General features: G+C 47.9%; 47 protein-coding genes and 1 pseudogene (1 of these 48 running past the window's edge). 36 read left to right on the top strand and 12 right to left on the bottom strand.

The window, feature by feature from the left end; all coding sequences use genetic code 11:
- The 7 genes from pulA to ACIFQM_RS21180 all read left to right on the top strand — a co-directional run.
- Positions 1-1,493, top strand: the 3' portion of a protein-coding gene (pulA, locus tag ACIFQM_RS21210) for a type I pullulanase (RefSeq protein ID WP_430037597.1). Its footprint begins 1,012 nt before the window's first position; 1,493 of the gene's 2,505 nt are visible here — the last part of the coding sequence; its start codon lies beyond the left edge, outside the window; its stop codon occupies positions 1,491-1,493.
- A 214-nt stretch (positions 1,494-1,707) separates the two neighbouring features.
- Positions 1,708-2,346: a 50S ribosomal protein L25 gene (locus ACIFQM_RS21205; protein WP_430037600.1), complete on the top strand. Its 639-nt coding sequence runs from the start codon at positions 1,708-1,710 to the stop codon at positions 2,344-2,346.
- A gap of 336 nt (positions 2,347-2,682) precedes the next feature.
- The gene (locus tag ACIFQM_RS21200) at positions 2,683-2,886 is read left to right on the top strand and encodes a hypothetical protein (RefSeq protein ID WP_430043226.1); all 204 of its coding nucleotides are present in this window, start codon (positions 2,683-2,685) and stop codon (positions 2,884-2,886) included.
- A gap of 52 nt (positions 2,887-2,938) precedes the next feature.
- Positions 2,939-4,600 carry a LytS/YhcK type 5TM receptor domain-containing protein gene (locus ACIFQM_RS21195; protein ID WP_430043291.1) on the top strand — a complete coding sequence of 554 codons (1,662 nt, stop codon included), beginning with the start codon at positions 2,939-2,941 and terminating at the stop codon, positions 4,598-4,600.
- Complete coding sequence (locus ACIFQM_RS21190) at positions 4,597-5,361, top strand: LytR/AlgR family response regulator transcription factor (RefSeq protein ID WP_430043227.1); 765 nt, start codon at positions 4,597-4,599, stop codon at positions 5,359-5,361. Before ACIFQM_RS21195 ends, ACIFQM_RS21190 begins: the two co-directional genes overlap by 4 nt.
- 190 nt (positions 5,362-5,551) lie before the next feature.
- Complete coding sequence (locus ACIFQM_RS21185) at positions 5,552-6,799, top strand: L-lactate MFS transporter (RefSeq protein ID WP_430066085.1); 1,248 nt, start codon at positions 5,552-5,554, stop codon at positions 6,797-6,799.
- Positions 6,800-6,977: 178 nt separating this feature from the next.
- Positions 6,978-7,889, top strand: coding sequence for a serine/threonine protein kinase (locus ACIFQM_RS21180; RefSeq protein ID WP_430043231.1), 912 nt, complete (start codon positions 6,978-6,980; stop codon positions 7,887-7,889).
- 48 nt (positions 7,890-7,937) lie between these two features.
- Here ACIFQM_RS21180 and ACIFQM_RS21175 read toward each other — a convergent pair whose 3' ends face one another.
- On the bottom strand, positions 7,938-10,040 hold the full coding sequence (locus ACIFQM_RS21175) for a VWA domain-containing protein (RefSeq protein ID WP_430043292.1): 2,103 nt from the start codon (positions 10,038-10,040) through the stop codon (positions 7,938-7,940).
- A 618-nt stretch (positions 10,041-10,658) separates the two neighbouring features.
- Between ACIFQM_RS21175 and ACIFQM_RS21170 the strand changes: the two genes are divergently transcribed.
- The 17 genes from ACIFQM_RS21170 (at position 10,659) to ACIFQM_RS21090 (ending at position 28,283) form a co-directional block, all read left to right on the top strand.
- Positions 10,659-12,827 (top strand): transcriptional regulator, encoded by a 2,169-nt coding sequence (locus ACIFQM_RS21170; RefSeq protein WP_430043294.1) that lies wholly within the window; start codon positions 10,659-10,661, stop codon positions 12,825-12,827.
- A 119-nt stretch (positions 12,828-12,946) separates the two neighbouring features.
- Entirely contained in the window at positions 12,947-13,372 is a 426-nt protein-coding gene (locus ACIFQM_RS21165) for a membrane-associated protease 1 (RefSeq protein ID WP_430043233.1), read from the top strand.
- A 130-nt stretch (positions 13,373-13,502) separates the two neighbouring features.
- Positions 13,503-13,949 (top strand): DnaJ domain-containing protein, encoded by a 447-nt coding sequence (locus tag ACIFQM_RS21160; RefSeq protein ID WP_430043235.1) that lies wholly within the window; start codon positions 13,503-13,505, stop codon positions 13,947-13,949.
- A 32-nt stretch (positions 13,950-13,981) separates the two neighbouring features.
- Positions 13,982-14,530 (top strand): FHA domain-containing protein, encoded by a 549-nt coding sequence (locus ACIFQM_RS21155; RefSeq protein ID WP_430043238.1) that lies wholly within the window; start codon positions 13,982-13,984, stop codon positions 14,528-14,530.
- Between the two features lie 40 nt (positions 14,531-14,570).
- Positions 14,571-15,098: an FHA domain-containing protein gene (locus ACIFQM_RS21150; RefSeq protein WP_430043239.1), complete on the top strand. Its 528-nt coding sequence runs from the start codon at positions 14,571-14,573 to the stop codon at positions 15,096-15,098.
- A 34-nt stretch (positions 15,099-15,132) separates the two neighbouring features.
- Positions 15,133-15,963 (top strand): PP2C family protein-serine/threonine phosphatase, encoded by an 831-nt coding sequence (locus ACIFQM_RS21145; protein WP_430043241.1) that lies wholly within the window; start codon positions 15,133-15,135, stop codon positions 15,961-15,963.
- A gap of 22 nt (positions 15,964-15,985) precedes the next feature.
- Positions 15,986-17,857, top strand: coding sequence for a serine/threonine protein phosphatase (locus tag ACIFQM_RS21140; protein WP_430066083.1), 1,872 nt, complete (start codon positions 15,986-15,988; stop codon positions 17,855-17,857).
- A gap of 69 nt (positions 17,858-17,926) precedes the next feature.
- Entirely contained in the window at positions 17,927-19,246 is a 1,320-nt protein-coding gene (locus ACIFQM_RS21135; protein WP_430043245.1) for a normocyte-binding protein, read from the top strand.
- Entirely contained in the window at positions 19,243-19,932 is a 690-nt protein-coding gene (locus ACIFQM_RS21130) for an iron-dependent peroxidase (RefSeq protein WP_430043247.1), read from the top strand. The genes ACIFQM_RS21135 and ACIFQM_RS21130 overlap by 4 nt, the downstream gene beginning before the upstream one ends.
- A 32-nt stretch (positions 19,933-19,964) precedes the next feature.
- On the top strand, positions 19,965-22,616 hold the full coding sequence (locus ACIFQM_RS21125; RefSeq protein ID WP_430043248.1) for a molecular chaperone: 2,652 nt from the start codon (positions 19,965-19,967) through the stop codon (positions 22,614-22,616).
- Between the two features lie 104 nt (positions 22,617-22,720).
- A complete protein-coding gene (locus ACIFQM_RS21120; RefSeq protein ID WP_430043250.1) occupies positions 22,721-23,233 on the top strand; it encodes an RDD family protein in 513 nt (170 codons plus the stop codon).
- A gap of 60 nt (positions 23,234-23,293) precedes the next feature.
- Positions 23,294-23,449: a hypothetical protein gene (locus tag ACIFQM_RS21115; RefSeq protein WP_170970890.1), complete on the top strand. Its 156-nt coding sequence runs from the start codon at positions 23,294-23,296 to the stop codon at positions 23,447-23,449.
- A gap of 13 nt (positions 23,450-23,462) precedes the next feature.
- The gene (locus ACIFQM_RS21110; protein ID WP_430043251.1) at positions 23,463-24,239 is read left to right on the top strand and encodes a DNA and RNA helicase; all 777 of its coding nucleotides are present in this window, start codon (positions 23,463-23,465) and stop codon (positions 24,237-24,239) included.
- 228 nt (positions 24,240-24,467) lie between these two features.
- Positions 24,468-25,241 carry an RNA polymerase sigma factor gene (locus ACIFQM_RS21105; protein ID WP_430046564.1) on the top strand — a complete coding sequence of 258 codons (774 nt, stop codon included), beginning with the start codon at positions 24,468-24,470 and terminating at the stop codon, positions 25,239-25,241.
- A gap of 20 nt (positions 25,242-25,261) precedes the next feature.
- Positions 25,262-25,843 carry an ATP-dependent Clp endopeptidase proteolytic subunit ClpP gene (gene clpP / locus ACIFQM_RS21100; protein WP_430046561.1) on the top strand — a complete coding sequence of 194 codons (582 nt, stop codon included), beginning with the start codon at positions 25,262-25,264 and terminating at the stop codon, positions 25,841-25,843.
- Between the two features lie 192 nt (positions 25,844-26,035).
- The gene (locus ACIFQM_RS21095) at positions 26,036-26,287 is read left to right on the top strand and encodes a hypothetical protein (protein ID WP_283652900.1); all 252 of its coding nucleotides are present in this window, start codon (positions 26,036-26,038) and stop codon (positions 26,285-26,287) included.
- A 397-nt stretch (positions 26,288-26,684) separates the two neighbouring features.
- Positions 26,685-28,283, top strand: coding sequence for a cellulase family glycosylhydrolase (locus ACIFQM_RS21090; protein WP_430043257.1), 1,599 nt, complete (start codon positions 26,685-26,687; stop codon positions 28,281-28,283).
- 323 nt (positions 28,284-28,606) lie between these two features.
- Here the strand turns inward: ACIFQM_RS21090 and ACIFQM_RS21085 are convergent, their stop codons facing one another.
- Positions 28,607-29,611, bottom strand: a complete 1,005-nt coding sequence (locus tag ACIFQM_RS21085; RefSeq protein ID WP_430043258.1) for an LLM class flavin-dependent oxidoreductase — start codon at positions 29,609-29,611, stop codon at positions 28,607-28,609.
- Positions 29,612-29,789: 178 nt separating this feature from the next.
- Between ACIFQM_RS21085 and ACIFQM_RS21080 the strand changes: the two genes are divergently transcribed.
- Positions 29,790-30,113 carry a DUF3817 domain-containing protein gene (locus ACIFQM_RS21080; RefSeq protein WP_430043261.1) on the top strand — a complete coding sequence of 108 codons (324 nt, stop codon included), beginning with the start codon at positions 29,790-29,792 and terminating at the stop codon, positions 30,111-30,113.
- 138 nt (positions 30,114-30,251) lie between these two features.
- On the opposite strand, the gene ACIFQM_RS21075 is transcribed toward ACIFQM_RS21080, so the two are convergent.
- Together ACIFQM_RS21075 and ACIFQM_RS21070 are read right to left on the bottom strand one after the other, a co-directional pair.
- A complete protein-coding gene (locus ACIFQM_RS21075) occupies positions 30,252-31,208 on the bottom strand; it encodes an acetylxylan esterase (protein ID WP_430066081.1) in 957 nt (318 codons plus the stop codon).
- Positions 31,209-31,246: 38 nt separating this feature from the next.
- Positions 31,247-31,510 (bottom strand): YkgJ family cysteine cluster protein, encoded by a 264-nt coding sequence (locus ACIFQM_RS21070; protein WP_430043296.1) that lies wholly within the window; start codon positions 31,508-31,510, stop codon positions 31,247-31,249.
- 298 nt (positions 31,511-31,808) lie between these two features.
- Here ACIFQM_RS21070 and ACIFQM_RS21065 point away from each other — a divergent pair, with 298 nt between their 5' ends.
- On the top strand, positions 31,809-32,066 hold the full coding sequence (locus tag ACIFQM_RS21065; protein ID WP_430066079.1) for a GlsB/YeaQ/YmgE family stress response membrane protein: 258 nt from the start codon (positions 31,809-31,811) through the stop codon (positions 32,064-32,066).
- Between the two features lie 106 nt (positions 32,067-32,172).
- Here the strand turns inward: ACIFQM_RS21065 and ACIFQM_RS21060 are convergent, their stop codons facing one another.
- The 4 genes from ACIFQM_RS21060 to ACIFQM_RS21045 form a co-directional block, all read right to left on the bottom strand.
- Positions 32,173-33,474 (bottom strand): MFS transporter, encoded by a 1,302-nt coding sequence (locus ACIFQM_RS21060; RefSeq protein ID WP_430043267.1) that lies wholly within the window; start codon positions 33,472-33,474, stop codon positions 32,173-32,175.
- A gap of 98 nt (positions 33,475-33,572) precedes the next feature.
- Positions 33,573-34,727, bottom strand: coding sequence for an MFS transporter (locus tag ACIFQM_RS21055; protein WP_430043269.1), 1,155 nt, complete (start codon positions 34,725-34,727; stop codon positions 33,573-33,575).
- 293 nt (positions 34,728-35,020) lie between these two features.
- A complete protein-coding gene (locus ACIFQM_RS21050) occupies positions 35,021-36,301 on the bottom strand; it encodes an AAA family ATPase (protein ID WP_430043270.1) in 1,281 nt (426 codons plus the stop codon).
- Positions 36,302-37,759 (bottom strand): RtcB family protein, encoded by a 1,458-nt coding sequence (locus ACIFQM_RS21045; RefSeq protein WP_430043271.1) that lies wholly within the window; start codon positions 37,757-37,759, stop codon positions 36,302-36,304.
- Between the two features lie 574 nt (positions 37,760-38,333).
- Here ACIFQM_RS21045 and ACIFQM_RS21040 point away from each other — a divergent pair.
- The 5 genes from ACIFQM_RS21040 (at position 38,334) to ACIFQM_RS21020 (ending at position 49,335) form a co-directional block, all read left to right on the top strand.
- A complete protein-coding gene (locus ACIFQM_RS21040) occupies positions 38,334-38,663 on the top strand; it encodes an ArsR/SmtB family transcription factor (protein WP_014282840.1) in 330 nt (109 codons plus the stop codon).
- 30 nt (positions 38,664-38,693) lie between these two features.
- Complete coding sequence (locus ACIFQM_RS21035) at positions 38,694-40,478, top strand: SulP family inorganic anion transporter (RefSeq protein ID WP_430043273.1); 1,785 nt, start codon at positions 38,694-38,696, stop codon at positions 40,476-40,478.
- A 600-nt stretch (positions 40,479-41,078) separates the two neighbouring features.
- Positions 41,079-42,689: a S8 family serine peptidase gene (locus ACIFQM_RS21030; protein ID WP_430046553.1), complete on the top strand. Its 1,611-nt coding sequence runs from the start codon at positions 41,079-41,081 to the stop codon at positions 42,687-42,689.
- Between the two features lie 612 nt (positions 42,690-43,301).
- Positions 43,302-48,806, top strand: a complete 5,505-nt coding sequence (locus tag ACIFQM_RS21025) for a S8 family serine peptidase (RefSeq protein WP_430066077.1) — start codon at positions 43,302-43,304, stop codon at positions 48,804-48,806.
- A 178-nt stretch (positions 48,807-48,984) separates the two neighbouring features.
- Entirely contained in the window at positions 48,985-49,335 is a 351-nt protein-coding gene (locus tag ACIFQM_RS21020; protein ID WP_430043279.1) for a hypothetical protein, read from the top strand.
- Positions 49,336-49,352: 17 nt separating this feature from the next.
- On the opposite strand, the gene ACIFQM_RS21015 is transcribed toward ACIFQM_RS21020, so the two are convergent.
- The gene (locus ACIFQM_RS21015; protein ID WP_430043281.1) at positions 49,353-49,940 is read right to left on the bottom strand and encodes a hypothetical protein; all 588 of its coding nucleotides are present in this window, start codon (positions 49,938-49,940) and stop codon (positions 49,353-49,355) included.
- 402 nt (positions 49,941-50,342) lie between these two features.
- Here ACIFQM_RS21015 and ACIFQM_RS21010 point away from each other — a divergent pair, with 402 nt between their 5' ends.
- Both ACIFQM_RS21010 and ACIFQM_RS21005 read left to right on the top strand, forming a co-directional pair.
- Positions 50,343-50,912, top strand: coding sequence for a hypothetical protein (locus ACIFQM_RS21010; protein ID WP_430046548.1), 570 nt, complete (start codon positions 50,343-50,345; stop codon positions 50,910-50,912).
- 36 nt (positions 50,913-50,948) lie between these two features.
- On the top strand, positions 50,949-51,569 hold the full coding sequence (locus ACIFQM_RS21005) for a hypothetical protein (protein WP_430043282.1): 621 nt from the start codon (positions 50,949-50,951) through the stop codon (positions 51,567-51,569).
- Positions 51,570-51,621: 52 nt separating this feature from the next.
- Here the strand turns inward: ACIFQM_RS21005 and ACIFQM_RS21000 are convergent, their stop codons facing one another.
- Complete coding sequence (locus tag ACIFQM_RS21000) at positions 51,622-52,068, bottom strand: hypothetical protein (RefSeq protein WP_430046546.1); 447 nt, start codon at positions 52,066-52,068, stop codon at positions 51,622-51,624.
- Positions 52,069-52,309: 241 nt separating this feature from the next.
- Between ACIFQM_RS21000 and ACIFQM_RS20995 the strand changes: the two genes are divergently transcribed.
- Together ACIFQM_RS20995 and ACIFQM_RS20990 are read left to right on the top strand one after the other, a co-directional pair.
- Complete coding sequence (locus ACIFQM_RS20995; protein ID WP_430043286.1) at positions 52,310-52,681, top strand: DUF4190 domain-containing protein; 372 nt, start codon at positions 52,310-52,312, stop codon at positions 52,679-52,681.
- A gap of 92 nt (positions 52,682-52,773) precedes the next feature.
- Positions 52,774-53,037 carry a hypothetical protein gene (locus tag ACIFQM_RS20990; RefSeq protein WP_430043287.1) on the top strand — a complete coding sequence of 88 codons (264 nt, stop codon included), beginning with the start codon at positions 52,774-52,776 and terminating at the stop codon, positions 53,035-53,037.
- 73 nt (positions 53,038-53,110) lie between these two features.
- On the opposite strand, the gene ACIFQM_RS20985 is transcribed toward ACIFQM_RS20990, so the two are convergent.
- Positions 53,111-53,263 carry a DUF1540 domain-containing protein gene (locus ACIFQM_RS20985; RefSeq protein ID WP_081473770.1) on the bottom strand — a complete coding sequence of 51 codons (153 nt, stop codon included), beginning with the start codon at positions 53,261-53,263 and terminating at the stop codon, positions 53,111-53,113.
- A gap of 261 nt (positions 53,264-53,524) precedes the next feature.
- Positions 53,525-54,712, bottom strand: a complete 1,188-nt coding sequence (fabV, locus tag ACIFQM_RS20980) for an enoyl-ACP reductase FabV (protein WP_430046544.1) — start codon at positions 54,710-54,712, stop codon at positions 53,525-53,527.
- A gap of 188 nt (positions 54,713-54,900) precedes the next feature.
- Between fabV and ACIFQM_RS20975 the strand changes: the two are divergent.
- A pseudogene (locus ACIFQM_RS20975) lies at positions 54,901-57,671 on the top strand (WIAG-tail domain); the annotation flags it as partial.

The raw sequence follows: 57,671 nt of genomic DNA, 5'->3' as shown, positions 1-57,671 counted from the left end.
AATATCATATAGATGGCTTCCGCTTTGATCTGATGGGACTGATAGATACGCCGACTGTGGAGCAGCTTACACAGGAGCTTCGCTCTGAGGTTCGTCCCGATCTGCTTATCTATGGAGAGCCTTGGACGGGGGGAGAATCCCCGCAGCCTCTGCTGACGTTAAAAGGAACGCAAAGGGACAAAGGCTTTGCCGTCTTCAATGACAACTATCGTTCTGCTATTAAGGGTGACAGTGATGGTACCGCAAGTGGCTTTGCCACGGGGGCATGGGATCAGGAGGAACTGGTGCTTAAAGGTGTTTTTGGAGCTATTCATGATTTTACAGCCCAACCTTCGGAAACGGTCAATTATGTCACGGCTCACGATAATCTCAATCTGTGGGATAAAATTTTGACGGTGCGGCATTTGCGGGAACACTGCGGTTTTCCTCAATGGAAGCAGGGTCAGCCGCAGGATGGGAGAGCGGCCGAACAAGCCATGGCGGAAGCAGACCCGTACCGGGAAGTGAATGAGCATGACTTGCTGGAGAATGAAACCGTACGGAAATCCTTGCTGGCAAACGGCATGGTGCTGACCTCCCAGGGCATTCCCTTTATCCATGCAGGTGATGAACTGTTGCGCTCCAAATATGGAGACCATAATAGCTACCGTAGTGTGGATGTGGTGAATGCTATTCGCTGGGAGAACAAGGCGAGATTTCGTCCCGTATTTGATTACTATCAGGGGTTAATCGCTTTACGGCGCAGTCACCCGGCATTCCGAATGGATCACCGGGAGCTGGTGGAGCAGCATATGGAGGTGCTGCACAGCAGCGGGCATGTGGTGGCTTTTGCATTGAGACACCATGCAAACGGCGACGCCTGGAATCAGATTGTGGTGATTTATAACGGCTCGGATACGGAGCAGACCATACTGCTGCCTGCGGAATCGGATCGCTGGCATGTCGTTGTGGATGCTCACGGGGCTGGAAATGAGATACGGTATGAAGTAGCAGGCTATCGTGTGACCGTTTCACGCTGGTCGATGATGGTACTGTATGATCAGGAGGAACCCGCTAAGCCATCCTTTTTGACCGGACAGGATCAGACTAACGAGCTGCTGGCGGAGAACGGATTGGAAGGCTCGGATGAGGGAACAGACCAGGAAATCGCAGGTCACTACGAAGAAGCGGCATTGTATCGCACCGTTGAGTTGATTTACGAGCGTGCGGATCGACAATATTCCGGTTGGAATGTGTGGGTATGGGGCACCGGATGCCGGGACGGACATGTTGAATTGAGTGAATTGGATGACGGTCGCGCAGTAGCGCGTATTCAAGTGGCTTCTCATGTGCAGCGTATCGGCTACATCGTCCGCCTCAATCAGTGGGATGCCAAGGATATTGAGGCTGATCGGTATATTGATGTAGACCTGAACCGTTCTGTGATGCAGGTATTGATTCATAGTGGCAGAGAAGAATATTTGCTGCTGGTCAACGACAATCGAGCGGGATAGCTTTATTTTCAGAAATAGCATGTTTCGATTATTTCGAAAGATGCTATTTTTTTATGCAAACGTGTGTCAGTTTCAGAAAAAAGGGGTAATATAGAATTATGGACTTGTTTAGTTTTGCCAGCTTGCTGGCTTATACCTTGTAGTGCGACTGGTGAACAGGCAAGATTCTTGAGGAATAATCATTTGTAAGGTAACCTGAAGGAGGTTGTATATCATGAGTTCTAATGGAGGAAGTATTCAACTGACCGCCCAGCCGAGAACAGAGAAGAAGGGTTCGGCACTTCGTGGATTGAGGTTAAAAGGACGGATTCCAGCTGTGGTTTACGGCTCTGAGCTTGAAGGAACCCCTGTACATGTCGATGCCAAAGAATTTAATAAAGTAGTCAGAACCGGACGTTCGGAGGTGTTCAACCTCACAGTAGAGGGTGGAGAAACCATTCCGGTCATCATTAAGGATTATCAGCAGCGTGACAATCAGTGGGTGCATGCCGATTTTTTGAAAATCTCCAAAAACAAGCCGCTTCGCGTGCGTGTTTCTATTGATTATCAGGGTACACCTGTAGGTACAAAAACGGGCGGTATTCTGCAAATTCAAGAAACCGAAGTCGAAGTCGAGGGTCTTCCTGCTGACCTGCCATCTACCCTTGAGGTGGATGTATCCGCACTGGATGTCGGTGACAAGCTGAGCGCGAGCGACCTGAAACTTCCTAAAGGAGTAACGTTGCACGTTCCTGAGGAAGAGTTGCTTGCTTCCATTATCGTTCCGCGCGCGGTTGAGGTGGAAAATGCTGCTGTAGCAGGTGATGCAGCTGCAACAGAAGGTACTGTGGCTTCCGAAAACAAGGAATCCTGATGCTATAGGTCATCGGATAGATAAGTGCTTTCCTGCTGAAGACGGCTATTCAAACATAAATCTAAAATCGCTCCCTGATCAGGGGGGGGCGATTTTTTGCGTTTACATATGTCGCGGCACTATCTAATCCCTCGATGTGTGTGTCTAATGGAGTAGGTTTTGTCGTCGCAGCGGTTATGACGATTTTGAATATTTAAAGCTTCATCATCGGGCTAATGAGCCGGGGAATATCGCTATCAAGCGGTAATCCCCGGTTTTTTACTGCTGTATGAAGGAGAGGGGAAATGGAGAGTGTATTTCTAAAAGCTATAATTTGATGGAATTTGATGGTATAATTTGTGGCAGTTTAAATGCTTCGTATATAGGGGGAATGACCATGATCATAGGAAAACAAGCGCCGAAACTAAAGGCTGGAGACGAGATACGCATTTGCACGAAGCTTTTGCCGATCCGAAGGTGAAGGGCATTCTGACTGCCATTGGCGGGAAGGCGAGTATTCGGGCCCGGAATGACATGATTGATCTTGAAATATGTGAATAGTGAGTGGGGTAGAGAAGGCTTGATGATGGGTTTATATTTGGGAGGAACGCATGTGAACGGCTTTTTGGAAACGCTGATGCAGCTATTTGAGCGCGCAGCGTTGTTGCTGATTTGTCTATTTTTTATTACTCGTATTCCCCGTTTTAAGGAAACCTTGCAAAAGAACAGCCATTCCCCGGCAGAGCTGACGCTATTAACGATGATTTTTTGCATGTTTGCACTGTTTGGCACGTACACCGGGATTGAAGTCGAAGGCTCGCTCGTCAATGTCCGGATTATTGCGATTATGGCGGGAGGCATTTTGTTTGGGCCGTGGGTCGGGATTATTACAGGTATTGTATCGGGTATCCACCGTTATCTGATTGATATCGGGGGAGTGACCTCAATTCCGTGTCTAATTACGAGTATTCTGGCAGGTGTGGTATCGGGATATATCGGGCGCCGAGTCGACCGTTCCAAGAGATGGCTGGTCGGCATTGCCGCCGGGATGATCTGCGAAACATTGACGATGCTGCTCATTCTGGTGATGGCACAACCGTATGAGCTTGGTTTGGACATCGTCTCTAAAATAGGTCTACCCATGATTATCGGACAAGTCAGCGTCGGTCTGATCGTTCTGCTGATTCAGAGTGTCGAGGGGGAAAAGGAAAATATCGCGGCCAGACAGGCCAAGCTGGCGCTAGATATTGCCAACAAGACGCTGCCTTATTTTCGCTCCATTAATGCCGAATCGCTACATACCATTTGTTCGATCATTAAGGAGGATATTAAGGCAGACGCGGTGGCGATTACGGATACCAGAGATGTACTGGCCTACGTTGGTTTTGGCGAGGAACGTTATCATATCGGCGACGAGATCATTAGCGATGTGACCAAATCGACGATCCGCAGCGGTAAAATCACGATTCGCAACCATATTGCTGACGATAAAACACCCCAAATCCAGTCTCTGCTCATTATCCCGCTGGAGGAACGGGGTGAGGTGACCGGAACCCTGAAAATTTACTACCGCAAAGCTTATAAAATCACGTATCCGTTGCAAACGATGGCGATTGGCTTGTCCCAAATTATTTCCACATTAATGGAAGTATCGCGGGTGGAGCAAATTAAGGAAGCGGCGAATAAAGCCGAGCTGAAGGCGCTCCAGACTAAAATTAATCCGCATTTTCTGTTCAACGCACTGAACGCCATTGCCTCCACGACGCGCACCAAGCCGGATAAGGCACGAGAGCTGATCATTAATTTGTCGGGATATCTGCGTTATAATTTGGAGCTGAATGATGATTTGATCGAAATTCATAAGGAACTTCAGCAGGTGTCTGATTACGTGGAAATTGAAAAAGCCCGCTTCGGGAAGCGGCTTCAGGTGGAGTATGTGATGGACGAGGTGTCCGTGCGCATTCCAAGCCTTATTATTCAGCCGCTGGTTGAGAATGCGATTAATCATGGAATTCTCAAGAAAAAGGGACCGGGTACAGTGACCATTTCCGTAAAGGATCGGGGAGAAAAGGTGCGGATTTCTGTGGCAGATACAGGAGTAGGCATACGGGATGATGTCGTAGATAACCTGTATCATGATCGGGTTCCGGCCAAACAGATAGGCTTGTATAATGTGCATAGACGACTCAAGCTCATGTATGGCGAAGGGGTTATTATTCTCAAGCATGAGCCAGGCACCGAAGTTTATTTTGACATACCAAAGGAGCAATCATGAAGGCCATCATTGTAGAAGACGAAATTCCGGCGCGTGAAGAGCTGGAGTATCTTATTCAGACCCACAGTCATATTGAAGTGACGAACAGCTTTGAGGACGGGCTGGACGTGTTCCGTTTTTTGCAGGACCATGAGACGGACGCTATTTTTCTCGATATTAACATTCCTTCGCTGGACGGGATGCTGCTGGCGCAGAACATTAGCAAATTTGCCAAAAAGCCTTATATTATTTTTACGACCGCCTACAAAGAGCATGCTGCGCAGGCTTTCGAACTGGAGGCATTTGATTACATTCTCAAGCCGTATGATGAAAAACGGATCGCCGCCATGCTGCGCAAGCTGGAAAATGCTTATGAGCAGCGGAACGTTCAGGTACAGGAGAATGCCCAGCCTGCGCAGCCCCGACCTGCTGAAACCAGCATCGTTAGCGCCCCGGGCCGTATCAATCTGCTGAAAAACGACAAAATCATCGTAACGGATGCCAACGATATTTATTATGCGTGCGCACAGGAAAAGGTCACCCGTGTCTTTACAAGACATGAGGAATATACGATGCCGATGAGCATCTCGGAATTTCATGCCCGACTGCCGCAGCAGGACTTTTTCCGCTGTCACCGATCCTACACGGTAAATCTGTCACAGATCCGTGAAATTGTACCCTGGTTCAATCATACGTATCTCCTGCGCTTGCGGGGTCTGGACGCGGAGATCCCGGTAAGCCGCAGCAAGGCCAAGGAATTCCGGCAAATTATGCGGCTATAAAGGCATTTCATTCCGCTATAGGTGCATTTCATTCCTCAAACGATTTCTGGCATACATGCAACGTTATAATGATCCATGTAGAGAGAATCCTTACAGACTTGCTTCTCCCAAGGCGCAAAGCGTACTGGATTCCCGGTTATCATGATAACAAATTGAAGCTGTAGAGCCGGAATGAAAAGAGGAGAGTTATATGAAAACAAACAGCGGAAACCGCCTGCTGGTCGTGCTTGGAACGATTATTGTCCAAATGGGTTTAGGAACGATTTACACATGGAGTTTATTCAATCAACCGCTGGTGGACCGCTTTGGCTGGAATCTCAGCTCGGTCGCCATTACATTTTCGATTACCAGCTTTGCGCTGGCGTTTGCTACGTTATTCGCAGGCAAGCTACAGGATAAATGGGGACTACGTCGTCTAATTTTGTGTGCGGGCATCGTGCTGGGCGCTGGACTTATGCTTAGCTCACAGGTAACCTCCCTGTCCCTGTTGTACATTTTGGCGGGGATTGTTGTAGGCTTTGCGGATGGTACGGCTTATATTACATCACTGTCTAATCTGATCAAATGGTTCCCCGAGAGAAAAGGACTCATTTCCGGTATTTCGGTTGGGGCATACGGAACAGGCAGTCTTATATTTAAGTATATCAATGGTTCGTTAATTCAGTCCGTTGGCGTATCGCAGGCGTTTCTGTATTGGGGAATGATCGTGCTGATCATGATTGTAGGTGGTTCCTTCCTGGTACGGGAAGCAGCAGTCGCGAACAAGCCTTCGGTACAAAATGGAATTGTGCAGCGTGATTACACTGTAAAAGAAATGCTGCGCACCAAGCAGGCTTATCTGTTATTCGTCATGTTCTTCACAGCTTGTATGAGTGGCTTGTATCTGATTGGAGTTGTAAAGGATATCGGCGTACGGATGGCAGGACTGGATGTAGCTACAGCCGCTAATGCGGTTGCTATGGTCGCTATTTTCAACACGGCGGGTCGGATCATATTAGGTGCGCTGTCGGATAAAGTCGGTCGTCTGAAAGTGGTAGCGGGTGCGCTGCTAACAACAGCGGTCGCAGTTGCAGTGCTGAGTTTGGTGCCGCTGAATTACGGTTTGTTCTTTGCCTGTGTAGCAGGGATTGCCTTCTGCTTCGGTGGTAATATTACAGTCTTTCCTGCCATCGTAGCTGATTTCTTCGGTCTGAAAAATCAAAGCAAAAACTACGGTATCGTGTATCAGGGCTTTGGCCTTGGTGCGCTGGCGGGTTCCTTTATCGCAGCCTTGCTCGGCGGCTTCATCCCGACCTTTACCACGATTGCTGTGCTGTGTGTCGTATCGTTCCTGATTGCGCTTACCATCCGAACTCCGGATCAAGGCAATCTGCGCAGCCAACGAAAGCAAAATACCAACAGCATGCGCAGCATGAAGCCTGAAACGAAGCTGGGCTAAAAGGAATTAGGAACTAAGTACCAGATGAATCCCAAAAGACCTGTCATCATTTCTCTGAGGGAGATTATGGCAGGTTATTTGTTTTTCCATTATTCGATTATACGGTATAATAAAAAGATATGTGATAAGCCGATATATACAAAAGACATAAGCTAAGAACCTGACAGGAGGACGAGTCATGATCGTGGATACAAGCGGGAATTTGCTTGCCCGCAATACGAAGCTGCGAAATACATATCAAATTCGAAGCGCCTTGTCCCGCAGTGAGCTAGCCATCGTGTATACGGCAAGGCTGTTGGATAATCGAGAAAAGGTCATTGTTAAGGAGTTTTTTCCGAATGCGCTTGCTTTGCGGGGATCGGATCGAAAAACAGTGACCTGTAGTGCATCTATGCAATTCAAATACGTGGAGTTTATGCATTATTTTTTGCGTGAAGGGCAAATGCTCAAGGAATTAAGCCATCCGGGTATTGTCGGTTATATAGATCACTTTGAAGAAAATGGAACCGCTTATCTGGTCATGGAATATTGTGCCGGCAAGACGCTGGACAGGGTGTTGAAGGAAGAGGATGCTCCAACATGCGAGCCTGCTTTTTTGTATCATGCGCTGCTGCCTTTAATTGACGCCATGGAATACATTCATGATAAAGGCATTATTCATCGGGATATTAAACCAGGCAACATTATGATCGGTGAGAATGGCAACGTCAAGCTGCTTGATTTCGGATCGGCTGTGCATTTTGAAGGCAAAGAGCATCCGATCTTCACCACGGCGGGCTACTCTCCACTGGAGTTCTACTCTAACCGCTCGCAGCAAGGACCCGTGTCGGATATCTACAGTTTAGCCGCCACGCTGTATTATTGCCAAAAAGGATCACCTCCACCGGATGTGCCGGGCAGATTGTTTGCAGATCAGGCTGACCGGATTCAGATCGAAAATGCAGGTCTTTCCCTGCTGCCGTACGTGATTCGGCGTGGTCTGGAGGTACGGGCCAACAAGCGTTGCCGCTCGCTCAGATGGTTTAAAGCCGCATTGCGTGCGGAATATTGGATAAAAAAAGGGAAGCGCCCCACTCTTACGGTTCGTTAATCGTAAGAGACGGCGCTTCCCTTTTTTGTTTCCGACGGACGTTATCCATTATCCTGTTGGAGCTTGAATATGATCGGTGTACACGGAGGTATTGGGCTTGATCGCCTTGTACCGCAGCTCGATTTCAGTAACACCGTCCTCGAACGTAATGTAGAGCTTGTCGCTGTACTCCATCACGGCCTTTTTATTGCGAGCAATTTTGACTTTCCCGTGCTGCAAGGCACAGCGTGTATCATGCTTGACTACAAGCGTCCCTTTTTTACCCGCGGAAAAGACAATCCGCTCCGCTTCGGGCAGAGGTTCGTGAACGTCAAGCGTACGGAATAACTCCTGCAAGCTGACCTTCCGGCCCGGAAAGGAGGTGAGCGGCCATGATTTTACCGGAATTTCCTGTCCACTTGCCGTCGCGAGGAAATATCCTTCGATTCTTCCTGCAAACTGCGGCTTTGGCCGCAAGAACCAGTACAGAAGTGCCGCCACTACGATACTGACAGCTACCGTCCATTTGATGGCTGTATATCGGGACTTTACGGAAACGGTCAGCGTAGCGCTGCTGGATGCTCCTTCCGAATCGGTAGCGGTAATTTTCAGCTCGGAGTCGCCCGTGTGAAGCCCGGATAACAGCAGATCTGTGCCGTTAATCTCAGCATTCGCCGCATCCCCGGAGGCTCCTGAATCCAGCTTATAGGTGAGCTTGTCATGATTCGGATCAGCAAAGAATTCGCTTAAACTCCGACGGGCATCCCCGTCTTCCTTCACCAGACGAATCGTCAGGTCTTTTAAAGCCTGCGGTGCAGCATTCGCCGTATGGACGGTATGAACTGCTCCCTTGCGATACCATTGCGGGCTGTCCAAAGATAGCTGCCAGGTATAATCCCCCGTTAGAGGGAACGCGTATTCGGCCTGGAAAAATCCTGACTTGTAAGTCATAGGTACCTTTTTGCTTGTACCGCCCTTTACGGGTGTAACGATGATATGGGCTTGAAGCGATTTATATACGGCTTCGTCTGTAAGCCTTTGACCATCCGGCAGCAACAACTGAGCCTTGAACGGTATGGCTTGTCCTTTAAGCAGCTGCACGGGTTTGTTACCAGTGGCTTGTGTTTCCTTATTTCCTGTCATGGTGGCCTCGGCTTCCAGTCGATAGCTGCCAAGCAAATTGATTTTGACCAAATCTCCGCGAATACCCCTCAGCTTCAGCTTTACCTTCCCTGCCTGTGGATGCTCAATCTTTAAAATTGCATATCGACTCGATTTGTACCTGCGGACATTTTCTGAATTGGAATAGAGCTGTGTTTCCTGAAGAGGATGCTCCGACAAAAGCACCAGATTGGCTTCTTCCATACTGGAGTCCGGTATATCCACGGTTAATTCCTGCATTTCGCCAGTGGTTGTAATGGCCGCGATTGGAACGAGCTTGGAACGAATCTGGCTGGCGAAAATACGGTTTAATATTTCTGGCAGATCCTCGGCGCTGCTCGTTATAAAAGAAGCTCCCCCCGTTTGCGAAGCGATTCGCTCCAGTTCTTGTCGGTTCACCGTCCCGTCATGATTGAGACCAATCGTATACACCGGGTATCCTTTGGTCTGGGCAGATTTAATGACGGAGGATACGTCATTACTTGAGTCTCCTTTGGAGCGGGGACCGGAAGAGGCTCCAAAATCAGTCTCTCCATCGGATAACAGGATCATAAAAGGCTGACGTCCTTTAGAAGTCCCTGCGACAAGCAGTTCCGAGCCTTTACGCAATCCAAGTCCCAAATCTGTATAACCGGAACGGTTCAGCGTTCTGATTTCCTGCTGAATTTGGGATTTCTGCGCTGCTACTGCAATAGAAGTCAGCGACTTCGAGGCGACTACATGATGGTTGTAAGCGACGAATCCGACGCGTGTACGGTCTGCATCACTCAAATCCATAAACATATTGATAACTTCGGCTGCAATGCCTTCAGGATCGGTATCCCTCATGGAGTAGCTGGTATCCAATACAAAAACGGCATCATAACCCTCGACCGGAACAGCTCCCAAAGATGCGGCATTGGCCTGATTTACAGTCCAAATGACCCCATTTGAGCCAATTTGAAAAAATAGTACTAAAGTCATGAAAACAATGATTCCTAATTTCCTCATTCTGAACATAAGCCCCTCCATCGACGAGGCCAATGCGGGCGAGCCAACTCTCCTAATCCTTGGTATATAAGGGATAAAGGATAAAAACAGACTGTTAACCCTCACATTAGCCATGAATTTGATACTTTTACGCTTATCAGAAATATCCAATGGATTTCTATCGGCAATTGGGTTCCATTTGTGAATAATTCCCTGAATAAACAGGTCTAACATATCATAAAAATTACGTATTCACGCATGAAATGAGTCGAATTGCCCTATTTCAATCTGGGGCTACAGAAATTGACAAAACTAACGGGTACTTTGTATGATAACTCTCGTATCAACGGCAAAAACTGGGATAACAGTAGGATCACGGAATAGAAGAATCTCAATTTTCCTTGTTATCTGAACAACATATCTCCGTTTGTTAATTTTGTAATTAAAAGTTAAATGAACGCTTCGGACTAATTTTCGAGGTTACATGCCTGTACTGCATATGCAGTATGAGCCGAATCCTTTGGCCAATTTGAATGTTATGTAGGGGGGAGGAGGCAAAAGAACTAAGCGTGGAAATCCGATTGCTCTAAATTGGACATCCTGTGTCCGTGTATGGGGCTTTCGACGTATATTCATACTTTAATTCGTTTGCCGACAGTGATGGAAATCATTTATCAAACAAACCGAACAATGCTTTTTGAAGAAATCAACCCGGAAAAGCTGGACCTGATCACAATTGTAGGTGATGTGAAGGGTATTGACAGCTTGAGTGATGAGAAAATCAAGGAAATTAACGAGCATCTTCTGGTGCGCAACTTCGACGAATTTTTGGATAAATTTTCACCGACCGTGTACTCATTTTTTAACGCTGCTAATCAAAAAGTGGTCTACACTCTCAAAAAGCCAGAGGGTATTGATGAGGACAGTATTTCTGAGATTCGTGTGAATCAAAGTAATGATTTTCTGAAAATGTTGTTTACACTCATTGATACCAAGCGCAGTCAAGGAATCACAAATGTGGATTTCAAGTTTGAAAATCTGCTGGATATGATTTCTCCGAAAAAGGTTATGGACGATATTCGTCAAGTCCGCAAAGAAATTCACTATATGTACGGTGAATACGACAAGCTGGATGACGGCGATCCGAAGAAACTCGACATGGGCGACAAGCTGAATGGCATGTTCGAGGAAGCGAGTCAGAACTACAACAATGTTATGGCAATGCTGCCACTGGCGATTGAAGATATCAAAACCCGCCTTTTACTCGGTGGCGCCCAGGAGGAAAACTCCGGTGAGCTGATCCAGGTGGGTATGCTTTCTATTGGGGAAAGCGGCGAGCTGAAAATTATTGAAGCACCGAAGAGTGACAGCACCGAACTGATGCTACTGGACGAGAACAGCACGGGCGATCTGTCACAGGTGTTCGAGGAAGATTACAACTCGATTACGGATACGCCTTCCGACTATGTGAAGGATTTGGTGGTACGCACGTTTGTGCCGCTGCCAGCTGTTCAGACTAAGGTCGATACAGCGGTTGAAGTTCAGAACTACAACACGTATCTGGAGTTCTATAAAAATGCCAAGGATGATTTCGTAAAGGCGGTTAAGCCGCTTGTGGAAAAAATCCTCGGCGTCAAAATGTTCTTTGATCAATATGCAACGAAGAGCAAAGGTATGTTGCCAACCATGCTGGTGGCCAATAACAAGCTGGACATGCTGGTGAAAAGCAGCAATATCCCGCGTCTGGAAACGTATCTGAACACCGTGAATGCCAAAAATGAATTCAGCGACACGATCTGGTTCGGTATCGTTCCATCCGTCGAGCTGGAAGCAGCCGGTAAGGTGAAGGTTTCACGTGAACGCTTTAAGGGCAACGAGAAGGTCGTTAAGCAGGGCGGAAATTCGATGGAATCGCTCTCGATGCTGCTGCAAGTCGTGAAGGATTACAAAATTCAAATGTTCTTTAATTTTGAATCCGGTGAAGAAACGACTTTCAACAGTATGGCGACAGCAGGCATCGACAAATATGTCGACAAGTGCGCCAGTCTCGTTCGCAGAGAATACAGCGAATTTGCGATTCCTTGCGTACCGAACTTCACGATTATTCCGAAGGATAAATCGGGTGTCATTATCGACAGCAAAATGCTACAGACCGAAAGCGGTGTGCAGCTCTCCAAGGAGAAAGAGGATATTCTCAAGCTGTGGATCGAAGGGGTTTATGTGGGTGCAGCCTACGTTGCCGCTGGTTTGGTCGCTTCTTATCAGTGTCCTGAGTACCTGCGTGAGACGTTCAAAACGGTCAACAAAAATTTCCCTGGCGTACGCTTCGACATCGAAGCGGGAGACAACAGTCTGCGCACAGTGACGACGATGGCCAAGGAAATCACCGGGTTCACCAACACAATCAAGGATGCCATCAACCGTAAAAACTTCGGCTTTGTGTTCTCATCCGAGAATGCTCAGATCCAGGATAAGGATATCCGCCGGATTACTGTTTACAAGGCGAGAAGCATGGCGATGTCCGAGGACGGCTTTGACTCCATCTACAAAACGCTGGTCAGCACATATATTGAACGTATTTTGCGCTACCAGACAGGAGACTTCAAGCACGAAAATATCATCCGCTTCTTCAGTAACAATCCGAGCAGCCAAAAGAGCAAATGGCTGGGCAGCAGAGGATCTGTGAACTCGATCATTCAGGATGGAGACGATATGAGCTTCATTATTGATGAGAAAAGCAATATGTGCCATATCGATCTGGTCTTCAATGGCAATGTGAAGAACCTGGAAGTCATGATTACTAAAGGAACCAGCTCGGTCAAATCATGATCCGAGCGCTACGAAAGATGTTAGAGGCGTTTCTATCCAGAACCGCCTTTATACATAAATTGCGGAGAAGCCCTGCTTCTCCCGCCATCATATTACCTAATTTCAAGGAGGCAACACACATGGGATTCAGATTGAAAGTTGAAGGGCAAGAAACAATCGAGCTGGGCTTGGATAACATCCAAACGGTTATTTATGACACCGATACACCGGACGACTCCAATGCACGCTCCACTGACGTAGGCTCTACGCTGCGCATCAGCGGTAAAATTATCACAGCTGTAGACGGCGACAGCGCGGATGACACGCTGAAACTGGCTTTGTGGTCCCTGGTTCCTGCTGAAAAAGCAGACAGCTACCGTAAAGTAACACTGGAAGTTATCGCAGCTGATCAAGTTGTGCGCAAAATCTACTTCCCGAATGCATTCGTTGTAGACTACAACGAGCACTTTGGCGACACAGAAGGTGTAGGTGCATTTACACTCTTCATCAAACAAAAGAAAGACAAAACCGAGCTGGCTACGATCGACGGCGGATATCCGGTTTAAGCTTGACGTCCTGACGTTAAGCGCAGCTTGAACACACACTCACTCCACGTGCAAGCGTAGGGTGGATCAATATTAAGAGGCCCCCGGGTCTCTTAATATTTGTTTTTTTCGGAGAGGGGAACATCACACAATGACCAACTATTATGAGCTGCTCGGTGTCAGCCGGGATGCTTCGGAGACAGATATTAAGCAGGCTTACCGCAAACTGGCCAAAAAGTATCATCCGGATACCAACCAGGGAAGCGAGGAGGCAACGCGCAAGTTCAAGCTGATTCACGAGGCTTACAATACCTTGCGTGACGAAGCATTGCGGCAGGCATACGATGCCGAGCTCATCCGAAAAGCAGAGGGAGCTGGCGGACCGCAGCCAGAGAGAGGAAGAGGGACGGCATCTGGCGGTGTGCGCCCCGCAGCCAAAGGATTTAATCCGGCTGATATAGGTACGGATTTTGAACAATTTTTCGGTTTTCATCCGAAAACGAAGGAAGGATCACCAGGGAAAAAGACGAAAAAATCCGGTGATCCGACGGATACCTCAGCGATGTTTAACCAGTTTTTTGGTATTCGTAAAAAGTGATGATTTCAGGATAGAAACGGGGGAAGCAAGCAGTGAAAACGGCGCAGAACAGATGGGTTTTCATCATAGATGTTGCCATGTTCGGGCTGATGCTGGCGATCGCCTTTTATATGTTTAGTCGTACAGGCTACAGCGGTTTGAAAACCGTGGTCGTGGTAGGTATCGGAATCGGCGTGCTTGTATACATACTGCGTAATCTGGTGTCAGTTGAACGTGTGGCGAAGCCAAAGACACAGCGCAATCGGATTGCCAAGCTGATACTGATGGATGAAGAGGGCGAATCCATTAAAGAATGGTATATCGAAGGCGAAACGTCGCTCCTGATCGGAAAAACAACGGCTCGTTCCGAGGCGGATATTGATTTGGCAGGTACAGATTATGCATCTCTTGTAAGCGTGGAGCATGCGGTGCTCAACCGGGTGAACAGCGACTGGTTTGTGGAGGATGTGGATTCTGGTAACGGTACCGGGCTACGTCCTGCGAACGAAAGTGTAACCAAGAAGCTGGAAAGCGGTGAGCCGTATCGGATTTACACAGGTGATTTATTATATATCGCCAATACGAGACTGCTCGTTAAATAGCTGAAAAAGACAATCATGACAATGGGGGAAGGAACCGATTATGAGTTTGACAAGATGCCCGAACGGACACATGTTCAGTACACGAAAGCACGGAAATACGTGTCCTTACTGTAATACGGTGGTAAATGTAGCCGCACCCAAAAATGTTGAACCAACGGCAAAAACTAACGGTGTGGGAGACGATGACAGAACGATGCCGTATTTGGGCGAAACCACGGGGATTCACCCGGTAACCGGATGGCTGGTATGCATCGAAGGAGCGCAGGTGGGTCAGGACTATCGGATTATGGCCGAGAAAAACTTTATTGGACGCGCCGAGGAAATGCATGTCCGTATTATTGGGGACAACACAATTTCCCGCAGAAATCATGCGGTCATTGTGTATGATCCGAAGAAGCGTAATTTCTATTTGCTGCCAGGGGACTCGTCAGGCTTGGCGTACCACAATAACGAGGCGGTATATTCACCAGCAGAGCTGGCTGCTTATGACGTGATTCAGCTGGGACATAGCAAATTTATCTTTATCCCGCTGTGCGGTGCCCATTTTGAGTGGGACAACGAAAACTAGGACGGAAGTGGGCATGGTGCAGGGAGGTAACGAAATGCAGCCTTATTTTGTTGTATGCGGAGCTGCGGTGCTATTCGCTGTTCTTCTCATGATCCGCATGCGGCTGACGCGAAGTCCCGGCAGCCGTACCGTGAGTGGAATTGAGATCGGAAATGGTCAAACGATCGGGAGCCGAAGCGAGCAGGATGATTATTTTGCAAGTATGACGACATCTGTCGGTACGCTGGCGGTTGTCGCAGATGGCATCAGCGGACTGGCTAATGGGCGCATGTCCAGTACGTTAGCGGTGACAACCTTTACGAAGGCGTTCGCCAAACTGGAGGATGCGTCGAACCTGAACGGTTATTTTGCAGAAGCGGCAACTCAGAGCAATCGCGGTATTTTGCAAAATTTGAATGGGCAGGGTGGAGGAACGACGCTGGCGGCGGTCATTATTTGTGGCTATCAGTTGTATTACGGAGCGGTGGGCGATAGCCTGATTACGATTTACCGCAATGGTCATTTTCAAAATGTTAATTCCAAGCATACGGCGGAAACCTTGCTGGAGGAACGCGTGCTGGCTGGGCAAATGACCTCGGAAGAGGCCAAAACGAGTCCGGTTCGCAATCAATTGGTTAATTATTTGGGCTACGAGGGCTTTGAGAGCATGGAGCTTGGTGCGGCGCCGATTCGCCTATACGCAGGCGATCATGTGCTGTTGTGCAGCGATGGCATTCAGGAGGCACTGACGGAGATTGAGCTGGAAGAGATCATGCGCAAGGGTGAAGCACCGCAGGAAATGGCGGAAGCGATGATTGATATGATTAATGATAAAGGCTTTAAAAGTCAGGATAATGCGACAGTGGTTATGTTGGCGATAGGATGAAACCAGAAAGACGGGGGTAGCGATGCGCAAGGACAACAGCGATTTTAGTACCGGCTTTGTGTCGGAAGCGGGCTCTTACATAGACAACCGGGACTATTTTGCATTCATGGAGACGGACGACATGGCCTGTTATGTCCTCGCAGACGGTCTGGATTCGGATCAGGAGCTGCGCAGCGCGGAAATGGTTGTCAAAACGGTGCTGGAGAACTTCATGGAGAAGCCTTCCATGTCCAAGCGGCGCCTAATGAGAGACCTGCGTGAAGCGCAGGACTGGCTGCAATTCGAAAGCCGCCGTGTACGGCTCAAGGCCAGTCTGCTCATGGTGGTGACCAACTACAACAAAATGGTATATGTTTCGTGCGGTAATGTGAGACTGTATCATTTTCGCAATGGACGGCTTAATTTTCGCAGTAAGGATCATAGCTTGGCTCAGTCATTGGCGGATGACGGACGTATTCCCGACGAAGCGACCAGCACGCATGAGGAACGGGGCAATCTGCTGGAATACCTGGGAAATCCGAATGGGGTTCATGCTCATTATGCCAAAAAGACGCAGCTTGCAGATGGAGATGTCATGCTGCTTGCCACATCCGGGATGTGGGAAGATGTTGAGCTGGCGGAAATGTTGGGTGCGCTGGAGGAAGCAAAGGACTCGGTTATGCTGACGGATACGCTGGAAGAGGTTCTGTTGAGCAAGCAGCGCCGGGCGGTGAACAATTATACGGCTGCCGCCATTTATGTGAACAAGATTTTTCAGGAAAAGCCTAAGAACCGCCGCAAGCTGATCAAACGGATTTTGATTGCGTTGCTCGCCTTTGTGATCGTAGGCGGAGGAGCGTGGATTACCCTGGCCCGTATGGCTGCGAACAAGGCTGCTGCGCTGGAAACGATGGTCGAATCGGCTCAGGCCGCGGATGATTACGCCAGGGCAGGAGATTATGCGAAGGCACTCAAGTCCTACAGTGAAGCGAAAAACGCGGCAGTTAAAATTAACGATAAGATTCACAAGCGACTGTATACGGCAGAGCAGAAAGTATCTCAACTTATGGTTGACGGAGACGGATATGTGGAAAAAGCAGACTTTACCAAAGCCGAAGCGAGCTATGATAAAGCGCGGAAGAGTGCCGGTCTGTACCCGCCGTTTAATGTGAAGGATATTGAGAAAAAAATCGACCAACTCGACACCTATGCCGAGACAGCCAGCTGGATGAGGGACGGAGATTTGAAATTTCAGGGCGGAGATTACGCGAGTGCACTCAAGCTATATACGAAGGCGAATAAAGCTGCCATGGAATCCGGTTATACATCTGCGCAAAAAGAGCTGGAGAAAAAGATTACCGAGACTAATGATAAAATGACGGCCATCCAGCAGCAGCTCAAGGAAATTCAGGCTGGCAAGCTACAGGCCAGAGGGGATCGGCTGATGAAGGACCTGGATTATGAAGGAGCCATTGACGCTTATAGCGGGGCACAGGAGATTTATCAGGAAATCGGCAAGCTGGAAAGTGTGCTGGCACTGGAGCGGAGTATTGCGAAGGCAGAGGAGAAACAGAGTGCGGACCAGCAGAAAAATGGTCAGCTTGCTGCTGGAGCGGGACTATCTGACGGGGCGCTAAACGATACGAGTGCGGGGGACATAACGGACGAAGCTTCGGCTGCCGCGCCCGCTGCTACAGCATCGCAAACCAAGGCTGCGACAGCTACGGGGAATGCTGCGACAACGAGTTCAGGGGGTACAGCGGACGCGAAGAAGAAAGCTTCAGCAGCTACAAAAAACGGCAGCACGAGTGATGGGAATGCCTCTTCGACGAAGGCACCCGCCAGCAAGGAGCAAGGAACTGCTGATTCTGCTTCCAAAGCAGAGGGTGCGTCTGATTCAGGTAGCCAGAATTAGGGGGCTGCGAACGGAAGTTAAGGTTTTCATGCTCAATGAATGCTGGAGCCGGAAAAGGAGTGAGGCGTCGTGAAAGAACTGGTACAGGACCGTTTGAGCAAGATGGAAGATCTGGAGCAGAGACGTTTGCTGAAAAATATGATGGCGGGAGTGTTTATGAACCTCGTCGAATATCAGGAAGAAATGACCCGCCAGTTGGAACGGCGGGTATTTGAGGAAATTGAGAATACGGAAGAGAAGTTTGACGTGTATGTGTCATTGACATCACGTGAGGACTATGATCCGATTCATGAATTTTTATATCCAGTGTTGCCGTCAGATACCAAGGACAAGGTGATGGATATTAGCCGTGTGGCAGAGGTCGTTCGGGAAGGCGGAGCGTTGCCGCTTTTCACCCTTTTTTTGGAGATGGAGACCGAGCAGATCACCGCGCTTGTACGCAGCAAACGGGTTTTCGGGGGAACATTGGTAACGGAAACCGGAAGCTATCCGATTCGTTTTCGTCTGGAGCACAATCGTTCTTATATTTTAGAGATTGAGAAGCTGTATCTGATGTTCATGCAAAATGGCATGCCGTGGAAAACGATTAATCACCCGTACGCTTATAAATTTGTCGATTGTGTACTGGTTGGAGGAGAAGGCGAGCCCGACGCTGATGAGGAAATTCACGAAATTACGATCTCATTGGAGGAATTCGATGGTTTCAAGAAGGTGGATGTTTTTCCACTTTGGAACATTGAACGACTGTCTCTGAAAAACAGTGGTTTCCCAATACCGGCTATAGATCATGTGAACTATGAGCATGTGCTTCCTTTAAGTAAAACAGGGCCCGAGCATGGCTACCTGATTGACGGAGCTGAAGGAGATATTCGGTATATCAAACGCACGGAAGAGGAACTGACAATTGTAACGCCACGTGATAAGTCCGGCGAATGGAATGTGTTGAAGGTTACGAAGCCCGTTCTAACGCGGCTTAGTCGTCAGACCTATCCGGTGTTGTCCAATCGGCGGCAGGACAGCTTTTTGGGCCGCTATGCAGGTAAACAGGCTGTGATCGTCCGGGCCAAAGCGGAAATTACGCGCATTGTACATTCTTTTGAAGCTGCACAGGGATTGGAATTGGAGCGTGTGGACATTTGGGGAGGCACAGGCAGAAATGATGTGAGCAAGCTTTTATCCAAAACTCAGACGTATCCGTTAAATCCGTTTGTCAGTGACAACGTGCGGACCGAAGAAGGCAAGCAGATCATGCGATTGGGGTTCAGACACGCTTCTGCGGATGCTTCGCCAACATTTCCCGCTTATATTTTATCCGACTTGATGAGCTTTCTGGTGTCGGAAGTGCAGATGTATTTCCCGGAATACAAATGTGAAGGAGAATGGCTGTGAATTACGTCTGGGATTTGCTTATGCGCGCGAGGGAACAGGAGTTAGATGTGAATAGCTTCCGGTTTGTACCCGCTGTTAGCTACTCCCCTTATATGGAGCTGAGTCTGACCGAGCTGAATACATCCGAGCTGGAGCAGGTGGTGGAAATCAATCCGTACTACCGCTTTTATTCTATTTTTCGGGACTTGTTTCCGCCGGATGCTGAAGAGTACCTGGAGCTCAGAGAATCGCTGTTCGATATTATGATACATTTTCTGGCAGAGACTGATTTATATCAAGGTATGAATCGGCGGGAGTACCATATCCGGTTTGTTCAGCGTGACATCGAGAACGGCATTTTTGGCCCGAAGGTGAGCGAAAGCTTTGCACAGTTAAACCGTGAGGAGCAGGATGCGATTGCCGAAGGATTGCTGCGTCTGTATGAGACGGGGGAAGCTGTACACTTGTTAAAAGAAACGATGCGCCGCGTTTTCCACCGTTCGATCATTTATACCAATTGTGAGGAAAAGGACGAATTGCTTATCTATATTGGGCAGGAGGAAACGCAGTTGTCACGGATTAAAGCGGATTTAATTCTGGATTTATTTCTTCCGGCGCGTTTTACGATTGAGCTGTATTGGACACGCCATTTCGGTATTTTGGATGCAGACCCGACGATGAAAATAGACGCTATTGCCCTCTATTGAAGGCCAAATGGCTAAGAAAGGACATGTGAACGATGAACGGACCTTATACATACAGGTTGCTTGACCCGCTCACCGATCGAAAAGGCATTCGCTTCACGGCGAAATACACGCGGGCGGAGCTAGAGCAAATGACGACCTTTCAGCTACGTGGGATATGCGATAAGGAGCGGCTGGTCGAGGGCTTTGCTAATCGTCTGGCACATGAGGAGTTGATCCGCGTCATTTTGCGGTTTCGGAGTGCAGAGGAGCACCTGCTCATTACCCGGCCCAATCTTGACGGCTTCGAGCGCATCGAATCAGCACTGCGGCGAAATTGGAATGATCGACGGCAGGAGAGCGGCGGTATCCGGGTTCCCGCCAAAATCACGCTGTATCAGGGTGTTCGTACTGGTCGAATGGACAATTACAGGATTGAATCCGACTTGCCCTGGCTGAATGCGTCTAATGTGCTGCTGGTGAATGCGGTAGGCGACCTGTGCGGTATTTTGAATTTGGTGAAGGACGAGGGTCGGACAGGCGTATATTATCTTTCGCGACATCTCGATGCTGAACTGCGGGAGACGGCCAATCATAATTACAGCCTGTTGTTTCTGCGAAGACAGGAGTCGGAATATTTTTATAACCTCTACTATGGAGATAAGCCGATGCTGCCATTGAAGCTTCAAGGTCAACGTATTCCGGTAGCAGAGCTGATTATTCGTGGTACAGAAACGACAGATGCGGTACTGGCGGTTGATTTTGGTACTTCCAACACAACGGCAGGCGCATATCTGGACAGCTCCTACGTTACTGCCCCGGATGCGGGCATGAGCAGCACGGTACGGCTGAATGCGATCAACTATGTGTCCTTCCCCGGCCCGGAGGGAGCGGAGAGGGATTGGATCGAGGTGTTGCCGACTGCCATTCGTGTTGCGGACTGCTCTAACCCGGAGCATATCGTATATGTATTCGGAGAGGAAGCACTACGTGGAACGGATGTAGCGGGCAGCCGGGCGACGGTACTACGGGGTATTAAGCGCTGGGTCAACGACTATAAGCGAACCGAGGAATTAATGGATTCCGAGGGAAATACGGCGACTGCTTCCCGCAGCGACATTCTGGCGGCTTTTATCCGCTATGTGATTGCCACAGCCGAGCAGCAATTCAAGTGCCGGTTTCGTAACCTTCATTTTTCAGCACCCGTCAAGCTACAGCCTCAGTTTATCGAGATGTTTAGCGATATTTTACCGGATTATCGGATTGAAGCAGAGGATGCACTGGATGAAGGGCTGGCTGTACTGTACAATACACTGGCAGACCAGATGGAACGAGGGACGTTTGCGGATGGTGAGGAATATCAGGCTCTTGTGATTGATTGTGGTGGAGGCACAACGGATTTATCATCCTGCCGATTCCGCATTGAGGATGGACGCATTGCCTATAAGCTTGATATTCACACCACATATGAAAATGGGGACACCAATTTTGGCGGAAACAATCTGACGTATCGGATTATGCAGTTCATGAAAATTGTGTTTGCAGGCTATTATGCTGCGGAAACGCGATTGCCTGATACTGATATCGATGCCTTGATCGGCATTCCTTCCGGGGATTTGTACCGCCATGTGGATGAGTTTGGCGTAGATGCCGTGTACGCCGGACTGGAGGAACGTTATCGAGAGGCAGAGGCCATCTTGCCTACGGCGTTCAAACAGTATGAGCATGCCACACGGGATGAATATCAGCGGGTGCTAAGCAATTTTCATCTGCTGTGGAACGCGGCGGAAAATATGAAAAAGGAATTTTTCTTACGCACAGGTATCCTGCGCAGCCGCTTCGAATCCGAGCAGGTATTTTCCGCCGAAAGTGACCTGAACATTGCCGTGATGGATCGTTGGCTGGTTTCAGTCATCGAAAATGGACGTTTTCGTGATGAATATGGATTGCCAGATGTAGTGTTCAATATCCGTGAAATACAGCAGCTTCTCAAGGCGGATATCTATAATATTGTTCGCAAGTTTCTGGATGATTTTTATCAGGAGGGGCGCTTGCAGGATTATTCGATTATCAAGCTGACCGGGCAGTCTTGCCGAATTGATGTGTTTCGTGAGGCGCTCAAGGAATTTGTACCGGGACGCAGCATTGAGTTCCGTCAGAAGGCGGAAGACCTGAGCCGGGTTCCTGAACTGAAAATGGCCTGTCTGCGCGGAGCTATCCGTTATCTGAACGCCAAAAAAATGGGCACGATTGAGCCTGTCATTACCAATCATATTCCGGCCATTCCGTATACCGTCAGCGCATGGACGCATACGGGGCGCGAGAAGGAACTGATTGCGAGCTTGGAAAGCAACCGCGTGCGCGGCTCTATTTCCAGGCCGTCCCATGCGGCCGAGGTGGAATTTTTCCTAACGGCGAATGGTGGAAAGCTGCGTCAGCGCCATGTGTACCGCAGTCGGTCAGAAGCCTTTGAGCCGATGCCGTATGAGGAAATCGCCGTGCTGTATGGGCGGGATATTCCGCAGGATGATACCGACTCTATTCGCAACGGCGAGACGAAATACTTTGTTTTTGCTGGTGACAGCCGTTGGGGCTTTTACGTGGTGCCGATTACCCGCCGGGATGAATTGCTGCATTTGGGACCCAAGCGCTTTTTTGCCTTCGAAAACGATCTCTCCGAGCTGGATTTTTTTGACGGTACAAAGTAGGACAGACCAACAGAGACAGCACACAGCGCGATACGAAGACACTATGAAGTGCGAAATACCAGGAGACACTGTGGAATTAAAATACAATATATGGAGGATGTAGGATGTTATACGCAGGTTTTTGGAAACGGGTCTTGGCCCATATTATCGACAGTATTATTTTATGGTTCGTATTTATGATTATCGGTTTGATCATGTTTGTGATCCAAGCAGTTGGGGATACGGGGCCTTCAACGGCGGAAGCATCCTTGATCGCAGCTGGCGAGGCACCGATATTTACGGTGAGAATGATTGTACAGATTTTATTTAATTTAGGTGCTGTATGGCTGTATTCTGCCATTATGGAATCGTCCAAATGTAGAGCAACGGTTGGCAAGCTGGCCCTCGGAATCGTCGTGGTAGACGAGCATAACCTGAAGCTGAGCTTTGGCCGTGCCAGCGCACGCTACTGGAGTAAGTTAATTTCCTCCATCATTTTGATGATCGGTTTTATCATGACCGCTTTCACGGCCAAAAAGCAGGCCCTTCACGATCTGATCGCCCATACCTATGTTGTGGATAAACGCGAGCTAAATCATATCCTGCGTGAGCAGGCCGAGCGGGGAGCCGGGATGTAAAGGTAGATAAATAGATCTTAAAATTCTAATGAATCGCAGTTTTCAATCAGGGGGAGCACGATGGATATACGCAGATTTTTAGAAAAGAATTTTCGCCTGTTTACTGGATTACTCGGAGGAAGTAAAGCTCAGCCCACCGATGATGGAGTTACTGTTCCGCCTCCTGCGCCCGGTGTGAATCGGCTGTCTGTTCCCCTGAATAAAGAAGAATTGTGAAAGGAGGGGAACCATGTTAACCCATATCGTTCCGAAGTTTGAGAAAGGCCGTATTCTTAAAACCGAGATGCTGGAAAATCTGCGAGATTATCCTCGCAGTTTTCTGGACATCCGGTATCAGGATTATTCGGATGGCATTATTACCGGAATGAACGTAACTGTAGCTGAGGATAGGCTGATCATCGGTAGAGGCATCGTGAAGCACAAGGACAGGCTATACCTGCTGGAGCAGGAGCAGGAAGTGCCGTATGCGGCCACGGGGCGGCTGTCGGTGTTGAAGCTGCTATTTATGGAAAAAACGAATCGACCGGATTTCACTGTTCATCATGCGGATATCGTGCTGGAGGATGAGGCCGAGATCGGATTGGATGAGCTGGAGCTGGGCAGGTTTAAGCTCAAGGATGGAGCCGTGCTTCGCTCGGACTATCAGGATTTTGCCGACATGGCTACCGAGTTCAATACATGGAGCGATATTCATGCTCCCCTTGCGGGTTTGAAGCATAGTACATTGCGCCCGGAAACGATGCGGTATTTTGCATCCGAGCTGCTTAAAAGTGGCGCAACCGATCCGATGGATTGTATGTTTGCGCTCATGTGCCTGAACCTGGAAGCCGTGGACAGAGAATCTATCCAGCATTATATCGCCAACCGAAGCGGTACGGAGTACAGGGAATATTCCCATGTGCAGCTTCACAGGCAGTTAGTTCTTATTCTGGAAGGAGCTGGACGGGGGAAGCGCACAGCAGGTCGCTGGCAAGGCGGCGGAGCCGGAAGGATGATTGTGGATTAGTCTCAAAATTCGACAAGCCTCAATATGGAAGTAGGGTGCTTTAACGTATTCATTTAAAATAAAAATTTACATATGTCCAAAAGTAAGAACAAAGTCACTGGGACTATTAGACACTCGTTTGATGAATTGAAACTTCCTTTAAACGACCGTATCCTTTTGATATGTAATTCCGTCTACCTCAATGAAACACTCAAACTCAAATGGACTGAACAAAGGGGGGCCCCAAATATGGCCTTTGTGATATCCGAACGGATGAAAAATGAATCTTCCCACTTGATGGGAAATGAACCATTCCAAAAAGTACTTCCAGCGTTGTATCGCTACTGTCTTTCGTTGACAGGCTCCACATGGGATGCGGAGGATTTGGCGCAGGCAACTTTTTTGCATATGCTGCAATCTGAGAAAAAACTGCATGAGCTGGAAAATGGCGAGGCTTATTTAATCCGTTCCGCGCGGAATCGTTGGATTGATGATATTCGCAGGCAAAATGCTCAAAAGCGCCTGCCTACGGATGGTGAAGGAGATTATACCCGAAAGTATGATGAGCCTTCTCATTGTTATGAAGAAAATTACACACCAGATTTGGAACTGGCGCTTCAATATTTAATAACACATGTATCAACATGGCAGCGGACCATCTTGGTGCTGCGGGATGTATGGGGATATACGGCGTCAGAAACGGCAGAGATGCTGAATACGACGGAAGGTGCGGTAAAAGCGGCCTTAGGCCGGGCCCGCGCTTTGCTTGCCCAGAAGCACAAAGAGGGAAATGGGCTGGAGTCTGTAGCCCTACCTGAGCAAGAAGAGGAGCGGGAATGGCTTAAGGCTTATTTGGCGGCCTTTCGTGCAGGAGACGCACAACGCTGGATTGCGCTTGGCTTGAACGATATGGCTGAGCCAATAGCGATTGCCGGATCTGTGCTGTATCAGAGCTTTTATTCTTCCGGCGCTCAAATAAACTCTAATCCTTCCCATGACATGCAGGCTAGGATGGCCGCTTAACAAGAGGGGAGTTTTGGCTAATGAGCACCATTCCTTATGTCATTGAGCAAACGAGTCGCGGAGAGCGAAGCTATGATATTTATTCCCGGCTATTAAAGGATCGCATCATTATGGTATCTGGCGAGATTGAGGATCGTATGGCAAATGTCATTGTAGCGCAGCTGCTGCATCTTACGGCCGAGGACTCCAAAAAGGACATACAGATGTATATTAACAGTCCGGGCGGGTCCATTTCAGCGGGGTTTGCCATTTATGATACGATGCAATTTGTGAAAAATGATATATCTACCATATGCACAGGCATGGCAGCGAGCTTTGGTACGATTTTGCTGACCGGAGGCACGAAGGGCAAGCGGATGGCGCTGCCCAACAGTGAGATTATGATTCACCAGCCGTTAGGCGGAGCCAAGGGCCAAGCTTCGGATGTACTGATCTATGCCGAGCGTCTGATCAAGAGCCGGAAACAATTGAACCGTATTTTGGCAGATCACACCGGGCAACCGCTGGAGCGTGTGGAAAAAGATACCGATAGAGACCACTTCCTTACGGCTGAGGAAGCGGTAGCATATGGCTTGGTAGATCAAATCGTAACTCGGGTCTAGCCTTTATTGAAAATGTTATGTAGTCCCTCGCTAATTCTGAAAAAAGTTCAAGGTTTGTTCATTGCAATTTCAAAACAATAGGTTTATAATTTCAAACGGATTCAAAGGGGGGTTATCCCTTAATCCATGGGAATTCATCCTATCTGAGCTTGCGTGTGCATGCTCAAATAAGAATTAAGCGAGGGATTTACAATGAAAACCTGCTGCACCATCCAGGTAGACGAAGACAGTTTAGTTATTGATTTGCCGGAAGAAGGAACTACACTGGACTCCCTGCTCGGTGATATTGAGAGCTGTGGTGGAAGTGAAGAGCCTTGGCTGCAACTGATCGACAAGGTAATGGGCAACTCATCTGAGACTATACTGACAGGTCAAGTGACGGATGGCGGCGATACGAAGGAAGATCAGACGATCAAAAAACCTCAGGCAGCCGCTCAGGGGTAATAGGCAGACCATACGTTAATACGATATGTTTAACACAATCCGATCCACATACATGATCATGATAAGACTGCTATACCGGGCCGAAGGGCATGGGGGAGCAGTCTTTTTTTTAGGCTTTTTAGAAGGTTTAAGAACCTTTTTCATAGTGGCAAAATTCGTCAAATTTCGCAATTTTCAGGTGGGTCTTTTGTCCCGAAACCGTGACTTACTGTTCATTTTCCACCATAAAGTCGAAATGTAACATAGAACTAACTATAATAGTAGTAACATCCATATACAGGTAAGTGACACCTAATGTTGGACCTGATCCTCTTGCTGTACAAAGGAGGGGAGAAAAAAGGCGGAGAACAACGTACTGATAAGCTTATCCACTTTATAAAAAGGAAGGAATGTGTCAATGATGAAAAGGCAATGGGTCCTGTCAAGGATCGCAAAAAGAGTAGCGGTGATGTTAACTGCGGTGTTACTGTTGACGTTAACGAACGGATTTAACTGGAATGCGCAGACGGCAGAGGCTGCCGGTACAACTCCTGTGGAGCGTTACGGGCAACTTTCAGTGAAGAACGGCAAACTGGTGGATAAAAACGGGCAGCCTGTACAGCTCAAAGGGATTAGCTCTCATGGTGTCCAATGGTTTGGAGATTTGGTGAATGAGGATTCCATGAAGTGGCTGCGGGACGACTGGGGAATTTCCTTGTTCCGGGTTGCGTTGTACACCGAGGAGGACGGTTATATTGCCAATCCTTCATTAAAAAATAAAGTGAAGGAAGCGATTGAGGCAGCACAGAAGCTGGGATTATACGTTATTATTGACTGGCACATTCTCGCGGATGGTGATCCGAACATTCATAAAAATGAAGCCAAGGCTTTCTTTAATGAATTTGCAACTCAGTACGGGAATTTGCCAAACGTGATCTACGAGCTTGCCAACGAACCGAACGGGAACGTGAACTGGAACAACCAAATTCGTCCTTATGCGTTGGAGGTATCCCAGGTCATTAGGGCCAAGGACCCGGACAATATTATTATTGCGGGTACAGGCACGTGGAGCCAGGATGTACACGATGCAGCAGATAACCCACTTCCAGACAAAAATACGCTGTACACCGTGCATTTCTATGCGGGTACGCACGGACAATACCTGCGGGATCGCGTCGATTACGCGCTGAACAAGGGCGTGGGCATATTTGCTACGGAATGGGGAACCAGTGATGCTTCGGGTAACGGGGGGCCGTTCCTGAATGAGTCTAAGGTATGGACAGATTTCCTGGCTAGTCGTGGAATCAGTTGGGCAAACTGGTCGTTGGCTGATAAAAATGAAACCTCTGCTGCGCTTTTACCTGGCGCTAACCGTAAAGGGGGATGGCCTGATTCACAATTGTCGGCTTCCGGTAAATTCGTCAAACAAGCCACTCTGGAAGGCTCCAACAACAATACTGGAGGCGACAATAACGGTGGTGACAGTGGCGAAGATGGTAACAATGGTGGGAATAACGGCGGCGATAACGGCAACGGAGGAAGCACACCAGGCGGGGACGATCAAGGGATTGTGCTTCAATATCGCACCGGAGACACGAATACCAAGGATAACGCAATTCGCCCTGAATTTAATATCAAAAACACAGGAAAAACGGCTGTCAAGCTGAGTGATTTGAAAATTCGCTACTATTACACAGATGAAAGCAAACAAGGTCAGCAATTTTTTGTAGACTGGGCCAAGGTTGGAAATGAAAATGTAAAAGCAACGTTTGTAACATTGCCAGAGCCGAAGGCAAAGGCTGATAAATATGTGGAAATTTCATTTACTGATGAAATGGGTACTATTCAGCCCGGCGGGGAAAGCGGAGAAATTCAACCTCGTATCCATGCTGGGAACTGGAGCAATTTTGATGAAACCAACGATTATTCGTATGGTGCCAGCCAAACCGCCTTCGCAAACTGGGACCGTGCAACCGTTTATCAACAGGGCAAGCTGGTATGGGGTATAGAGCCTTAAGGCACAACAGGGATCATACCCGGAATGAGTAAAGAACATGGTACTTTTGGGTCCAACATTTTCAATATTGGATTATAGAGTATGCTCCTTTAGTATATGGGTACTGGAACTTTAGAAGGGCGATTTCAGAACTTTGGTTCCAGTGTTCATACTACTAAAGTACCATATGATATTCGACTTTAGTGGTGCTTGAACTACTCCATAGCACAGAGGGCTTGGTCCTAATGGACCATCCCTTAACAAAGAACCCCCATGTTTGCCATTACAGGTAGGCGGGGGTTCTTTGCGTTTCCAAATATCGGTGTTTCTAGGTTCAATCGTGTTTAAGCCAAATCAAAAGCTTTGGCCAGCAGACGATAGGACTGAACGCGCTTATCTAAGTCATGAATGGATGAGACAACTAGCAGCTCATCGGTACGATACTGCTCAGCCAAGCGTAGTAATTGCTCCTTACACTGATCGGGTGTACCGACAACGCGCCATGATGCTGACTGACGCAGTCGCTCGCGATCAAACTCCGTGTACGGATAGGACAGCGCTGTTTTCACGGATGGCAGTGAAGTCATTTCTTTGCCTTGCATAAGCAACAGGAAAAACAGGCTGGCGCTGGAAGCCAACTGCTCGGCCTCTTCTGTAGTTTCGGCGCATGACACAGTAACTGCCGCCATGGAGCGGGGCTTATCCCCCAGGATGGAAGGCTGGTACTGATCGTGGTAGCGTGCGGTAGCTTCCACCCCGCCCGGTGTGCCGAAAAATTGGGCAAAGGCATAGGATGCGCCCATCATCGCGGCTAACCTTGCACTTTCTCCACTGGAACCGAGCAGCCACAGTTCAGGAATGGTCGAAATCGTCGGTGCCGCATGAAGCCCGGCAAACCGATGGTCAGCAGGCACGGAATCATGGAAATAATCAATTAAATCCAGAATCTGTTGTGGATATTGCTCGACGGATGCGTGCTTACCTTCCTGTAAGGCACGTGTTGCCAGCGGCAAACCGCCGGGAGCACGTCCCAGACCCAGATCAATTCGACCCGGATGAAGCGCCTCCAGCAGCCGGAAATTCTCAGCGACTTTATATGCGCTGTAGTGTGGCAGCATAATACCGCCGGAGCCGACGCGAATACGTGATGTATTTGCAGCCAAATGTGCGATCAGCACCTCAGGACTGGAGTGTGCAAGCATTTTGGATGCATGATGCTCAGACACCCAATAACGGCTATACCCCAGCTTGTCGGCTTCACGCGCTAACGCAGTTGTCTGGGATAAGGCATCCTGAGCCGTACCGCCTTCAGGAATATGAGACTGGTCCAGTATACCCAGTTTAAGCATTTTGCAATCACCTCTTACACAACTGTATCAGACACAACTCATTTGGTCAAAACTTGAAGCTGGATTATTTGGAGCTGAAGCTGAATCTGAATCTGTTGGAGTTTAGGAACCTTTTCGTTATAATGAAGGAAGTGTAGGATGAGAGAACATCCCGGCTTTTGGAAAGGGGAACGAATGTGTGTTAAGAACACCTTTGGGGCGTGTCCGACTCATGCTCTGGATTCAAGGTATAGCGTATTTGGCAATCCTATTCACCCATCAGCCGCTGCAAGCTGCGGGCATGACCCAGACAGTCATGGTGATCGGTAACATATACCGGATCAGCTTCTTGCTGCTCCTCGTCGCTTTGATCTATGGCAAAACAGCACTGAATTGGTCTCTACGGCGGCCTCTATTCATGATGTTTGCGTCCTTCATTCCTTTTGGTCTGATCATTATGGATTGGATTTGGGTGAAAAAATGGACAGGGGATTCGGCAGCAGAACAGCGAGCCGCATCGTAATATTTTAGTATACGTGGAGTGAGATTCTAGGATCTTGCTCCTTAAGCCCCTCAAACGGGACTAGCCCCGGTGCAGCAGAGAAGAGAGCATTGCGCAGATTACCGCGTGGTGTTCTTTTTTTGCGCACCGGAAACCAGTTCAATCCAATGTTAAAGCCTTCACCAAAAAATCAGCAGTTTTGCGTCTTTGAAAGCCTTCCACCCAATGTCCTGTAAATGGATAAACTTCAATCGTTTTCGGTGATTCAATGCGATTATAAGCAGCAAAAATCGTTTCCGGCATACATACGGTATCCTTGAGTCCCACCGATACCATGACAGGAATATGAATGCGAGGAGCCAGATTCATCACGTCAAAATAACTTAATGTATGTAGCACCCGCTCCAAATGCTCTGGAAATCGGTTTGCGAATTCGGCAGCCTCTGTCAGCGAGCTGGTAGAATTCATCATGCCAAAATCCATATGGCACATATTGGGGATGTCAGCCACCGTAACAGCAGCTTTATTACTCAGTGCAGCTACCATTAATGCAAGTCCACCGCCCTGGCTAGCCCCAGAGATTGCAATTTTGCTCGCATCCACATCCGACTGCTCTGCCACCCAATCTACGGCTCTGAGGGCATCTGTCGTTATCGTTTTGTAGTAGCAGGTATCCTTATCCAGGATTCCTTTCGTTACCCAGCCTTTAACCGTACCATGAGGATCATCCAGACGATCTCCTGTTTCACCACCCTGACCGCGTACATCTACGGCAAATACAGCAAAGCCAAGCATCATCCAGGACGAGTAATCCTCAGGATAGCCCTTGCCACCTGTGTAGCCATGGAAAAGGACAATACACGGCAGCTTTTGATTTCCGGCAAATTGGGGGCGTATATACCATGCATGCAGCGGCGTATCATCTATACCTTCAAAGGTAACCCGTGAGGCATGAATATGAGGATACGGCGTTACCACTGGTGTTTTGAACGCACGCACGGGTTTAGCCAGTACATCTTCCAGTGTTTTGTCCCAGAACTGCTCGATGTCCTTCGGAGCGGTCAGATCCGGTTGATACAGCTTCAATTCGGCAATTCTTTTTTCAATGAAATTCATAGTGGAAAAATCCTCCTTCATATATAGAACGAGTCTACTCAAGCTTTACCCGGTTGAGTAGACTCTTCCAATTCTCTCAGCAGCTCAAATGCTTCTTCGTTGGTGCTTCCGCACGTATCTTCATCAGCATGAAATCCACTGCATACGGCTGGCCGCTCAGGCTTGCCAAACAATCGGCAACGGTTATCCGAAGTGAGCTGGGGGCAAGGGACACCAGCCGGTTTTCCATCAGGCATGCCGGGAATAGGGGATGAAATCGTAATAGCAATACAGCACGCGGCGCATCCGACACGACACTCCAGTTGGGGTCACTCCTTACCATCTGTTATTTTTGCAACGTATGCATGAAGCGACTTCTAATGAAGCCATAATGTGAGGATGGCACAAAAAAAGCAGGAATACAAGCATAACTGTAATTTATACACACTTTTCACACAAGGGTCATAAATAGGCAGTTAGGCACGTAGGATGGTAACAAGCTCCTAAGTCATTGTTCTGTTCATTAGGTAATATTAACCATTTGTGCTCAATGTGTTCAAATGGAGTTCGAGTGGTTAATAATAGAACACAACGATAAAAACTTAAATGAGGTGAAGTAAAATGAGTTGGTTATGGGCATTGATTGTTGGAGGTATTATTGGTTGGTTGGCAGGAATTATCGCAGGTCGTGATGTTCCGGGTGGTGTGATTGGTAACATAATCGCTGGTTTTATCGGTGGATGGTTGGGTGGCTTGATTCTGGGCGACTGGGGTCCTGAAATTGGATCGTTCTACATTGTCCCTGCATTAATTGGTGCGATTGTGCTGGTTGTTATCGTAAGCTTGATCTTCCGCTCCGTTGGACGGAGCAGAGGCTAACACATAATGAATTGATTCCACTAGCCCTTATAGGACATAAGGCTACAGAATGAAAAGAAGCTGCTTCCCGCAAGGTTCGCAAATGAACCTGCAGGAGCAGCTTTTTTTATTGAAACCGCCTGATATGAGGCACACATAAAACGCCCAACACGATGCACATGCCAACGGTTGAAAACAGACCGATCGTGAAGATGCCGCCAAGCTTGTCCGCCATCGCACCCACAGCCAGATAGCCTACAGGAAGTAAGGCAAAGGAAAACATTAGATCCAGACTGGCTACTCGACCAAAGGATTCGGCGGGAACCATTTCCTGAAGGCTTGTTTCCCAAATGATCGCAAATATCATAATGCCGAACCCTTCAAGCATCATGCTCATAATCAGTCCCGGCATCCAGGTGACTACAGACAACAATAATAAAGCAAGCCCGCTGACAAAAGCCCCGAGGTAAGCGAGCAGGCCGCGATGCTTCCAGTGCTTGCGCGACCCGTATACAAAGGCACCCAGCATGGCACCGACGCCGCTACTTGCCATCGCAACGCCATACACGACTGGACTGTAGCTATGATGAACCTTGAACAGCCACGGAATGAGTACTGCAATAATACCTGAGTAACAAATATTAATGAAGGAAAAAGCCAGAATCGTAATCCACAGCCACGGATGACTTTTAAGAATCGTAAAGCCCGCAATAAAATCCTTGAGAAAATGCTGACCTTCCTGATCCTGTTGTTCTGCATTTGCCTGGCGCTTACCGATGATCGAGGCCAAATGACTGCTCAGCATCCAGAAGCAGGCAAAAGATATCAGATAGGCGACAGAATCCAGACCAAAGCCGACCCCCGGTGAGGTGAAGGATACAATGAAACCGCCCAGTGGAGGGCCGAGAAGGCGGACGGCTTGAATACTAATCTGACTGAGCGCGTTAGCCGCATTGCGAATGTCCGGCGTAAATACCTGTGCGCGCAGGGCAGAATAAGCTGGATTAAAGATACCGTCCATCAATCCATATAAGGCAAGGCCAACGAACAGATACGGCAGTTTCATCCCGTCGGTAAACATCAACACCGCCGCAGCGAACATCAGCCCAAAGCGGGCAATGTTGGTGAACAGAAGCAGACGGATTCGGTCGATCCGATCCACAATCATCCCCGCAAAGGGCAGAATAAGCACGTTAGGCAGCATATAGACAGTCATTGCCAGCCCCATGATTGTAGTCGAGCCCGTCAGGGAATAGATAACCAGTGGCAAAATGACGGTGGTGACCGAGGTTCCCAGCATAGCGATCCAATGACCAAGCCACAATAGAGTGAACGCTTTGGATTGCCTTAAAGGCGAAGTGAAGGTGGCCCAGGCTGAACGTCTTCCTTCGGGTGAAGCAGAGGATAGGGTTGAATTTTGGGTTTCCATGATGCCTTCCTTTCAATCGAAGACGAGGTAAATATTACTAATCTTCATATTGAAATCTATTATACGAAACCTTGGATGTAAAGGTACAGAAAAAAGTTTTATTTCAATTTTAATGCAATCAAAAAGGTAATCAAAAGAATACAACAGCTAGCTATGAATGGAGCGAACATATTTACATCGAATAAGAATCCCGCCATAGTAGGCCCTACAATGTTCCCAATACTCATATAGGCATTATTCATACCAGCTACATAGCCTTGTTCAGTTCCGGCCCTCTTCGATAATTGTGTATTGAGGGCTGGACGAAGCAGGGCGGTGGCAAAGAAAATGCCGGAGGTCACAAGGATGATGGACCAAAAATCCGTGGCAAAAAGAAATAAGATATAAGCAAAAGAGGTGAGAAGAAGAGAACCTTTGATGACTCGTTTTTCACCAAATTTATTAATTATTTTTGCAACAAACAATGCCTGCATCCCGACTCCGATCACAGCGCCTGCGGTCAGAATAATTGAAATATGCTGCGGTGAGAACTGAAAACGGTTTGTTACATATAAACCAAGAACGGATTCAAAATTAGCGAGTCCAAAGGTCATTACCAAGACCATTACAAAGAGCATCGCATATTTTGATTTCAACGATTTCGCATACTGCTTGAATATGGATTCCTTATGAATCATTGTTGCTCGCGCTGCTTTCATTTGCTCTTTCGATAGACTTTCAGGTAAGCAAATCACTGAAAAAATAACTGCAGCTATAGCAGCTCCCGTTGCTGCGTAAAGCGGCACCCTCGTTCCATAGCCTGCAAGAAGACCACCAAGTCCAGGTCCAATGACAAAGCCGAAAGACATGGCTGCAGCTAGCAGGCTATTTCCTTTGGCTCGTTCTTCAGAAGTTGTAATATCAGCCACATATGCCATCATGGGTGGGACAATCAGGGCGGCTGCCACTCCTTCCAGAAGTCTAGAGACATACAGCATCCAAAGTGCAGCTCCAATAGCAAATATAAGTTTAGCTACAGCAAAAATAATGACACCTGCGATGATGAACACTTTTCGCCCATATCGGTCAGACAATTGTCCGGTCATTGGAGATAGCAGGAATTGTGTAATGCCATAGGCTGCCACTAATAATCCAATCGACTGTCCACTGGCTCCAAATTCGATAATCAGCTCCGGCAGGATGGGGGTAATTAAACCAACGCCCACCATAACAATGAATATATTAATCATCAGAATTACCAATATTCTTTTCATACAAAAAACCTCCTTATCCATTGGTTTCTGGATAGGAGGCAGATATATGAACAAAAAGACACACGGCTCCCGTCAAAGAAGCAATGCTCTGATCATTAATATCAAAAGCCTACACTAATCCTATCCAGAAAATTCGTAAGAACACGATTTTTTCTCTTGGTGGAATAGGATTAGTAGATCATTGGCTTAAGGTCACCCTTTCGATACTTTATTGCTTATGAGCGTAACATACGGTTCTATATACAGTCAATGATTGGAAATTGATTATGCTCATTGGCTGGTTTAAAAGGAAATCAGAAGAAGCCAACTCGTCCTTCGGCTACATTTTTTAACCAGTCCTGCTTGCGGCTCTTATCCAACTCGCCTCGCATACCTTTAATAATCAGCTCAATATCTGTTGTTCCACTTTCATGCCATTCCAGAGCGGTGCTGACATACAGCTCGCCGAGCTGGGCCAGTGAGAAGCCGTCAGTCATCGCTGCCGCCTTCTGTGTACCTGTCTCTCCTGCAAAAACAAGGAAGTTGCGCAGCTTGAGATACGCCAGTCGCAGCGCTTCGTCTGGCAGACTGATTTCATAGGCGCGGTCAAAGCGACCCGCCCGGTTCATCAGACCCGGATCAATTTTTTCGGGATAGTTGGTCGTTCCAATCAGGAAGATACCCTCCTTGGAAGTAGCACCATCCAGTGTATTCAGGAAAAAGGAACGAACCTCCTGCGGCATGGAATCAATATCCTCAATGACCAGCACCATCGGAGCCAGACGGGTAGCGGCCTCGAACACCTCTTTGACCGATTCACTGGTTGTATACTCCGTAATTTGCCAGTAGGCGGCCGGACCCGGTACGCTGCTCGCAATAGATTTGACAAGCGTCGTTTTCCCGTTGCCTGGATGGCCGTACAGCAGAATACCGCGTTTGTATGGAATATTATAAGTCTGATAGAAGGTACGATCTGCTTCAAAAAACTGATCCAGTGAACGGAAAATATCGCGCTTGATTTCCGTTTTCAAAATAACGTCATCCCGCGTAATGGCACGGGTAATCGGCTCCGAGTGCCGGGATAATCCACGGCTTGTGTCCGTAAAGACGGTGACCCGCTTCATGTTCTGCTTGCGTTCACGCCCGCGTACCCCCGCGAGGAAGCCTTGCAGCTCCTCATCGCCTGTCGCAAATACGTAATCTTCATTATATACGCCATTTTCACGGAAAAAGGGAACCCGCGCCAGCGCGATGCCCCACTTGGGATAGGCGAATACATTATTACGCATCGACAGGTGCACGCCGTATTCTGGAGTGGGCCCGTCATCGTCATATTGGATGGTACGTTCCTCCAGGCGATCAAAGACCCGTGCCACATGCTCCAGATCCGGGCTGCCTGAACGAATGTCCTCCTCCAGCAACTCCCAATACTCAATATTGGGATCGTCGCTGGCATACAGCTCATATTTTACGCCATAACGGTTATATAGGGCTTCACTGATGCCGTCGATCAGACGGGCATAAGCGGCATAGCCGGTAATTCGCCCATCCGTACGTTCATCAAATTTGTAAATAGCTGGGGTGTCTATACTCAATTATTTAGCTCCTTTCAGGGCGGCCAGCGGCTTGCATTTGGCTACAACGGCTGCGAGTCCTGCCCCGGTGACACTTTCAATAATATCATCTACATTTTTGTAGGCTTGGGGAGATTCGTCGAGAATGCTTTCCAGCGATGACTGATTGACCACAATCTCGTCGTCTGTCCCTACACCAAGTGCTCCGGCAAATTCGTCCACACTTACGAGCCGTTTGGTCGCGGAGCGTGAACGGATACGGCCCGCTCCATGGCAAATGGAGTGGAAGTTACCCTGTCCGCCCGGCAGGCCGACCATAATATAGGAGGACGTCCCCATAGAGCCGGGAATCAAGGCCGGATGTCCAGTTTCCCGGTAAGGTTTTGGATTGTCGGAATGTCCGGCTGGAAGAGCGCGGGTAGCCCCTTTACGATGCACAAACACGTTACCGTGATCCGGGTGGGACTCCTCCCAACCATAATTGTGCATCAGATCGTACAAGGTGCGCAACTCGCACTTTGTACCAAAGACATCACGGAAGGCTTCACGTACGGAATATGCGATCAAATGCCGGTTCACCACCGCATAGTTCAGCGCCGAGTACATCATATTGATGTAATGCGCAGCTTCGGGATGCTCCAGAGGGGCAAATACCAGCCTTGGATCAGAGGTGCCAAGCCCAAGGCGACCCATTGCTTTGGCAATGGCAGACGAGCTGGCTTGACTGACCGCTCCACCCCAGGCACGTGAACCGGAGTGGACCATGACGGCAACCTGACCGTCGAACATTCCCCAGGCTTCGGCTGTTTCACGGTTGTGCTCGGCAATCTCAATCGCCTGAATTTCAACGAAATGATTGCCTCCACCCAGCGTGCCGAGCTGTCGGTGAGCCCGGTGCCACGTGCGATCTTCGACGAGATTAAGTACCTCTTCATCAAATGAGAATTTACTGTGCTCCACATGGGTGAGTGAGGTTGATTTTTTAGGTGTGTAGCTGTCCGGAATATATTTATTGGGTAACCCATGCAGGCCCTTGCGTACAATATGCTCCAGCCGGATATCTGAATAATGTCCGCGCTGGTGGGCTTCCATCGGCAAATATTTATCAATGGTTTTGACCAGCTTGCGGCGCAGCTTGATTTCCTTCAAGGCATCCTTGTGCAAATTCGTCAGGTGTACGCGCATACCGCAGCCGATATCGCTGCCGACGATGGAGGGAGACACATAGCCGTCCTCCATTCCCCATACCGCAGTCGTACCAATGCAGGTTCCGATGCCTACATGTACATCTGGTGTATAGCCCATATAGCGGATACCGGGAATTTGTAAATTGTTATTAGCCATCTCGAACACCTTGTAATCCAGCGAGGAGAAAAGCTGCTGAGAAGCATATACGGTCAAATCGCCAGCCGGAAGCTTCATCAGATGGCTATAAGGTCCCTTTTCTAAGAATGAGTCTGTTGTATTTTGTATATTCATATGGTTGGATAGTTCCCTTCTTCATGTCAATGAGGATTTTGCAAAAATCCTGAAATCTAAATTACATACAAATTAAGCTTTAAAAAAGAAAATAAAAAAAGCCGCAGACTTGTCGTCTACGGCTTCCTGCACCGAAAGTGTCATTACACGTCATGATCTATACATCATTCATACGTAAAATAACCTGTTCTTCCAATAGCATTAAATACAGAAAAAAGCCTGGTTAATCACGCTGTCAGACAACGCGATGTCACCCATCATGTCGCCCGAACGGGGCCGATGAGACGAAAATTCAAATATGTGGTTTTGTCATGCTGCCTGTCTGTCACCATCATGTAAAGCTCAGTCATGTCTGTCGGCCCCCTTTTCCTAAAGTTAATTGCTATGTTAATGGAAACCTGTGGAAGCTGTCAACCCTGAACAGAGGAAGAATGGAAAGATGTGACTTTAATCATAGTGAAGTGTGAGTTAAATCATAGTTCAAATGACCCAAATTTGTTACTATCTAAATATTCAAATATTCAGAGATTGTTGATGGTTTACAGAACAATTTTTGTGAGGGGACGGAGCAAGCATGGAAGGCGATCTCCAGAAGTTTAAGGCCGACTTTTTCAAAGCATTGGCTCACCCTCTGCGCATCCGCATTCTGGAGGTGTTGAGTGAAGGGGAGCGGAACGTAAATGAGCTACAGACTGCGCTCGGTTCCGAAGGCTCTGCCGTATCGCAGCAGTTGGCCGTGTTGCGCGCCAAAAATTTGGTGAGCAGCATTAAGGAAGGCACCACGGTCGTTTACTCGTTACGGGACCCGCTTTTGACGGAACTGCTTGCGGTGGCGCGGCAAATTTTTGACAATCATCTGGTCGAAGCGATCTCGTTGCTGGAGGGTATACGGAACGAGAAGTAATGCTACTACAGAAAAGAAGGGTTACAGAGGATGAAGTGGATGGGAAGGTTCGAGGGATATAACGCAGGAGCTTTGCGAAAGGACCTGATTTCCGGAAGTATCGTGGCAATTGTGGCCATTCCGCTCGGCATGGCGTTTGCCATTGCATCAGGAGTAAAGCCGGAATACGGGCTGTATACAACCATTGTGGCAGGCGTTTTGGTTTCACTGTTGGGAGGGTCCAAATTTCAGATTGGCGGACCGACGGGCGCGTTTATTCCGATTTTGCTGGCTATTGTCATGCAGTACGGTTATGAGAATTTGCTTATAGCCGGTTTTATGGCGGGAATTATGCTCATCTTAATGGGCGTGCTGAGGCTAGGCGCGTTAATTAAGTTCATCCCCAAGCCAGTAACGATTGGCTTTACGGCGGGCATTGCCGTGACGATTTTTAGCGGTCAGATTGCTAACTTTCTTGGCTTGCGCGGAGTAGAGCGGCATGAAACGTTCCTGCCTTCTATGGCAGAGCTGATCCATCGCCTGCCTTCACTGAATGTGTACAGTATTCTGACGGCGGGCATCTGTCTTGCCGCCCTTATTCTGGTGCCTAAAAAATGGCCCAAGGTACCCGGTTCACTCGTTGGCCTGCTCTTATCCACGCTGGTGGCAGCCTGGTTTTTTCCGGGTCAGGTGGCAACGATCGGCTCCGCATACGGCGCAATTCCGGCATCTCTGCCTGAGCTGCATGTTCCAAGCGTGACCTGGGATCTGATTGTGAAGCTGCTGCCGCCCGCGCTTGTCATTGCAATGCTGGGAGCTATCGAATCCCTGCTTTCGGCGGTGGTTGCTGACGGCATGACAGGAGCCCGGCATAACAGCAATCGTGAGCTGGTCGGACAGGGTGTTGCCAACTTGCTTACACCGCTGTTTGGCGGCATTCCAGCGACGGGGGCAATTGCGCGCACTGCCACCAATATCCGCAGTGGTGCCGTGTCTCCCATGTCGGGGATTGTACACGGCTTGGTTGTGCTGCTCATTCTGGTTGTTTTTGCTCCGTATGCATCCAATATTCCGTTGGCGAGTATGGCTCCGGTGTTGATGGTGGTCGCCTGGAATATGAGCGAGCGCAAACATTTTGCACACATCCTCAAGACGCGGACAGCGGACTCTATCGTACTGGTTGTCACCTTTTTACTGACGGTATTTACGACGCTGACCACGGCTGTTGAAGTAGGTCTGATTTTGGCGGTCGTGCTGTTCGTCAAGCGTATGAGCAGTACGCTTTCAGTGGATAAGGTGTTACCCGATCCTTCTGTCAAGCATGAAAAAGTCGGCGCCCATATGGTTACAGAGCAGCATGATTGCCCGCAGGTAGCGATTTATAGTGTGGAAGGCCCTCTATTTTTTGGTGCCGCTTCGGCATTGGAAAATTCGGGGATGGGAGGTCAGGCTGGTCATAAGCAAAGGATTTTATTGGTGCGTATGGGTAAGGTTCCCTTTATGGATATGACAGGAGAGTCTAACTTTACCGCATTGATTCAGAAATATCGTAAATCCGGTGGAACGGTACTTGTTTCCGGCCTCCAGCCGCAGCCGCAGACATTACTTCACAAAACCGGATGCTACGACATGATCGGACACGAGCATTTTTTCGAGCATACAGGAGAAGCCCTCACAGCAGCCATAGCACTGGTGGATCGGGATACATGTCGCGGGTGCAGGCAGATGGCTTTTCGGGAATGCGCTGCTCTGTGCGGCAGATCGCAAGCACTATCAAAACCATCCATTTCGGATGGAGCGGTTCCGGTTCCCATACCTGTAAATAGCGGCAGATAGCTCTCTCTGAACTCTTCTATTGGAGTGCAGAACGACTGCCGAAAAATCTCTTTTATTTTTACGATTAGCAGGGCACTATCAAGAATAGCACCTGCTCGTAAAAACGGAAGAGGTTTTTTGTTTTTCGAAGAAAAAGGGAAAAAATTCAAAAAAAATGCTTGTATATCTGTTTTTATGACATTATACTAGATTCAAAAGATACCATTTGTATTATTCTTTTGTTTTAATTTGGTTTTTAATGCGTAGGTTTTAAACTCCTCGATCACTTCTGGCTCCCTACCCTACTTTTTTTCTTCACGTTTACTCTTACTTTTTCCAAAGCCATATAAGCTGAATTTTGAAAATTTACTTGGGGACGGACATAGTAGGTAGCATGGTGCTGTACAAGCGCCAGCGATGCCTTTGTCCCAACAGAACACTGTTTCTCTTGGTCCTGCACCCTTGGTTGTTCACCACAGAATCATGACCTATGGATTCCATGCTAGAATCTATATTTTTTGAAGGAGGTGATGACCAGAGTCTATTTCGTGAGCTTTTCACACGGCTGTCGGCAGGTTGTTCTTAAGAACCACAAAACCAAGTAAATGGAGATGATAAGTATTGATTAAGTCGAAAAATATCAAAAAGACGTTATCGGCTAGTTTTACAGCTATTCTTGCTTTTTCTCTGATTTCTCCAGTGTACGGAGATGCGAGCACAACCACCGTGGCAGGGGCTTCGACTATTTCCGCCAAGGTTTCAGCCAAGCTGAACCAGCAATTCAGTGACAACGAGTACGTCACCTATCTGGTCAAATTAAAAGATCAGGTAGATACAGAGTCGGTTGCCAAGCATGCTTTTCAAAAGGCTTCCGCAGACCAGATATCCCCCGCTGCCGCTAAGCTTTCTGTACGTACAACGGTTGTGAACTCTCTCATAGATACTGCTGAAAAATCTCAACAGCCTGTGGAAGAGTACTTAAAAAAGGAAGTCAATAACGGAGGCGTCAAAAAGTACAAGAGCTATTTTATTGTGAACGCACTTGCGGTAACGAGTACCAAGGAGGTATTGGATAATCTCGCCACACTTCCTGAGGTAGACAAAATTTTACCGGATGAAACACGGGAGCTGCAAAAGGTTGAAATAGATAAGGATGCCCAGACAGCAGTCGAGGAAGCGACAGCCGAACAAGCTGCTGTAGACACGGCTGTAACGGAAGAGAATGCACAAAAATCCGTGGAGGAATCCGTATATAAGGATGCTGTAACGCCGAGCAAAGCCGAATGGAATATTTCCAAAATCAAAGCACCACAGGTTTGGGCCAAAGGCATTGACGGCAAAGGGGTTGTCGTTGCCAATCTCGATACAGGCGTAGAGTACACTCACCCGGCGCTGAAAAGAAAATGGCGCGGCTTGAATGCTTCCGGTCAAGTCGTGAACCCAGAGCTGAGCTGGTATGATGCGGTTAACGGAGCATCACTGCCAACAGATGCAAATGGACATGGTACACATACGATGGGGACGAGCGTTGGCTCGGATAGTAACGGTACGAATGAAATTGGGGTTGCTCCTGGTGCCCGATGGATTGCTGTTCGAGTGTTCAATCCGAACACGACAGATTCCATTCTGCTGGACGGAGGTCAATGGCTGCTGGCTCCAGTAGACAAAAATGGCAAGAAGCATCCTGAGCTTGCACCGGATGTGGTAAATAACTCATGGGGTGGCGGAGCTGGGCTGGATGAATGGTATCGTCCTGTCACCAAAGCGTGGAGAGCAGCACAGATTTTCCCTGAGTTCTCCGCAGGTAACACGACACTATCAAATCCGGGCGGTCCTGGGTCTGTAGCCAATCCGGCGAATCTGCCGGAAGCCTATGCCACTGGAGCGACTGATGTCAACAACAAGCTGGCGAGCTTCTCGTTGCGCGGCCCTTCTCCATATGGCGAAGTGAAGCCTGAAATAACAGCTCCTGGCGTAAACATCCGTTCCTCTGTTCCTGGTGGAGTATATGAGGGGGGCTGGAACGGTACATCCATGGCAGGCCCGCATACAGCCGGATTAGCGGCATTGCTGCTCCAGGCCAAACCATCCTTGACAGTGGATCAACTGGAGGATGTTATTTCGAAAACAGCGACGCCGCTGACAGACAGCCAATATAAAACTTCACCGAATAACGGCTATGGATATGGCCTGATCGACGCGTTGGCTGCGGTCAATTCGGTACTTAACTAGAATGGTCTGATCGTGATTTAGAAAAACTTCGGAAATCCCTTGAAGCGGCTCGTCCAGAGATTTGCATACACCTGCTAACCGTGTAATGCAACATTAACGCAGCCGCTACAAAGGGTTTTCGTACATAGAAAATACAAAAATTATAAATTTCAAGGGAATTGCAAAAAAAATCACTTGTATATCTGATTTGATAACTTTATACTATCCATAATATATGTTTTTATATCATTTTTTAATATAAAATGTAACGATATAACATGTCGTGTTATAACATGTTCTCTCTTCGACATTCTCCTGCTTGTTCTCCTTGGTATCTGCTGAATTTCATCGCACGCTATCTTTGATTCACAAACTCATCTATGAAATACATCCACCTATGAAATAAACGCACCTTTGCAACAATCCCAAGAGCGATTTCAAATTGTACTTTCGAGCGTTGGGGATCAAGTGATGCAAAATGCTGACCTCTATATTCTATGAAGGAGGTGGTTGCCAACCCTATCATGTTGTACAGCCCGTAGATTTGATGTGCAAGGCAAGAAGGCATGAGGTCTTACTCTCGTACAGGTTATACCAGAAATATTAAACCTAGTAAAAGGAGTGGAGAAGTAATTGATTAAACCTAAACGATTTAAGAAACCACTATCTATCGGACTATCTTTGCTTATGGCCTTTTCTTTTGTTCAACCCGCTTTGGCGAATAACACACCGGACGGCTCCAAGCTGGAGTTGAAATCAGCTGCGCACAAGGTAACGACTGCAAAGGTATCCCCAAAACTGACCAAACAGTTTGAGGAGAACAACTATGTAACCTATCTGGTCAAATTAAAAGAGCAGGTAGACACGAACAAGGTTTCCAAAAATGCTCTCCAAAAGGCTTCACTTGAGAAAATAACACCCTCTGCCGCCAAAATGGCTGTCCGCAGCCATGTGATCAGCTCTCTGCGTGAAACTGCTTCAAGAACCCAATACGGGCTTGAAAATTATTTGGATAAACAATCAGAGAGCGGCGGAGTGAAGGAATATAAAAGCTACTTTATTGTCAATGCCCTGGCAGTCACAAGCACCAAGGAGGTGCTGGACCATATTTCGCAGCTGCCTGAGGTAGACAAAATTTTGCCGAATGAAACACGTTATCTGCAAAAGGTGACAGTTGACAAGCAGGCAGAGGGGACAGCCGCCAAAACTGCTGAAACAGCGACAGCAGACACGGCAAAACCTGCAACGGCAGAGAAAGCGTTAGAGCTGGAAAAGGACGATAGTAAAACATCGGCGAAGCCCGGCAATGCAGGTAAGAACGCTGTAGACCCATCTACCGTGGAATGGAATATATCACATATTAATGCACCCCAAGTATGGGAACAAGGAATCGACGGAACCGGAATCGTCGTGGCCAATCTCGATACAGGTGTAGACTATACTCATCCGGCCCTGCATCGCAAATGGCGCGGTTTGGACGCGGCAGGCAATGTCGTGAATCCCGAGCTGAGCTGGTACGATCCGCATAGTCATGCGACGCTTCCAGTCGATCAGGAAGACAGTTCCCATGGTACGCATACGATGGGAACGATGGTCGGCTCCGAGGAAAATGGAACGAATCGGGTCGGCGTTGCGCCTGGCGCGAAGTGGATTGCGGTTCGGATTTTTAATCCGGAAACGACGGATGCAATTATCCTCGATGGCGGTCAATGGCTGCTTGCGCCAAGGGATGCCCAGGGCAATCTTCATCCCGAGCTTGCACCGGACGTGGTGAACAATTCGTGGGGCGGCGGACCCGGCCTCGATGAATGGTTCCGACCTGTGGTTCAAGCATGGCGGGATGCACAGATATTCCCTGAATTCTCCGCAGGTAACACCTCACTTTCCAATCCGGGTGGCCCTGGATCGGTAGCGAATCCGGCTAACTATCCGGAATCCTTTGCCACTGGAGCAACCGATCTTAATGACAAGCTGGCCAACTTTTCACTGCTGGGACCGTCGCCATACGGTGAAGTGAAGCCCGAAGTTTCTGCACCGGGTGTAAATATTCGATCATCCGTTGCTGGCGGTGCTTATAAAGGCGGATATAACGGAACTTCCATGGCAGGCCCTCATGTAGCGGGACTTGCGGCTCTGTTGCTGCAAGCGAATCATTCGCTTACCGTGGATCAGCTGGAAGAGATTCTGGAAAATACAGCTACACCACGCACGGATAGCACATATCCGACCTCTCCGAACAATGGCTACGGACATGGTGTTATTAATGCACTGGATGCAGTCGGCTCTGTCGTTCAGGGCTTGGGCTCCGTATCCGGTAAAGTTGTAACAGGTGGAGAGGATCTGGAAGCGCCTGTTCTGGAGCATACACCGTCTGCTGCGGCATTCGAGGGCATTGACATACCTCTGACTGCTCATGTAACGGATAATGTCGGGGTGACAGCAGTTGAGGCCTTTGCCAAAACAGCGGGTACGTCAAACTATGTATATATTCCGTTGGAACGGACCTCCGGCGACAGCAAAGACGGTACATACCAAGCGTCCATCCCGACTTTCCTGGTGGATAGCGCCGGTCTGGAATACTATATTCGAGTGAATGATTACGGCAATAACGGTTTTGAAACCGAAGTGTACAAGGTTAATGTCTCCAAAGGCGTCAAACCTGGCTACACACAGGATTTTGAAAAGGATATTGCCGGTATCAATGTCGGTGGACAGGGTAGTGTGTGGAAATGGGGAACCCCGGTAAGCGGCCCCGGAAGTGCATATTCGGGAACGAAGGTCCTCGCGACCAATCTCGAAGGCAAATATGCGCCCAACTCTAACAGCTATTTCCTCGCTCCTCCGATTGATCTGACCAATAGCCCCAAAGGGGCGTTGCTCAGCTTCAAGCATTGGTACGATATCGAAAACAATTCTGATTTCGGCAAGGTGTATGTAGCCACCACCAACAATCAGAATGCATTTGAGCAGGTATTATCATTTACAGGCACCAGCAACGGCTGGAAAACACAATATCTCGATCTGCGAGCATTTGCAGGTCAGAAGGTATACCTTCTGTTCAACTTTACAAGTGATAATACAGTTGTAAAAGATGGCTGGTATATCGACGATCTGTCGCTTCAGGAGCCGGATACCGTTGCACCTGCCGCGCCAAGTCATCTGACTGCCGAAGCGGATACAGTCGGCAACGTCTCGCTGGCCTGGAATGCTTCATCCGATGAAGACGTGAAGCAGTACAAAGTGTATCGCTCCACCCAATCGGGCAGCAATTACACTTCGTTGGGTACAACCTCTGGACTGACCTTCACCGATACGATCACGGTCAGCAGCTCGACCTATCATTATGCAGTGGCGGCCGAGGATTACAGTGGCAACGAGGGAGCCAAGTCGAATGAGGCTTCACTGAGAGTAGATTTGCCGGATACGCTGTATAGCGATTCGTTTGATGGCAGCTCGGATAATGGCTGGACTCATTCTGGTACCAAGGATGAATGGGAACGTGGCATCCCCACAGAAGTGGGACCAGAAAGTGCAGTATCGAGACCAAACGTATGGGCAACCGATCTCGATAGTAACTATGAGAGCGGAGCTGACTTTTCGCTGGTTTCTCCAAAAATAAATTTGAATGGTGTGCGGAACGCAACACTCACCTTCAACCACTGGTTTGAAATTGAGTCCGGCTATGACTTCGGTTATGTGGAAGTGTCCAAAAATAATGGCGACACCTGGGCCGAGCTGGGCAAATTCTCTCATAACACCAATGGGAAAAAATGGACTCCAGTTTACTACAATCTGGATAGCTATACCGGCAATGAGATTCAAATTCGCTTCCGCTTGAAATCGGATAACAGTGTGAACAAAAACGGTTGGTACATTGACGATTTCCGTGTGCTGGGCATTCCAGCTTCGACAGTGACCAAGGATGTAGTACCTGAGTCGAATATCAAACTGGAAAAAGCGGAAGAACAATTCCCGCTGTACAAAATTACAAGCACCGAAAAGAGTGAATTCCAGGAAAAAGTGAAGCCGACGGAGGCCACGGTGGACAGTGGGCGTGTTGGTCTCGAAAGTCTTCCTGCCAGCGCCACAGTTACCGTACTGGAAACCGGACGTTCGGTGAAAACCGATCCGACCACAGGTAAATACAGCTTCACTCATGTAGCTGGCGATTATACGCTAAAGGCCGAGGCCTATGGCTATGAGCCGCAAACGAAGCAGGTTACGATTGAGAATAATAAAGTCATCAGAGCGAACTTTAGTCTCCAAGCGGTACCTCATGGTACGATTCACGGAGTCATTACCGATAAGCAATCCGGTGAACCGATCCGAAAAGCGAAAGTACTGGTGCTGGAGGATGCACGCATTGCTACGATAGAAACCAATGAGGCTGGAGAATTTACGCTGGATGTGCTGGAAGGGACATATACATTATCCATTGCAGCAGAAAATTATTACAGCGACAGTGTCACGGTCACAGCACCTCCGAACGGCAGTGTGGAAGCGAATGTCGCATTGAAGCCATTTATCGGCTTCCAGGGGGGCATCGCTTATGATGACGGTACTGGAGAAAATGCCAGAGCCTTTAACGCGGCAGGCAACTCCTGGGCAGTCAGAATGACACCTGAATCAGAGGTGGCTCAAGTGACAGGAGCGTCGCTTCTGTTCTGGAACTCTGCCTTCCCGAATCCGGGAGGAACGGCGTTCCAATACTCCGTCTATGATGCATCTGGTGCGACAGGCGCACCGGGACGTCTGCTGGCTGGTCCATTTGACGGTACAGCCGTTAGGGATGAGACACAGTGGACGACGGTACAATTCCCTGAACCCGTTACGGTTCAAGGCGACTTCTATATCGTCTATACGCAGCCTAGCGCAGGCACGCAGTCCCCGGGTCTTGCTACAGACGAGAGTGGACCGAATGCGCTTCGTAGCTGGCAAGGTGTAAGCGGCGCATGGAGTCAATCACCGGAGACTGAGGGCAATTACATGATCCGGGCGATGGTCAGATATCCGGTTAATGCCCCAACGATTACAACACCGACCAAGGCAACGTATACGAAGGAAGAGACAATTACCGTTACAGGTACTTCCCCGGCAGACGGGGCGGACATCCAGCTCTTTAACGGTAATGAACTGGCGGGCACAACCAAGGTGAAGGATCGCCAGTTCAGTCTGGCAGTCGATCTTCAGCCGGGTTCCAATCCACTGAGTGTTCAGGCGGCGGTATACGGCAAAGTAACAGATCGTTCCGAGCCTGTGGTCGTTATACTTGACCAGACTAAACCGGGACTGATCTTGACTTCGCCAGATGAAGGAGCCCGGACAAATGCGGGCGTCGTCAGTGTAACAGGTACGGTGTACGACGAGTTCCTCACCGACTTGACGATTAACGGGGAGCCAGCCGAATTTGGAAGCGACGGCAGCTTTAACAAGCGCTTGCTTATCAATGAAGGGGAAAATCAGATTACGGTGACTGCAAAAGATCTTGCGGAGAACGTAACGACGGTTACCCGTTCGGTGTATGTCGATACAGCCTTGCCGAAGCTGGAAAACATTAATCCTGCTAAGGATGTGCGTATCACTCCAGGGCAACCGGTGCAGGTATCCTTCGATAGTGCGTCTGGATTGGAGGCATCCTTCCGCGTGGAATTGCCCTTCAATCTGACCAGCTTGGCCCGAAACGAAATTCCGTTAAACGAAACCTCGTCAGGTCATTATGAAGGAACTTACTTCACTTCCTCTTCTCTGAGCCTGGAGGGTGGAGTCATCGTGATCCGGGTAAAGGATGCAGCAGGAAATAAAGTGGAGACGGAAGCACCCGGAAGATTGTATGTAACGAAGGGTGGAGGGCAGGACCCTGATCCGAATCCGCCGACCTCTAATGAGAAACCAGTTGCAATCATTCAGGCGAATGATTCAGCCAAGAAGAACAAGAACGTTCCGTTTAACGGAAAAGCCTCACGTGATGTAGACGGTGAAATCGTCAGCTATAGCTGGAACTTCGGCGATGGCGATACAGCGTCCGGTTCCAAGGTAAAGCATAAATTTACCACAGCCGGAACGTATACCGTGGAATTGACGGTGACGGATAATAATGGCGCAAGCGGTAAAGCTGCGCATACCATCACGATCCGTTAATAAGATGCACGGAAGGTTCCTTTTAAAATAACAACAGAAGACCCACAGCAAGCCACCATTTACGGAGGTCTGCTGTGGGTCTTTTTGAATTGTGGAACAGTTTTGGAAGCGATAGAATGAATAGAAACACATAAAGTGAATCTATTCACATGTTATTTTTTAGACAGGAGAGAATCATATGATTCATTTGCAAAAGGAAAGCGGGCGTATCCGCCTTGTGCTGGATGCCTATTTTATGGGAGAGGACATAGTCGTACTTATTTCCGGCGGCGATCAGCCCCATCTGGGAACGATTACAGCAGGAGCCAGACTGGAGCCGATCCAAACCGTTCAATTGCAAGCCCACAAGGAATTTTATATTACCGAAGAAATTGCCGTTCGATTACGAAAAGAGTTTGCGGGTAACTTTGCAATTTGCTGCGGGGCGCATATGGATCATGTAACGAAGGAAGAAATCCGAATGTTGACGGACATGGCTATACAGTTGGGGAAAGAGCTGATTGATCAGCTCAAGCAAAAACATCTGTAACGACTGTAGTGACCTTTTTAAGAAAACTCCTGAATGAGCAGATTTCGGTATGGATATTTACTGTAAGGATACTTAAAAAGCAACGCAAAGCCATGATCCTCGATTTGTACGGATTTCAGTGCAGTGGATGGAATCAAGCTGCGGATCATCAGAGCAACCGAACGCTGGTCTTTCCGGTTGATGGCTTTGGCTAAAGCAGAAGCAAAGCATGAATTGCGTGCCAATTCGAGATACAGCGGAAAAACGTCTCTGGCGATGGCGCGGTGAACCCTCGGCTCAAATGTAAACTGCACCGTACCGGGTGGAATCGTCGTTCCGTTTGTATAATACAGCTTCGGTGGCTGGGCCAAAAAGGAGATAAAATAGCCGATGCCGTTCGTGCCCAGTCCTTGCTTGGCGGCAAATGGCGCTACCGAGCAGAGCAGGGCCTTCATCCGATCCAAATTGCCATGCACCACAGCACGTGACCATTGGACTGCAAAAGTACGGCGGGTGGCAATAGCTTTGTAAAATGGCAGCATGGCAGCGGATATTTTCCTGAGCATGTCAGCATTTAAGCGTTTGTGAGGCGAACACCTTCTGTGGGATGTTGCACGATATACCATAGCTCCGACCTCCTTGGCAGGATGCTCTCATGGAGCGCATTTTATCAGTAATAGGTAAAATACTGTATGCCCGATCACCTCGAAATGTGCTTATGTATTCATGTATTTTTCTTACAATTCACTATTTCTAGATTGCTTGATCACACTTCTGGTCACGAAATTCTTCTTCAATTCTTTTCGGGTGTCTCTATCGTATTCCTATTTCAGTATTTTGATGAATTTCAAGTAGGAATAAAGAATCAATTTGATGTCGAATAATGAAAAATTTTGTTTAAATGGTAGATTGCTGTAAAGATAGACTGTATATTAGTAGTGTAGCAAGTGCTGCCGATGATGTAGTGGTTTTCTGTTACGTCAGGAATGATAGTAAGATTTCCAAATTTCCTAAAAGGGGTGCTAACCTTGAAAAAACTATTAGCTTCCAAGAAAAAACTTTTTTCCATGGTCGGAATATTATCTATTGCCGTGATTTCTATTAGTTCCACTTCTTTTGCAACTAGCTTTACTGGAGGGAGAAGCTCAGCCAATTTTAATGCATATTATGATTCCTCTGTTTCTACGAATGGCTATACCAGTGCCTATGATACCGCACGTTCTGATTGGAACGCTGCATCTGGATCAGTAAACATTGGTAAAACGACATCGACAAGTGGGACTCCAGACAGATATTATGTCGGTTCTACAGCTACATCTGGTTTATTGGGATTGACAACACCGTATAAAACATCTGGTGGTGTAGGAGGTGTAAGTGATAGCTGGGCATATGCCACGGTGGTGATTTATCATAACCAGATGCAGGCCTCCGGTATGAATTCCGCACAAAAAACCTCCAACGCAACCCATGAGATTGGCCATACGTTATCTCAAGCGCATCCATCCACTTCTAGCAGCTCTGTTATGAAACAAGGTATTCAGTCGATCGGTGTTCAAGCATATGACAAGCAATCCTTAATTGCTAAGTGGGGAAACTAATTAGCATAATAACTAATTTAAGGAAGGGGCACTATTATGACTTTTAATAAAAAAATAAAGTTGGGTATTTCTGTATTAGCAGTAGGGGGACTGATTGCTTCAGGGAGTCTTTTTTTTACATCCACCAATGCTTCTCCACAATTTTCAGAATTAAATACTCCCAAAATTTCGTTAGAAGCTTCTTATATTGATTATAAAACTGTAAGCGAATTGGACTCCAATGCAGAGCTTATTGTGATAGGGAGTCCTTTGCAGGAGTTTGATGATCGACAACATATCGTTACAAGCTTTGATGATGGTACGATACAAGACCTTTATACACTTACGAATATAAAAATTGAGAAAGTGATTAAATCACCCGAAGGGGCAGCATTAAACGTAGAAGAGCCATTGTCTATCGTGGAGCCGATTTCTTATATTGATGATGCCGAAGGCAAGAAAAAAATAGCCTATGAGGATTATACTGAATTAAAGCAAAATGAAAAAAGTATTATTTTTCTCAAGAAAAATACACAAGGACAGTATAGCGTAATCAATATGGATCTCGGAAAGTTTACTATTGAACCCTCATCTCAATCTCCTAGCTCATCGGTGGATAAACAAGACTCCAAAGAACAATTCCGAAAATCAGTATTGGAAAAATATGTTTTAAAATAAAATCCAAAAAAGGTCTGTTCTTTATTTAAACCCAAAGAACAGACCTTTTTAGTTAATCTTTAATTCCCTTAAGTAATTTTTTTATCGAATTTGTGGAGTTGACTGATATCTTGTACGTAGTATGAGTATCGTCCTTATTCACATACATAGCATTGCTGGTTGGATCGTTATTGTTAATCCATAAATAATAAGAATCTTTTGTTCCATCTTTTTGGAATGTAGCTTCGTAATTTGGAGAATCCGTATTAACTATTCCTGATATCTTTTCAGATTCCTTCATTGCATTGATCAATATCATAGTGTCCGAAGTATCATTAAATGTAGCAATTACATCTTTTTTTGTTTGTTGTTGCAGTGTGGCGTCCTTTTGTAGTTTGTAGAGTATTATTTTATCCTGCCCCTGCCCACTTTGAGAAATAACTATTTTTTCAGCGTTAGAGCTACAAGCTGTTATCAACATCAGCACGATAATCAAAAACAAGATTCCATTCTTCCGCATAATAGAACAAATCCCCTTTCTGAAATTTACTCTATAGACGATCCGAATGGGTGGAATGTTTCAGTCCGCTCTGCAAAGCGACTGTTTTGCGGTAAAACGTATTGTGAATTTTAATGAATAGCTGCATACGGCTTAAAAGATAAATATTTTTTTAAAAAATAAGTACTGTCCTGATTTGTAAGATTGTGGTACCCTAGAACGTATATATTGTTATTTTACATATTGGAGTTGAATCAGACAAATGAGTAATTTATACAAAGACCCCCAATCGTCCGATCCTTTTCAGGAGACGAATGGTTATAACGCCCCATTTAATCCGCCCCCACAGCTTCCGCCTACAAACAGTAAAGCTGTTGCTTCCATGGTGCTCGGTATTCTAGCTGTCGTCATTCCCTATCTGGGGTTCATTATCGGCATCATCGGTATTATTTTGTCCAGTCTTTCCCTGAAGGAAATTAACCGTCATGGCGAACAGGGCAGGGGTATGGCTATTGCCGGATTGGTATGCAGCATTATCGGGACGCTGATCTATGCGCTGATCATCATTTTTATAATCGTCGTTGTTGTTTTGGCAGCCGCAAGTGGCGAGTCCAATCCTTTTTCCGACATTTAATGAAATCAGTGAGCTCATACACTTGTACTCTTCACGATGGGGATTCCAGATGCTATGATGAATGGAGTCCAATCAAGGAGAGTGAAAGTCATATGGCACGTACTCAAACACAAAAAGCGCTAAGCAAGGCGAAGCGCGCCGGAAACTACTGCTCTGCACAGAGCCGCAAAACCAATGGTCATTATGGCGAGATATCACAGCATGTGCGAATGAAGCCAACCAAGCAGGAACAATTACAAAAAATCAAGCACAAGAAGCGAATCGTTCAGAGCGACGCTTCTTTTTTTGTCCTCCGTGTTATTATTTTATCCTCAGTTGTTAAAAAAGGACTTGATAATAATTCTCATTCTTGCTAAAATGTAAAAAGAAAAAGGAACCCGGCTAGGGGCTCCTTTAGGGTAAACCAATGCTTTACAGAAATAACCAACCTTATTTTGCTTCAAAGGTTTTGCAGTCCGTTTCTTCGGACTTGTGAGTGTCTGTAGGTCTGTTGCTTACGATATAAATGGAGCTTGCGCTACATTTATTTTCTTGAGCCCAGTGTGTACATGAATTCACTTCACACATAACGTCTTTTGCCATGTTGTTCATCTCCTTTTGAGTGGGATGTAATAGGCTAAGCAAATAAGTACGGTCAGGCAAGGTAGGACTTGTCCAACTGTGATTACCCTCTTATTGGAAAGAGGGATTTTGCTATGCCTACTTGTACAATATCAAATGAATTTTAAAATTGCAATGTTTGCTTCAAACAAAAGCTGTCCTCCATGCAGAGATGAATACTCATCTGTCGGAGAACAGCTTTTTGCTTTTCTAACATAATAACAATATCGGTACTAGAATGACTTAGCGAACGGCAGGGATATCCACGATCGGGTCAATGTCAGCCTCGTAATCCACACCCTCAAATTCAAAGCCAAACAGCTTAAAAAATTCGTGGCGATATCCTTCAAGATCAGACAGCTCGTAGATGTTGTCTGTCGTCAGCTCGTCCCATATTTTCGCTACCTCAGCCTGCACATCTTCTCGTAGCTCCCAATCATCAATGCGAATAGGTCCTTCCTCATCCACAGGAGTTTCTGGAGCATAGAGACGCTCGGAAAACAGACGGTAGCTCTGCTCCACGCAGCCTTCATGTAATCCTTTTTCCTTCATTACCTTGTACAAAGCGGAAATATACAGAGGTACGACTGGTATAGCAGAGCTGGATTGAGTGACCAGTCCTTTGGTGACTGCGACGAAGGCGCGTCCGCCTGTGGCTCTCAACTGAGCGTTCAGCTGTTGTGCTGTGGCTTCCAGATGATTCTTTGCACTTCCGATCGAGCCTTCTCTATAGACGGCTTGGGTAATATCTGAGCCGATATACGAAAAGGAGAAGGTGGTCGCAGAATCAGCCAGCACACCGCCCTCACGCAGGGCTTCGATCCACAACTGCCAGTCTTCGCCGCCCATAACCTCTACAGTCGCCTGTACTTCTTCTTCTGTTGCAGGTTCCAGTGTAACGCTGCTCACTTCGCCAGTGTGGAAGTTGACTGTTTTATTGGTGTACGGCTTGCCGATAGGTTTGAGCACGGAATTAAACGTTTCACCTGTACGGGGATTCGTGCGACGACCGGAAGCGACGCTGTAAATGACCAAATCGACTTGCCCCAGCTCTTCGCGAATGACTTCCACTGTTTTGGCTTTGATTTCATCCGAGAAGGCATCCCCTGTCACGCTAAAGGATTTAAGCCCTGCTTCCTGAGCAGCCTTTTCAAATGCAGCGGAATTGTACCAGCCTGCCGATGCTGTCCGTGTAGCTGTAGCATTACTGGGACGATATACGCCGATGGTATTGGCCCGCGCTCCGAATGCAGCCGTGATGCGGGAAGCCAGGCCATATCCGGCAGATGCCCCGATCACAAGCACATTGCGAGGTCCCTCGATAGCAGGACGGGCTTGCACATAGTTAATTTGCTCCTGAACATGTTGGGCACACCCCACCGGATGAGCAGTGGTGCAGATAAAGCCGCGTGTTCTTGGTTTGATCATCATATTATTGTAATTCCTCTCTTCTTGTAGCAATCTTCACCCTTACTATTTTAACTTTTAACAATATTTTTTCAAACGTGGATTTTATAGACCCTTATCTGGGCAATAGTGAATCCCGTTTGCAGGGTGGCAAGTGCCTAAGAGTCTGCATATGATGCCGTAACGATAAATATGAGAAGGGAGAGAGCTGCTTGAAGAACAAGAGCCGAAAAACCACCAGAAGCAAAAAGCCGCTCTATCGTGTAATTGACCCGGATATGAATGAATTAAGTATGATACAGCGCTTAAAGCCACAGCCTGCGGAGTGGGAGACAGAAGCAAGACTTCATCAGGTTGCTTCTCCGCCTCCCCCAATGGTTGAGGAGGCGGAGCTACAGATCATTGCCGAGCACGAAGACCCAATCGGGGACGACACGGAGAATAAGGATGCAGGTGCAGCAGAGGAAACTCAAGTATTGATGGATGTGCCCGAAGAGCCTGAGCTTCTGTCTGAGTCCCTGTCTGAGTCCCCGTCAGAGCCATTGCTTGAGGCGATTGACGTCGAAGAAATATTGAACAATAAAAAGGCGCCACATGTAAACAATGCTTTCATCTATACAGACGATTTAAGTGATCTGGCTGTAACCGGGGAGAAGATCGCTCCCGCCTCCATAGATTCCAGCAAGCTGAAGCAAGAGAGCGTCCAAACGGAAACTCTGGCGGATTATGCTGTTCATACCATTAAAATAGCTGACGGTGCAGTAACATCTTCGAAAATTGCCCCGGATTCCATTACGGTGGAGCATCTGTCGGACGCATCGGTGGCAGGCAGCAAGTTGCAGGATCGTTCCATTGGCGGTGAGAAGCTTCGTGATGGCAGCATCACCCCGGAAAAGCTGGCCGATAAGATTATCAGCAGCGATCATATCGCGAATGGCTCGATTGAAAGCCGACACTTTAAGCAATGGATTGTGTCTTCAGAAATGCTTCAGGATCAGGCGATCACCTCTGATAAAATTCGCAGCGGCACAATCCAATCTAACAATTTGGCCAATGAGGCCGTCGACAGCTCCAAGCTTGGGGATCAGTCTGTGACCACCTCCAAACTGCGAGATGGGGCTGTGGATGGCTCTAAAATTCAGGCTGGCAGCATTGAAAGTGCACATTTAACGGAGCATGCCATCATTGCCCGGCATCTGGCACCCGGTTCGATTAATCGCAAGCAGCTTTCCGACGGAATTGTGGGCAAGGAACAACTGGAAGAAGGAGTTGTCAGTGGGCGTCATCTGGAGTATGAGGCCGTCACCAGTGCGCATATTCAGGCTGGAGTGATTGAAAGAAAGCATCTGAGTCCCGGCTCCATTGGGGAAGAGCAGCTTGGAACGGGTCAAGTGACAGCTCGTCATTTGGCAGACCGGAGTATCCAGTCCAACAAGTTGGCGGATCAATCTGTAGGCTCGCTGCAAATTGTCGATCAATCCGTGACTTCATCCAAAATATCGGATCAAAGCATTTTACCGCACAAAATCGCCGATGAGGCGGTACTTACCAGACATATTGCCACAGCGGCTATACAAGGCCCTCAGCTTGCTCCAGAGGCGGTCTCTTCATTACATCTTCAGTCGGAAATTATTCGGGAAAATCATATTGTAACGGGTGCAGTTACGGAGCATCATTTACAGTCTGGGGCTGTCACGAGCGAGAAATTAGGGAAGGGCGCAGTTCTGGATCACCATGTGGCGAATCAGGCGGTCAAGGAAAATCACATTGCTTCGAACGCTATTAAGCCTGACAAAATTGCTGACGAAGCGATTACGGAAAGCAAAATTGCCGCAGGGGCGGTAACCAGAAATAAAATTGCGCCTCAAGAAATTGCAGATGTACACATTGCGTCCGGGGCTATTCGTGAAAACCATCTGGCGGACAAAAGTGTGGGTGGTAAGGCATTACAGACTGAGTCCGTTCGTTCGGCGCATTTGGCCGTGGGTTCTGTGCTGAGTGAACATATCGGGAACGGAAGTGTGGGAACCTCGGCCTTGCAAGGGCAGTCTGTTACCGCAGACATATTGGGTGAAGGTGCTGTTCAAACAGGGCATTTGGCGAGTGGAGCGGTGTACTCCCATCATTTGCAGGATCATGCGGTAACCTCGCTGAAACTGTCGCCAGAGAGCGTAGCTACGGATAAAATTAATGATCTGGCGATTACAGCTCCTAAATTGGCAGAGGGCAGCGTAACTTCCTCCAAGCTGTCCGCACGTTCCGTGCAGCCGTGGCATATCACGGATAAAGCTGTACAGAGCAATCATCTGGCTGTTGAAGCGGTGGAAACGAATCATCTCGCTCCTGAATCCGTCACCTCCAACCATTTGCAATCTGCATCGGTCCTGACCAAGCATCTCGCCCCGGATAGCGTATCCGGTCATATACTTCAGGCGGAAAGCGTCACCTCGGAGAAGCTGGCGGCTCGGTCCGTGCAAGCGCCCAACCTGGCGGAAAGCAGCGTCGGTCCTGCACATTTGGCTGCGCAAGCGGTACACACCCAGCATTTGGCAGCCGGAGCGGTACAGGAAACTGCACTGGCTCAGAACGCGGTGAAGTCCGAGCATATTGCACTGGAATCCATCCAATCGGAGCATTTGCAAAACGGAGTCATTCAGGGCGAGCATATCGCATTCCAGGCCGTGGGGACCTCGGCCTTACAGGATGAAGTGGTTACCTCTGTCAAATTGGCGGAAGAGAGCGTAACTTCTACCAAGCTGTCTGCCCATGCAGTGCAGTATGGGCACATTTCAAACGAGGCGGTCCAAAGCAACCATCTGGCTGTGGCGGCCGTGGATTCGACACATCTGGCAGCGGGAGCGGTCACCTCGGTTCATTTACAGGCTTCCTCGGTGCTTACGAGACATCTGGCCCCGGATAGCGTATCCGGTCGTGCGCTCCAAGCGGAAAGCATCACCTCGGAAAAGCTGGCGGCGCGCTCGGT

Origin of the sequence: Paenibacillus sp. NRS-1782 (assembly GCF_050467685.1) — a bacterium.
GTDB lineage: Bacteria > Bacillota > Bacilli > Paenibacillales > Paenibacillaceae > Paenibacillus > Paenibacillus terrae_A.
The sequence above is the reverse complement of the archived record's forward strand: the minus strand, read 5'-3'. Positions and strand labels throughout refer to the sequence as shown.

Bases quoted from the DNA above. Each gene is read 5' to 3' on its own strand.
- clpP (WP_430046561.1), top strand. From the start codon at position 25,262: ATGAGCACCATTCCTTATGTCATTGAGCAAACGAGTCGCGGAGAGCGA.
- ACIFQM_RS21160 (WP_430043235.1), top strand. From the start codon at position 13,503: ATGACCAACTATTATGAGCTGCTCGGTGTCAGCCGGGATGCTTCGGAG.
- ACIFQM_RS21065 (WP_430066079.1), top strand. From the start codon at position 31,809: ATGAGTTGGTTATGGGCATTGATTGTTGGAGGTATTATTGGTTGGTTG.
- ACIFQM_RS21205 (WP_430037600.1), top strand. From the start codon at position 1,708: ATGAGTTCTAATGGAGGAAGTATTCAACTGACCGCCCAGCCGAGAACA.
- ACIFQM_RS20985 (WP_081473770.1), bottom strand. From the start codon at position 53,263: ATGGCAAAAGACGTTATGTGTGAAGTGAATTCATGTACACACTGGGCT.
- ACIFQM_RS20995 (WP_430043286.1), top strand. From the start codon at position 52,310: ATGAGTAATTTATACAAAGACCCCCAATCGTCCGATCCTTTTCAGGAG.
- ACIFQM_RS21055 (WP_430043269.1), bottom strand. From the start codon at position 34,727: ATGAAAAGAATATTGGTAATTCTGATGATTAATATATTCATTGTTATG.
- ACIFQM_RS21115 (WP_170970890.1), top strand. From the start codon at position 23,294: ATGGATATACGCAGATTTTTAGAAAAGAATTTTCGCCTGTTTACTGGA.
- ACIFQM_RS21185 (WP_430066085.1), top strand. From the start codon at position 5,552: ATGAAAACAAACAGCGGAAACCGCCTGCTGGTCGTGCTTGGAACGATT.
- ACIFQM_RS21045 (WP_430043271.1), bottom strand. From the start codon at position 37,759: ATGAATATACAAAATACAACAGACTCATTCTTAGAAAAGGGACCTTAT.
- ACIFQM_RS21170 (WP_430043294.1), top strand. From the start codon at position 10,659: ATGGAAATCATTTATCAAACAAACCGAACAATGCTTTTTGAAGAAATC.
- ACIFQM_RS21005 (WP_430043282.1), top strand. From the start codon at position 50,949: ATGACTTTTAATAAAAAAATAAAGTTGGGTATTTCTGTATTAGCAGTA.
- ACIFQM_RS21110 (WP_430043251.1), top strand. From the start codon at position 23,463: ATGTTAACCCATATCGTTCCGAAGTTTGAGAAAGGCCGTATTCTTAAA.
- ACIFQM_RS21015 (WP_430043281.1), bottom strand. From the start codon at position 49,940: ATGGTATATCGTGCAACATCCCACAGAAGGTGTTCGCCTCACAAACGC.
- ACIFQM_RS21020 (WP_430043279.1), top strand. From the start codon at position 48,985: ATGATTCATTTGCAAAAGGAAAGCGGGCGTATCCGCCTTGTGCTGGAT.
- ACIFQM_RS21085 (WP_430043258.1), bottom strand. From the start codon at position 29,611: ATGCTTAAACTGGGTATACTGGACCAGTCTCATATTCCTGAAGGCGGT.
- fabV (WP_430046544.1), bottom strand. From the start codon at position 54,712: ATGATGATCAAACCAAGAACACGCGGCTTTATCTGCACCACTGCTCAT.
- ACIFQM_RS21000 (WP_430046546.1), bottom strand. From the start codon at position 52,068: ATGCGGAAGAATGGAATCTTGTTTTTGATTATCGTGCTGATGTTGATA.
- ACIFQM_RS21040 (WP_014282840.1), top strand. From the start codon at position 38,334: ATGGAAGGCGATCTCCAGAAGTTTAAGGCCGACTTTTTCAAAGCATTG.
- ACIFQM_RS21075 (WP_430066081.1), bottom strand. From the start codon at position 31,208: ATGAATTTCATTGAAAAAAGAATTGCCGAATTGAAGCTGTATCAACCG.
- ACIFQM_RS21190 (WP_430043227.1), top strand. From the start codon at position 4,597: ATGAAGGCCATCATTGTAGAAGACGAAATTCCGGCGCGTGAAGAGCTG.
- ACIFQM_RS21125 (WP_430043248.1), top strand. From the start codon at position 19,965: ATGAACGGACCTTATACATACAGGTTGCTTGACCCGCTCACCGATCGA.
- ACIFQM_RS21180 (WP_430043231.1), top strand. From the start codon at position 6,978: ATGATCGTGGATACAAGCGGGAATTTGCTTGCCCGCAATACGAAGCTG.
- ACIFQM_RS21120 (WP_430043250.1), top strand. From the start codon at position 22,721: ATGTTATACGCAGGTTTTTGGAAACGGGTCTTGGCCCATATTATCGAC.
- ACIFQM_RS21145 (WP_430043241.1), top strand. From the start codon at position 15,133: ATGCAGCCTTATTTTGTTGTATGCGGAGCTGCGGTGCTATTCGCTGTT.
- ACIFQM_RS21095 (WP_283652900.1), top strand. From the start codon at position 26,036: ATGAAAACCTGCTGCACCATCCAGGTAGACGAAGACAGTTTAGTTATT.
- ACIFQM_RS21035 (WP_430043273.1), top strand. From the start codon at position 38,694: ATGAAGTGGATGGGAAGGTTCGAGGGATATAACGCAGGAGCTTTGCGA.
- ACIFQM_RS20990 (WP_430043287.1), top strand. From the start codon at position 52,774: ATGGCACGTACTCAAACACAAAAAGCGCTAAGCAAGGCGAAGCGCGCC.
- ACIFQM_RS21140 (WP_430066083.1), top strand. From the start codon at position 15,986: ATGCGCAAGGACAACAGCGATTTTAGTACCGGCTTTGTGTCGGAAGCG.
- ACIFQM_RS21150 (WP_430043239.1), top strand. From the start codon at position 14,571: ATGAGTTTGACAAGATGCCCGAACGGACACATGTTCAGTACACGAAAG.
- ACIFQM_RS21175 (WP_430043292.1), bottom strand. From the start codon at position 10,040: ATGGAGGGGCTTATGTTCAGAATGAGGAAATTAGGAATCATTGTTTTC.
- ACIFQM_RS21105 (WP_430046564.1), top strand. From the start codon at position 24,468: ATGGCCTTTGTGATATCCGAACGGATGAAAAATGAATCTTCCCACTTG.
- ACIFQM_RS21165 (WP_430043233.1), top strand. From the start codon at position 12,947: ATGGGATTCAGATTGAAAGTTGAAGGGCAAGAAACAATCGAGCTGGGC.
- ACIFQM_RS21090 (WP_430043257.1), top strand. From the start codon at position 26,685: ATGATGAAAAGGCAATGGGTCCTGTCAAGGATCGCAAAAAGAGTAGCG.
- ACIFQM_RS21060 (WP_430043267.1), bottom strand. From the start codon at position 33,474: ATGGAAACCCAAAATTCAACCCTATCCTCTGCTTCACCCGAAGGAAGA.